Annotated in this window: 55 protein-coding genes (1 of these 55 running past the window's edge); 35 read left to right on the top strand and 20 right to left on the bottom strand. The window is 44.4% G+C overall.

Annotated elements, in window-relative coordinates:
- From BMY75_RS13745 to BMY75_RS13735, 3 genes are all read right to left on the bottom strand, one after another.
- Positions 1-732, bottom strand: partial view of an MATE family efflux transporter gene (locus BMY75_RS13745; RefSeq protein ID WP_081350558.1) — the 5' portion only. 672 nt of this gene lie to the left of the window's left edge; 732 of the gene's 1,404 nt are visible here — the first part of the coding sequence; it begins with the start codon at positions 730-732; its stop codon lies off the left edge, out of view.
- A gap of 89 nt (positions 733-821) precedes the next feature.
- The gene (locus tag BMY75_RS13740) at positions 822-2,192 is read right to left on the bottom strand and encodes a TrpB-like pyridoxal phosphate-dependent enzyme (protein WP_170844307.1); all 1,371 of its coding nucleotides are present in this window, start codon (positions 2,190-2,192) and stop codon (positions 822-824) included.
- Positions 2,193-2,603: 411 nt separating this feature from the next.
- Complete coding sequence (locus tag BMY75_RS13735; protein ID WP_074834789.1) at positions 2,604-6,107, bottom strand: clostripain-related cysteine peptidase; 3,504 nt, start codon at positions 6,105-6,107, stop codon at positions 2,604-2,606.
- 397 nt (positions 6,108-6,504) lie between these two features.
- On the opposite strand from BMY75_RS13735, the gene BMY75_RS13730 reads away from it, so the two are divergent.
- The gene (locus tag BMY75_RS13730) at positions 6,505-7,527 is read left to right on the top strand and encodes a hypothetical protein (protein WP_074834787.1); all 1,023 of its coding nucleotides are present in this window, start codon (positions 6,505-6,507) and stop codon (positions 7,525-7,527) included.
- Positions 7,528-7,550: 23 nt separating this feature from the next.
- Entirely contained in the window at positions 7,551-8,549 is a 999-nt protein-coding gene (locus BMY75_RS13725) for a hypothetical protein (RefSeq protein ID WP_074834785.1), read from the top strand.
- Between the two features lie 37 nt (positions 8,550-8,586).
- Here BMY75_RS13725 and BMY75_RS13720 read toward each other — a convergent pair whose 3' ends face one another.
- Genes BMY75_RS13720 through BMY75_RS13710 form a run of 3 tightly spaced genes read right to left on the bottom strand, consistent with a single transcriptional unit; the run spans position 8,587 to position 9,463 of the window.
- Entirely contained in the window at positions 8,587-8,850 is a 264-nt protein-coding gene (locus BMY75_RS13720; RefSeq protein ID WP_242940243.1) for a hypothetical protein, read from the bottom strand.
- Positions 8,837-9,196: a hypothetical protein gene (locus BMY75_RS13715; RefSeq protein WP_074834783.1), complete on the bottom strand. Its 360-nt coding sequence runs from the start codon at positions 9,194-9,196 to the stop codon at positions 8,837-8,839. The genes BMY75_RS13720 and BMY75_RS13715 overlap by 14 nt, the downstream gene beginning before the upstream one ends.
- Positions 9,197-9,214: 18 nt before the next feature.
- Positions 9,215-9,463 carry a hypothetical protein gene (locus BMY75_RS13710; protein WP_074834781.1) on the bottom strand — a complete coding sequence of 83 codons (249 nt, stop codon included), beginning with the start codon at positions 9,461-9,463 and terminating at the stop codon, positions 9,215-9,217.
- Between the two features lie 110 nt (positions 9,464-9,573).
- Here BMY75_RS13710 and BMY75_RS13705 point away from each other — a divergent pair, with 110 nt between their 5' ends.
- Positions 9,574-10,053 (top strand): metallophosphoesterase family protein, encoded by a 480-nt coding sequence (locus BMY75_RS13705; RefSeq protein WP_074834778.1) that lies wholly within the window; start codon positions 9,574-9,576, stop codon positions 10,051-10,053.
- 189 nt (positions 10,054-10,242) lie between these two features.
- Here BMY75_RS13705 and BMY75_RS13700 read toward each other — a convergent pair whose 3' ends face one another.
- Together BMY75_RS13700 and BMY75_RS13695 are read right to left on the bottom strand one after the other, a co-directional pair.
- Positions 10,243-12,144, bottom strand: coding sequence for a GGDEF domain-containing protein (locus tag BMY75_RS13700; protein WP_074834776.1), 1,902 nt, complete (start codon positions 12,142-12,144; stop codon positions 10,243-10,245).
- A gap of 52 nt (positions 12,145-12,196) precedes the next feature.
- A complete protein-coding gene (locus BMY75_RS13695; RefSeq protein ID WP_074834774.1) occupies positions 12,197-12,739 on the bottom strand; it encodes a DUF5662 family protein in 543 nt (180 codons plus the stop codon).
- An 829-nt stretch (positions 12,740-13,568) separates the two neighbouring features.
- Here BMY75_RS13695 and BMY75_RS13685 point away from each other — a divergent pair.
- The 6 genes from BMY75_RS13685 to BMY75_RS13660 all read left to right on the top strand — a co-directional run bounded on the left by BMY75_RS13685 (position 13,569) and on the right by BMY75_RS13660 (position 20,676).
- Positions 13,569-15,962: a TerD family protein gene (locus BMY75_RS13685; RefSeq protein WP_074834770.1), complete on the top strand. Its 2,394-nt coding sequence runs from the start codon at positions 13,569-13,571 to the stop codon at positions 15,960-15,962.
- Positions 15,963-16,207: 245 nt separating this feature from the next.
- The gene (locus BMY75_RS13680; RefSeq protein WP_074834768.1) at positions 16,208-17,845 is read left to right on the top strand and encodes a hypothetical protein; all 1,638 of its coding nucleotides are present in this window, start codon (positions 16,208-16,210) and stop codon (positions 17,843-17,845) included.
- 181 nt (positions 17,846-18,026) lie between these two features.
- A complete protein-coding gene (locus tag BMY75_RS13675) occupies positions 18,027-18,785 on the top strand; it encodes an SDR family NAD(P)-dependent oxidoreductase (RefSeq protein ID WP_074834766.1) in 759 nt (252 codons plus the stop codon).
- A 210-nt stretch (positions 18,786-18,995) separates the two neighbouring features.
- On the top strand, positions 18,996-19,544 hold the full coding sequence (gene rsmD / locus BMY75_RS13670; protein ID WP_074834764.1) for a 16S rRNA (guanine(966)-N(2))-methyltransferase RsmD: 549 nt from the start codon (positions 18,996-18,998) through the stop codon (positions 19,542-19,544).
- A gap of 2 nt (positions 19,545-19,546) precedes the next feature.
- On the top strand, positions 19,547-20,041 hold the full coding sequence (gene coaD, locus BMY75_RS13665; RefSeq protein WP_074834762.1) for a pantetheine-phosphate adenylyltransferase: 495 nt from the start codon (positions 19,547-19,549) through the stop codon (positions 20,039-20,041).
- 38 nt (positions 20,042-20,079) lie between these two features.
- Positions 20,080-20,676, top strand: a complete 597-nt coding sequence (locus tag BMY75_RS13660) for an ATP synthase subunit B family protein (RefSeq protein ID WP_074834760.1) — start codon at positions 20,080-20,082, stop codon at positions 20,674-20,676.
- A gap of 96 nt (positions 20,677-20,772) precedes the next feature.
- On the opposite strand, the gene BMY75_RS13655 is transcribed toward BMY75_RS13660, so the two are convergent.
- Together BMY75_RS13655 and BMY75_RS18055 are read right to left on the bottom strand one after the other, a co-directional pair.
- The gene (locus BMY75_RS13655; RefSeq protein ID WP_074834757.1) at positions 20,773-22,278 is read right to left on the bottom strand and encodes a L,D-transpeptidase family protein; all 1,506 of its coding nucleotides are present in this window, start codon (positions 22,276-22,278) and stop codon (positions 20,773-20,775) included.
- Between the two features lie 245 nt (positions 22,279-22,523).
- Entirely contained in the window at positions 22,524-22,697 is a 174-nt protein-coding gene (locus BMY75_RS18055) for a hypothetical protein (protein WP_170844306.1), read from the bottom strand.
- A gap of 296 nt (positions 22,698-22,993) precedes the next feature.
- Here BMY75_RS18055 and leuC point away from each other — a divergent pair, with 296 nt between their 5' ends.
- From leuC to leuD, 3 genes are read left to right on the top strand one after another with little or no spacing between them, the layout of a single operon-like run.
- A complete protein-coding gene (leuC, locus tag BMY75_RS13650; RefSeq protein ID WP_074834755.1) occupies positions 22,994-24,256 on the top strand; it encodes a 3-isopropylmalate dehydratase large subunit in 1,263 nt (420 codons plus the stop codon).
- 49 nt (positions 24,257-24,305) lie between these two features.
- Entirely contained in the window at positions 24,306-24,692 is a 387-nt protein-coding gene (locus BMY75_RS13645) for a hypothetical protein (RefSeq protein ID WP_074834753.1), read from the top strand.
- 21 nt (positions 24,693-24,713) lie between these two features.
- Entirely contained in the window at positions 24,714-25,193 is a 480-nt protein-coding gene (gene leuD / locus BMY75_RS13640) for a 3-isopropylmalate dehydratase small subunit (RefSeq protein ID WP_074834751.1), read from the top strand.
- A gap of 115 nt (positions 25,194-25,308) precedes the next feature.
- Here the strand turns inward: leuD and BMY75_RS13635 are convergent, their stop codons facing one another.
- On the bottom strand, positions 25,309-26,217 hold the full coding sequence (locus BMY75_RS13635) for a nucleotidyltransferase family protein (RefSeq protein WP_074834749.1): 909 nt from the start codon (positions 26,215-26,217) through the stop codon (positions 25,309-25,311).
- Positions 26,218-26,440: 223 nt separating this feature from the next.
- On the opposite strand from BMY75_RS13635, the gene BMY75_RS13630 reads away from it, so the two are divergent.
- From BMY75_RS13630 to BMY75_RS13600, 8 genes are all read left to right on the top strand, one after another.
- Positions 26,441-27,163 carry a LytR/AlgR family response regulator transcription factor gene (locus tag BMY75_RS13630; protein WP_242940242.1) on the top strand — a complete coding sequence of 241 codons (723 nt, stop codon included), beginning with the start codon at positions 26,441-26,443 and terminating at the stop codon, positions 27,161-27,163.
- A gap of 149 nt (positions 27,164-27,312) precedes the next feature.
- Positions 27,313-27,675: a response regulator gene (locus BMY75_RS13625; protein ID WP_074834744.1), complete on the top strand. Its 363-nt coding sequence runs from the start codon at positions 27,313-27,315 to the stop codon at positions 27,673-27,675.
- A gap of 19 nt (positions 27,676-27,694) precedes the next feature.
- The gene (locus BMY75_RS13620) at positions 27,695-29,164 is read left to right on the top strand and encodes an HD domain-containing phosphohydrolase (RefSeq protein WP_074834742.1); all 1,470 of its coding nucleotides are present in this window, start codon (positions 27,695-27,697) and stop codon (positions 29,162-29,164) included.
- Between the two features lie 93 nt (positions 29,165-29,257).
- Positions 29,258-29,833 (top strand): NAD(P)H-dependent oxidoreductase, encoded by a 576-nt coding sequence (locus BMY75_RS13615; protein ID WP_074834740.1) that lies wholly within the window; start codon positions 29,258-29,260, stop codon positions 29,831-29,833.
- Positions 29,834-29,907: 74 nt separating this feature from the next.
- Positions 29,908-30,033 carry a hypothetical protein gene (locus tag BMY75_RS18675; RefSeq protein ID WP_278287954.1) on the top strand — a complete coding sequence of 42 codons (126 nt, stop codon included), beginning with the start codon at positions 29,908-29,910 and terminating at the stop codon, positions 30,031-30,033.
- 73 nt (positions 30,034-30,106) lie between these two features.
- Positions 30,107-30,418: a hypothetical protein gene (locus BMY75_RS13610; protein WP_074834738.1), complete on the top strand. Its 312-nt coding sequence runs from the start codon at positions 30,107-30,109 to the stop codon at positions 30,416-30,418.
- 28 nt (positions 30,419-30,446) lie between these two features.
- Positions 30,447-31,247: an alpha/beta fold hydrolase gene (locus BMY75_RS13605; RefSeq protein ID WP_074834736.1), complete on the top strand. Its 801-nt coding sequence runs from the start codon at positions 30,447-30,449 to the stop codon at positions 31,245-31,247.
- A gap of 124 nt (positions 31,248-31,371) precedes the next feature.
- The gene (locus tag BMY75_RS13600; RefSeq protein WP_074834734.1) at positions 31,372-32,163 is read left to right on the top strand and encodes a GTP pyrophosphokinase; all 792 of its coding nucleotides are present in this window, start codon (positions 31,372-31,374) and stop codon (positions 32,161-32,163) included.
- Between the two features lie 35 nt (positions 32,164-32,198).
- Here the strand turns inward: BMY75_RS13600 and BMY75_RS13595 are convergent, their stop codons facing one another.
- From BMY75_RS13595 to BMY75_RS13585, 3 genes are all read right to left on the bottom strand, one after another.
- Entirely contained in the window at positions 32,199-33,209 is a 1,011-nt protein-coding gene (locus tag BMY75_RS13595; protein WP_081350556.1) for a WYL domain-containing protein, read from the bottom strand.
- A complete protein-coding gene (locus tag BMY75_RS13590) occupies positions 33,151-34,395 on the bottom strand; it encodes a WYL domain-containing protein (protein WP_074834733.1) in 1,245 nt (414 codons plus the stop codon). Before BMY75_RS13590 ends, BMY75_RS13595 begins: the two co-directional genes overlap by 59 nt.
- Before the next feature lie 101 nt (positions 34,396-34,496).
- Entirely contained in the window at positions 34,497-36,257 is a 1,761-nt protein-coding gene (locus BMY75_RS13585; protein ID WP_074834731.1) for a leucine-rich repeat domain-containing protein, read from the bottom strand.
- 1,095 nt (positions 36,258-37,352) lie between these two features.
- Here BMY75_RS13585 and BMY75_RS13580 point away from each other — a divergent pair.
- Positions 37,353-37,940, top strand: coding sequence for a cyclase family protein (locus tag BMY75_RS13580; RefSeq protein ID WP_074834729.1), 588 nt, complete (start codon positions 37,353-37,355; stop codon positions 37,938-37,940).
- 374 nt (positions 37,941-38,314) lie between these two features.
- Positions 38,315-38,632 (top strand): dockerin type I repeat-containing protein, encoded by a 318-nt coding sequence (locus tag BMY75_RS13575; RefSeq protein ID WP_074834727.1) that lies wholly within the window; start codon positions 38,315-38,317, stop codon positions 38,630-38,632.
- A 97-nt stretch (positions 38,633-38,729) separates the two neighbouring features.
- Here BMY75_RS13575 and BMY75_RS13570 read toward each other — a convergent pair whose 3' ends face one another.
- From BMY75_RS13570 to BMY75_RS13550, 5 genes are all read right to left on the bottom strand, one after another.
- Positions 38,730-39,338 (bottom strand): hypothetical protein, encoded by a 609-nt coding sequence (locus BMY75_RS13570; protein ID WP_074834725.1) that lies wholly within the window; start codon positions 39,336-39,338, stop codon positions 38,730-38,732.
- Positions 39,339-39,354: 16 nt separating this feature from the next.
- Positions 39,355-40,257 carry a metal ABC transporter permease gene (locus BMY75_RS13565; protein WP_170844304.1) on the bottom strand — a complete coding sequence of 301 codons (903 nt, stop codon included), beginning with the start codon at positions 40,255-40,257 and terminating at the stop codon, positions 39,355-39,357.
- Positions 40,250-40,969 carry a metal ABC transporter ATP-binding protein gene (locus BMY75_RS13560; RefSeq protein ID WP_074834723.1) on the bottom strand — a complete coding sequence of 240 codons (720 nt, stop codon included), beginning with the start codon at positions 40,967-40,969 and terminating at the stop codon, positions 40,250-40,252. The genes BMY75_RS13565 and BMY75_RS13560 overlap by 8 nt, the downstream gene beginning before the upstream one ends.
- A 77-nt stretch (positions 40,970-41,046) precedes the next feature.
- Positions 41,047-42,036 (bottom strand): metal ABC transporter substrate-binding protein, encoded by a 990-nt coding sequence (locus BMY75_RS13555; protein ID WP_074834721.1) that lies wholly within the window; start codon positions 42,034-42,036, stop codon positions 41,047-41,049.
- Between the two features lie 74 nt (positions 42,037-42,110).
- A complete protein-coding gene (locus BMY75_RS13550) occupies positions 42,111-42,521 on the bottom strand; it encodes a Fur family transcriptional regulator (RefSeq protein WP_074834719.1) in 411 nt (136 codons plus the stop codon).
- Positions 42,522-42,804: 283 nt separating this feature from the next.
- On the opposite strand from BMY75_RS13550, the gene BMY75_RS13545 reads away from it, so the two are divergent.
- The 13 genes from BMY75_RS13545 to BMY75_RS13485 all read left to right on the top strand — a co-directional run bounded on the left by BMY75_RS13545 (position 42,805) and on the right by BMY75_RS13485 (position 56,365).
- The gene (locus tag BMY75_RS13545) at positions 42,805-44,217 is read left to right on the top strand and encodes an NAD(P)/FAD-dependent oxidoreductase (protein ID WP_074834718.1); all 1,413 of its coding nucleotides are present in this window, start codon (positions 42,805-42,807) and stop codon (positions 44,215-44,217) included.
- Entirely contained in the window at positions 44,210-45,469 is a 1,260-nt protein-coding gene (locus BMY75_RS13540; RefSeq protein WP_074834716.1) for an NAD(P)/FAD-dependent oxidoreductase, read from the top strand. The genes BMY75_RS13545 and BMY75_RS13540 overlap by 8 nt, the downstream gene beginning before the upstream one ends.
- A 3-nt stretch (positions 45,470-45,472) precedes the next feature.
- Positions 45,473-45,823: a DUF1667 domain-containing protein gene (locus tag BMY75_RS13535; RefSeq protein WP_074834714.1), complete on the top strand. Its 351-nt coding sequence runs from the start codon at positions 45,473-45,475 to the stop codon at positions 45,821-45,823.
- Positions 45,824-46,304: 481 nt separating this feature from the next.
- Positions 46,305-47,498 (top strand): aminotransferase-like domain-containing protein, encoded by a 1,194-nt coding sequence (locus tag BMY75_RS13530; protein WP_074834712.1) that lies wholly within the window; start codon positions 46,305-46,307, stop codon positions 47,496-47,498.
- Positions 47,491-48,141, top strand: coding sequence for a hypothetical protein (locus BMY75_RS13525; RefSeq protein WP_074834709.1), 651 nt, complete (start codon positions 47,491-47,493; stop codon positions 48,139-48,141). Before BMY75_RS13530 ends, BMY75_RS13525 begins: the two co-directional genes overlap by 8 nt.
- The gene (locus tag BMY75_RS13520) at positions 48,119-49,027 is read left to right on the top strand and encodes a hypothetical protein (protein WP_074834707.1); all 909 of its coding nucleotides are present in this window, start codon (positions 48,119-48,121) and stop codon (positions 49,025-49,027) included. Before BMY75_RS13525 ends, BMY75_RS13520 begins: the two co-directional genes overlap by 23 nt.
- Positions 49,028-49,162: 135 nt before the next feature.
- The gene (trpS, locus tag BMY75_RS13515) at positions 49,163-50,176 is read left to right on the top strand and encodes a tryptophan--tRNA ligase (protein WP_074834705.1); all 1,014 of its coding nucleotides are present in this window, start codon (positions 49,163-49,165) and stop codon (positions 50,174-50,176) included.
- A 27-nt stretch (positions 50,177-50,203) separates the two neighbouring features.
- A complete protein-coding gene (locus BMY75_RS13510; RefSeq protein WP_242940241.1) occupies positions 50,204-52,996 on the top strand; it encodes an ABC transporter permease in 2,793 nt (930 codons plus the stop codon).
- Between the two features lie 23 nt (positions 52,997-53,019).
- The gene (locus BMY75_RS13505; protein ID WP_074834703.1) at positions 53,020-53,868 is read left to right on the top strand and encodes a DUF2262 domain-containing protein; all 849 of its coding nucleotides are present in this window, start codon (positions 53,020-53,022) and stop codon (positions 53,866-53,868) included.
- 4 nt (positions 53,869-53,872) lie between these two features.
- On the top strand, positions 53,873-54,166 hold the full coding sequence (locus BMY75_RS13500) for a hypothetical protein (protein WP_074834701.1): 294 nt from the start codon (positions 53,873-53,875) through the stop codon (positions 54,164-54,166).
- 87 nt (positions 54,167-54,253) lie between these two features.
- Positions 54,254-54,532, top strand: a complete 279-nt coding sequence (locus BMY75_RS13495; RefSeq protein WP_074834699.1) for a hypothetical protein — start codon at positions 54,254-54,256, stop codon at positions 54,530-54,532.
- A gap of 29 nt (positions 54,533-54,561) precedes the next feature.
- Positions 54,562-55,656, top strand: a complete 1,095-nt coding sequence (ychF, locus tag BMY75_RS13490; protein ID WP_074834697.1) for a redox-regulated ATPase YchF — start codon at positions 54,562-54,564, stop codon at positions 55,654-55,656.
- Positions 55,657-55,819: 163 nt separating this feature from the next.
- Positions 55,820-56,365: a GNAT family N-acetyltransferase gene (locus BMY75_RS13485; RefSeq protein ID WP_074834695.1), complete on the top strand. Its 546-nt coding sequence runs from the start codon at positions 55,820-55,822 to the stop codon at positions 56,363-56,365.
- Positions 56,366-56,495: 130 nt separating this feature from the next.
- Here BMY75_RS13485 and sleB read toward each other — a convergent pair whose 3' ends face one another.
- Entirely contained in the window at positions 56,496-57,173 is a 678-nt protein-coding gene (sleB, locus tag BMY75_RS13480) for a spore cortex-lytic enzyme (RefSeq protein WP_074834693.1), read from the bottom strand.
- Positions 57,174-57,671: the final 498 nt, after the last annotated feature.

Genomic DNA, 57,671 nt, shown 5'->3' with positions numbered 1-57,671 from the left:
GCTGTCCCAGACGTATTCTTTAAGCTTGAAACGGAAAACAGGATACTTCTTTATCATGTAGATATACGCTGCGATGAATGAACCAGCCTGTGAGATATCGGTGGCTATCGCAGCACCGAAAACTCCCCATTTGAAAACACCCACAAAGAGCAGGTCAAGGGCGATATTCAGCACCGATGATATAAGCAGAAAATAAAGGGTAGCCTTGCTGTCACCCACTGCCCTGAGTATCGATGAAAAGGCATTGTAGCCGAACTGAAAGATAAGTCCCAGGCAGTACCATCGGAAGTATTTCAATGCATAGTCATGGTAGGCAGGCTTAACACCCACAATATGGGTCAGCACAGGTTCGCTGACGGCTATACCGATCATCGTTGAAGCGATACCAAGGGCAAGCAGCAAAATAATGCCTGTTGATGCTGTTCTGCGGACGGCTTTTTCATTTCCTGCACCGTAGTGCTGTGCGATAACAACGCTGTTTCCTGAGGAGAAACCTATGGCTATCGCAAGGAAAAGAAAAGCGAAAGTTCCCGTAGTGCCCACACCCGAAAGTGCGTTCTGTCCTGCATTTCTGCCGACTATTACTGAATCGGCGGTATTGTATAGCTGCTGTAAAAGCGAACCTGCCAGCACAGGCATGGCAAAACTGATTATATGTTTCCACGGAGTACCCTCCGTCATCGTCCTTTTTGACATTATTATCACCGCTCCCGAAAAAATCACAATTACCATTATACTCCTATTTTTTCTGATTTGCAATCGGCTGAATAAACAAAAAGTGCGCCCTGCGGATAACCGCGGACGCACAATTAAATATCAGTTTAGTCTACTTTAGGAAGACCTGCAAATCCCTTAGCCAGATCTTCATCTGTGGGGATATAGTCGCTCATCTCACCATCGTTGAACTTCTGGTATGCTACCATATCGAAGTAGCCTGTACCTGTCAGACCGAAGAGGATGGTCTTTTCTTCGCCTGTTTCCTTGCACTTGAGTGCTTCGTCGATAGCAACGCGGATAGCGTGGCTGGACTCAGGTGCGGGGAGGATACCTTCGATACGTGCGAACTGCTGTGCAGCCTCGAATACCTTGGTCTGCTCAACGGATACAGCTTCCATCAGCTTATCATCATACAGCTGAGAAAGTGTGCTGCTCATGCCGTGGTATCTCAGACCGCCTGCGTGGTTAGCAGAGGGGATGAATCCGCTTCCCAGAGTGTACATCTTTGCCAGGGGGCAAACCATACCTGTATCGCAGTAGTCGTAAGCATACTTGCCGCGTGTAAGGCTGGGGCATGAAGCAGGTTCAACTGCGATGAAGCGGTAATCTGCTTCGCCGCGAAGTTTCTGACCCATGAAAGGCGAGATAAGTCCGCCAAGGTTAGAACCGCCGCCTGCGCAGCCGATGATTATATCAGGCTTTTCGCCCAGTTTTTCAAATGCAGCAAGGCTTTCAAGACCTATTACAGACTGATGCAGCAGTACCTGATTGAGTACTGAGCCCAAAACATAGCGGTAGCCTTCTGAACCTACTGCAACTTCAACTGCTTCGGAAATTGCACAGCCAAGGCTTCCTGTTGTGCCGGGGTGTTCTGCCAGTATCTTTCTGCCCACGTTGGTTGTATCAGAGGGTGAAGGTGTAACAGAAGCGCCGTAAGTACGCATAACCTCGCGGCGGAAAGGCTTCTGCTCGTAGCTTACCTTTACCATGTAGACCTTGCAGTCAAGTCCGAAGTATGCACAAGCCATTGAAAGGGCTGTGCCCCACTGACCTGCGCCTGTTTCGGTGGTAACACCTTTCAGACCCTGTTTTTTAGCATAGTAAGCCTGAGCGATTGCGCTGTTGAGCTTATGGCTGCCCGAGGTGTTGTTGCCCTCGAACTTATAGTATATTTTAGCGGGAGTACCCAGAGCCTTTTCAAGGCAGTAAGCCCTTACTAGCGGAGAGGGTCTGTACATCTTATAGAACTCGCGTATCTCCTCGGGGATATCAATATAAGCATCGGTAGTGTTCAGCTCCTGCTGTACCAGCTCATCGCAGAATACAACGCCCAGCTCTTCGGCTGTCATAGGCTTTAATGTTGCGGGATTGAGCAGGGGAGCGGGCTTATTCTTCATATCAGCCCTGACATTGTACCACTGCTTTGGCATTTCACTTTCTTCAAGATAAGTCTTGTAAGGTATATTTTTGTCCATGATTAATAAAACTCCTTCTCTATATGCTGAAATAATTATCAACTTTTGATATTATAGCACACTAAAGCGATAATGTCAAGGCTTTTTTTCGCAAAAAATGCGTGACTGAAATAGTTACTGTATCTTTATAGAAATAATGCATAATAACATTAATTGGAATTTGTTGGTATAGTCGAAAATTGCTGCTGGCGGTGGTTTGCTGGTTGTCGCCCCTCGTTCCTCGGGCCGAGCTGTCAAATAACAGCGACTGCGTCGGCTGTGGCTTATGCTGTCCGATTTCAGGCGCGGCGATAATTATCCGCACATAGAGAGAGCGTGGGCAAAAGAATTGCTCACGCTCTGAAATTTTGTTAGCGGTGACTGCGTCGACCGCGTGCCGCGCCTATGTCGGAAGTATTTGTAGGTTTGCTTTTATTTAGTCAGCTTGATAACAGAAGAGCCGTCGATACTCGTCAGCTGTGTGCCGTTGGACTTGAAGCAGGTGTTCTTGGGATCAACTGTGATCTTCTTAATCTTATATCCCGAGAATGCACAAGTACGTATTCTTCTTACAGAGGGACCGAATTTCAACTCTGCCAGATCACTTGTGTTCTGCATTAAGGATATACCGAATGCGCCTGCGCCGATGTATTCAAGGCTGTCGGGAAGAACTATCTCTTTAAATCCTGTACAGCCCTCGAATGCGTAGTCGCCGATCTTAACAAGGGTCTTAGGGAATGTTATCTTTTTCAGACCCTTTTCCTCGCCCTCAGTCTTTCCTATGGTAAGACCCTTTTCGTAACTTCCCGTGAAGGCGTAGCGGCCTATCTCGGTAACGCCCTCGGGTACTATGAACTCCTCATGTGCCATGCCTGTAAAAGCGATGAGCTTTTTCTTATCCGCTGTGTAGAGTACATTAGCGTCAGCTGTGTAATTCTTGTTGCCGCTCTCAACGGTTATCTTGTCAAGTGCAGTACAATTGCTGAAAACGCCGTCGCCGATAGAAGTAACGCTCTTGGGTATCTTTATCTCCTTCAGACCTGTACTCTCAAATGCGAATGCACCTATGCTTTCAACAGTAGAAGGTATCTCGATGCTTTCAAGATCTTTATAATAGCTGAACATTGAATCGGGGATAGTTTTCAGCTTCTTGGGAAGAGTGATTTTCTTGGTAGTGGTTGAGCCAGATGAAAGTCTGCCGATGTATTCAACGGAATCAGGGAATACTATCTCTTCGGGGTTAGTTCCTGCGAAAGCGCCTGAACGTACAACAGTTACCTTTTTGCCGTCTACCTTATCGGGTACAGTCAGCTTCTTGGTCTCCTCCTTGCCTTTTTTCTCAAACTTAACAAGCTCGGCATGGTCATCGAGTATAGCGAATTTTAGTACGCCCTTATCAACCTTTTGCTCTTTGAGTTTTTCGGTATTGCCGTCCTTTATTGTCCAGCAGCCGATATTGCTGCAATACTCCTTGCCGTCGATGGTGAATACGCTCATCTGTACTGCATATTCGCCCGCTATCTCCGAGGGCTTGCAGGCTTTAACATCAAAGTTATCGCCCAGCAGGCTGAATTCGCCGCCCATGAGACCCTCTTTGCCCTCGCTGTAATGCTTGCGTGGCTCCTTTTCATCTGGAATATAGCTTACTATCGGTGATTCAAATGCCAGCCACTCACTGAGGTCGATATCGTCCTTTGAAGTTATAGGCATTCCGCTTGAAGATGACAGGTTAGCAGTGATACCGGTGATAGCAGCATTGCCCTTTTTATCAACGTTAGATGTTATATTAACGTAAAGATACTCGTCCGAAAGATCGCGGGTAGAGCTTAAAGAACCTGACGAGCGGTAACTGCCGTTGCCCAGGAACTTTGTCGGGCAGAGATTTGGCTCTGCTTCCTTATCGGTAACAACACCGATAAGTGTCGGGTCGAGATCCATCTTGGCGATGCCCTTATCATCGACTTCGGCAGGAATGTAGATCACATATGGAGCCCAGTTTTTGTCGCCGTCGCTGATAGCTACATTTTTTAGTACAGTGTAGTAAACACCACGGATATTCTTAATTTCTTCTTTAGGCAGCTGAGAATAGGCATATCCGTCGTCCTTGTAATCCTTATTGGAGGACTTAGCGCCTTTTTCAACTACTTCAAGGTCAAGCTTTGCAAGGCTTGAATTTGAGTTTGCAGTTCCTGTGCTGCTATCTGGCTTTGATGAACTGTCATCTTTCTTGGAAGAGCTTGACTCAGCCTTTGATGAGCTGCTTTCTTCTTTTTTGGAAGAACTGCTCTCTTCTTTTTTAGAGGAGCTTGATTCAGTCTTGGAAGAGCTGTTGCTTTCTTTCTTGGAAGAGCTGTTATCTGGCTTGGAAGTTGAAGAAGATGTGCCTCCCGAAGTTTCGCTCAGCAGAGTGTTCATCAGTGCCTTGTATTCAGCGTTGATGGGGGTATTCTGGATATAATCGCTGCCGCCCAGATAATTCAGGATAACAAGGCTTGTATCGAGGTCGGCTGTGCTGTTTGAAAGCGGGAAGTATAACGACATACCGCAGGTATTTGCGATAGTGGTAGTGCCGTCTATCAGCATATCATTCATGGCGGATTTCAGCTTCTTTGTCTCATCGGTATATGTGCTCGAAAGAGAAGTCACCATAGTGCCCAGATCGGCAAGGTCGAAGCTTGCATAGCTGTGTACACCATTGAGAAATTTGTCGTATGATCTTGTATCGCCGGTTTGCAGATCATCGTTCATTGCTTTGCATACGCCGCCAACAGCGTCCTTTACCTTGTCGGTCTTTGAAAGATCGAATGCGGCGAGAGTAGCATCGGAGATATAGCAGTGTGAGCTTACCTCTGAAAGATAATCAAAGTAGGTCTTGATGATGTTCTTGCAGATCTTTGGGGTATCGGTGGTGCCCTTTACGTCTTTGAGGAACTCATAGTTCCAGCCGCAGCCGGGTTCCGAATCAGCGGAAGCTACCAGATATTCAGCGTAGTTTTGCCAGAGATCTGCTATCTCTATCGAGGACATTACGCAAGCGTCAAAGCCCACGAATTTCAGCTTGTTTTTCTTGAAGTCAGATTTTTCGAGGGCAGTCTTCATCTCAGCGAGAGTAAGGCTGTCTCCAAGCTTAGTCTTGCTGTCCACATTCAGCTCGTCTGAACCGTATCCAAGAACAGGTCCGCCGCCGTGATCCCAGCAGATCAGCGCATATTCGTCAGCAGGATACTTTGAAGGCGCATCTTTCAGGAACTCGCTGAAAGTCTCGGATTTTCCCATGTTTTTCTTATCAGTCTCGTATATGGTTATGCCTGCGCCGTTATCGCCTTGTATATCAGCATCCTTGGACTTATACTCGATATAAGCGTTCTTGCCGGAGGGATATCCGGGGATCCACCATGTTTGAGCGCCGCCGCAGTATACCACAAGGTTTACATCTTTGTCGTCGAGACCGCTGTATATCATTTCTCCGATATCAACAGTGGCGGCTTTCGATGCCTGTTTGCTTTCCAGGTCAGAGCCTACCATATATACCATTATGGTCAGCTTTTTCTTATCTTCTTTCTTTTTGTCGGACCATTTTCTGGCTTTGCCCGAAGTGCTTACATTCGCCCTTGTGTTGGAAGTCGTTCTGAGTGAGCCTCTTTCTACGGACGAAAGAGAAGTCATTCTCATATTGTCGGCTATTGTATCGCCGTTTGAAAGATCAACGACTTTCATGCCGTTTTCATCTTCGGTGGTCTCTGCGTCTGTTGTATCTTCCTCAGCTGTAGTTTCTTCCGGGGTAGTTTCTTTTTCCGCAGCTGTTGTAGTGGCAGCAGCTGAAGAATTATCAGCAGCCGAAGAATTTTCATCTGCCGGTTTGTCGCTGCATCCTGCCATAAGAGATGCTGTCAGCATCAGTGCGGTTACCGCACTGATAATTTTTTTGTTTTTCATCGGATCCCTCCTGTTGTATTTTGATCGGACGCTTTTTGTTATTCAGTGTCAAATATCAGTAAATATATTAAAAAATCACCAACTGATATTTTAACACAATAAAGACATTTTGTAAAGATAGATCACATAATTTTCAACTATATAGCGGTATGTTGTCACATACAGGAAGAATTTTTGTAAAAACTGCAAAGTTAAAAATTTTTATCAGTTATTTTAGTGGAAGATTGAATTTGCTTTACAACTGTGAGATCCTTTTATTTCCAGTATTTCGCTGCATTACTGCACGAAGACTCATCTATCCCTAAATGTAAAAATATGTACAGTAGTGTCTTTACATTTGCAGGGAAATGTGATATACTAATTAATGATATATCTTTAATGAAAGGGGGCTAGCTCTGTGAGGATAAAAGCTGCGTCGGTATTGCTTACGGCGTTGATGCTTTGCGGGTGTACTGTCACTCCGCAGGCTGAAAAAAATAACAGTAACAAACCAGTGGCAAGAGATTACGAAGAGGATATAAATGATTCTCCGGAGATCCAGACAGCCCATATCGAGCCGGATGATAAAGACTACGAATATGGCGGAATGCTGGTGTACAGCGATTTCTCGGTTGGCGATGATTTTAATTTTCTCGATTCATGTGTGAATGAGCGTCAGGATGTCTGGACATACAACTACTGGGGCGCTTATGACGAGAATGACGAAAAGTACCGCGATCTGCATTTTTTTCAGCGTACACCTAATGAATGTACGCCCTATGATATCGAAGAATACTATGGCGGCAAGTCAAAGTCCGTATCAGAAGATGATGATAAGATCTGGCAGCTTGCAAAGCTTGTAGATAATACTCCTTTTCTTATAAACATAGCTCATGCGGAGCATTATTTCGATTATAAGTATCCTTTCCCTAAGGGCTCCGGCAGATTGGGGCAGTATGCGGGTCTGCGTTTCTATTTTGATGGCAAGGGACAGATGGTACTGGCGGTGATGTATCTTAATGATGATCTTATGCCCCTTTGTCAGGTGGACAGAGATGATTATACCTTTAGAGAAACGTTTGAAAAGTATTCACCCGATGGCTGCACTCTTGTACCTAAAGTAATGCTTAAAGGCATGGAGAGCTGGCAGCAGCTTCCTGCTGATGAGGGCTTTCCTGTGCTGACATTCAAGGACGGCAAAGTAAAAGTTGAATGTAAACAGACCAACGGATCTAGTGTCGATGGTACAGGCGCACTCAAAACAGGTGCAGAGATGGGGTATACCGAAACAGATGATTCAGTTGAATTTGACCTGCCTGCAGGCAGCGACAGCATGACGACTTATCTTTCCTACAACCGTTATCTTGATGCTTACGAACTCCATGATCCTTACTGGCGTGATAAATACGGCTGTACTCTGCTTATGTGCAAATCGAAATAAGTAATGAAAGCGGATAATATTCTATGAAGAATAATGAGATAAAAAAAATAATGAATGATAACCGCAACGATATCGCTAAAGCCTCAAGGCTGATGGTCGGTATTGTATTGGGTGCGGTCATTATAATAGGTGTTGTATTTTATGGTATAGCTCCGAAGACAAAAAAGTCGGATAAAAGCGATAAAAATTCTTCGGCGGTTGAGGCCAGTGCTGAAAAGTCGGCAGTTGTAATGGACGATGAGGATTCCGAGTGGGAGGATACACGCGAAAGACCTATTGGTCATCTTTATCGCGTTGCCGCTGATACTACCGTCACTGATAAGAGCGGAGAATATATCGGTGCAGCAGGAGAGGGCGAGCTGTTTTCTTCCTACGATGAACTTGAAATATCAAAGTTCGGAACAGGTCAGCAGATAGAAGTGGAGTATCTGTCCCAGAGAGGATATCTCCTGGCTGATGACCTTGAGGAAGTTGGAGCGGCAACGGTTCTTCCCACAGCAGGCAACAGCATTAAGACAGACTCAAATAACTCGACTTTCCCAAGTGATACCGAAGACAGCGGATTCATAGCGGCTGCTGCACTGGTAAATTGCCAGAAGCTTTATAAATGGGATAAGTATGAGCTGAAAGATGCGGCAGGCACTCTTGGCACAGGAGAAGACTATGTCAAACTGATAGAAGAATATTCGGGCGGCGACCTTATAGCTGAGAAAAAAACTCCCATCAGCGCCGAAAACTTGGTGTCGTATATCAAGGAAGGCAGGCGGATACTTCTGCCGGTTCGTTACTACGATGGTATCGCGGATTTTGATTACAGTGAATATTATGGTATCAGTTCTGGTACACAGTATGTAGTTGTATGCGGATATGAAACCGAAGAAGATGGCGGTATCCTTTTCTACTGCTGTGACCCGTTCTACGGCACTGGTGGCAGGAGCCTGGTTTCTGTCAGTGCGGATACTCTTGTTGCTTCGGCGGAACTTGTAGACGACGCACGAAAAGGCATGATAGTTCTGAGATAATATTAAAAGCTGTCCGTTCATGTTGAACGGGCAGCTTTTATAATAACAGATATGCAAGCCCCATCAGCAGCTTAATGTCGGCGCCCTGCTTGTAAAGAATGAATATCAGCAAAGCGATGAGCGCCTTTTCTTCGTCTATCTTTATACCCCCGAGCAATTCTGAGACATTCGCCCGGACGTTTGAATCCTCACATTTCTCCTCGTGATGTGTCACAGCATCACGGGAGCGCTGCTGCATCTCCAGCACGCGGCGCATAGCGTCCTCTTGCATTTTGCTGAAATTGCTGTCATATGATGCCAAGAAGCCCGCCTCCTCCGAGACCGCTTTCTTTCAGTGCAGGATAAATATTCATCAGACGGTATATCTTTATCACTCTGTCCAGCTTTGCCCGCGTTTCTTCTTTCAGCAGAGGTCTGAGGGCCGTCATAAGGCGGATATGGTCGTCATCCTTTGAAGCGGTCTGCAATATCTTTCCCAGCTGCATCAGCTTAACCGTGTCTATGCTATTCGCATCGGATTGTACCGCAGTCGTAGCGGGCGTGACATCGGGCTTATCACTGCTCAGCATACCGGCGAGTTCACGCAGCTGCTTCATGCTTTCTTCGTCGCTCAGTACGTCCTGTATCCTGCTCATCATATCCTCCATATTATCCTCCTTTTTACGCTATTTACCCGAAATCTTCCGCATAAGAGCTTGTGCCTGGGGGCTTTCCATCAGCTTCTGACAAGCATTTTTATCTGCAAGAGTTTTTGTGAACTTCTCCTGCTGAGAGGCGGGAAGTTTTTTCAGCACATTGCCTAAGTCCCCACTGCTTATCTGTCCTGCAAGAGTTTCTGGCGCAATGCCGAGCTTTTTTGCAGCTTCCTCAAGCAAGGGTCTCATGTTCTCTGAAGTTTGTCTGTTATCAGTCATATCATGACCTCCTTAAAAATTTGTAAATATTCACATACTTGCACTAATTCTCTTGATTTTTATTTTTAAATGTGATATACTATACACAGTTTGGGAGGGGGGAGCAGTCCATGAGGATCATTGTATTTTCGGATACACACGGTAATTTTGCCGCTATGCAAAAGATAATCAAGCGCAACGGTGACGCTGATCTGTTTATCTTTCTGGGTGACGGTCTTTCGGAGTTCCGAAAGCTGAAAACTCATTATCTTGATAATAATATGATATGCGTCAAGGGAAATTGCGATTTCGATAAGGAGCTCCCCGAAAGCATGGTCTATGTTCTGCCCGATGGCAAGCGTATGTTCCTTGCACATGGTGATAAATGGGGTGTAAATTTCTCTGTTGAGAACATTTATGAGAAAGCCAAAGAGGAAGAATGTCAGTTTGCTCTTTTTGGACACACCCATAAGCGCTATTATGAACAGCGCGGTACTATGCTGATACTTAATCCGGGCAGTGCCGGTCAGCCACGTGACGACAAACCGCCGTGTTATGCATGGCTTGATATCACTCCTACCGGGGTGATCCATAATTTCGTTAATCTTTGATGCGAGCGCACCTGTGGGTGCGTTCTTTTTTATTATATGCTAAAAAAATATCTTTTGAACCAATCTTTTCCGACATATAACGACAAAAGCGTCCGCACATTACTGTGCGGACGTGATATTTTTATGAAGTTATGGTCAATGAAGGGGATAATGTGCTTGAAAGTGTACTGAATTTTGTACATTCGGCTTTTATTTCATATATTTGCTGCTTGCGTGATGACGACGTTTGCACTCATACATTTTTTCGTCTGCCGCTTTCATTGCCAAATCAATGTTTTCTTTGTCTGTGACTTTAAGGCAGGCATCGCCTATGCTCAAAGAAAGCCTGAAAGGCTCTTTGTCGGTTGCGTTGAATTTTTCGGTCTCTTCTTCAATGCTTTTGAAATATTTCTTGGCAGGGCAGATGCCGTCAATGACCGGTATCACCACGATGAACTCATCTCCGCCGAACCTTGCACACACCGCACTGTTTCCGGCCATGCTGCTGATTATCTTTGAAGCGGCGATTATAGCTTTGTCGCCTGCATAATGTCCGAAATTGTCGTTTATGTATTTGAGTTTGTCAAGGTCTATGGAGAACAGCGCAAAGTTCATGATGCCGCTTTCGGTGAGTTCAGCCATTCGCATATAGAATCCCCTGCGGTTGTAAATACCTGTCATGGGGTCGCGCATATGCATATCCGCCACCTTGGCGTAGGCTTTCTGCAGACGTATCTTGGTTTTCAGTGTTTCGAATATCTCGTTGGTGTTGCTGACTAATCTCTGGGTGAACAGGAAGTCGAAACCCTTGCTGTCCATTGCGGCGACAAGATGTCCCATACTGTTGCCCTGGTAACTCAGCGGAGTTATCAGCAGTGCCGAATGTTTTTCAAGCACATTTTCAAGGTTCGGAAGTATCTCTTTGCGGCTAAATGGGATATCAAAAGTATATGTCTCGGGAGAAGCAGTTCCACCGCAGTTTTCACATTGTACGAACAATACCATATCATCTGTGGAAAATAATTCTTCAGTGTTATCGCTCTGTTCATCTCTGAGCAGCCGCGGGTCGATACAGCACCATACGGGGCATTCACAATATTCGGGTATCATTCTTGCGAACTGTTCGTAACTGTTCAGTTCTCTTATATGAGAGCTGTACTCAAACATCTTGCGCTCGTGTCGTTCTCCGTCTTTTATTAAAAGAAACAGCTCTATAAGCTTGCTGTTCTTATCCGCTTCGGCGTGAGGTACACAGCCGCAGGACTGCGATACTCTCAGTTTATAAGGAATGACCGTCATTCTTTCTTTTGGAGTACTGCCTGCCATCATTTCGTCAAGCATATCAAAAGAAGTCCTGCTCAACTGATCTGGTTCGCAGGCGGCGGTAGTAAGGCGGGGCAGCATATATTTTTCTTCTTCGATACCATCAAATCCGCTTAACAGAACGTCTTTGGGAACGTCTATGCCCCTGCTCCTGAGAAAATTTATGCAGGTCATGGCTTCCGAGTCGTTGACACAGATTATAGCATCGGGTGGCTCGGTCTCACCGTTGTAGAATCTCTCCAGAACTTCAAGGGTAGGACCTTCCCAGAACTGTCCGTATCCGAAGCGTTCTGGCTCGAATTTACGACCGTTTTCAGCAAGCACCTTTTTGAAAACGTTCAGTCTTTCTTCCGAAAAACTGTTGTTTTCCATACCGCCTATAAAATTCAGCCGCTTTGGCTTGTGAACTTCCACCATATGTCTTACGACCTGTTCAAAGGAACTTCCATAGCTGAAAGTTACGCAGAAGCAGTCGGGAACATCTCTGTCAACGCACACAAAGGGCTTGCCTAAAGCTTTTGCATGTGAAAGAACTTTCTGCCAGAGTTGTTCGCTCTTTATGCTTTCGGGCATGAGTATAAGACCATCGAATACAGGTGAATCCATCAGCCTGAAGATCTCGGTCTCGGCATGGGTGTAATCGATTCCATAATATGTAAAATTGCTTATGACGATGGTTTTATATCTGCGCTTTTCGGCTTCATGTATCAGAGACATCACAGTGTTCTGTGTGCCCGAATCATGTATACCTGCGCAGACTATACCAATGATCTTCTGATGGTTGCTCATGGCTTTCATCCCTTTGTGTTATATGTCGTATGTCATACAAAACTGTCTGATATCAGTAATCCCTGAGTTTTCTGATATATGCGAAAGTACGGCGTTCTCCTTTGTTTTTCAGCATCACCAGAAGTCTTTCAAGCAGTGCCGAAGTTTCCGGGTGAATCATACGGCTCTTTTTGCCTTTCATGAAATAAGCCAGCGCAGAACTGTCGTTGTATTTTTCTTTCATATATATCTTGCTTGCCGCAACTCTGTCGCAGAACATCTCTTTGACGTACTTGATCGGCACTTTCACGGGACTCATCACCCTTGTCACAGGGTCGTAGTCAGTCCAGTACTCAAAATGATGTTTGTTACGTCCCTTGTGATGCATCCACGCATATGAGAATCCGTATTCGTCTCTTTCGCCCTCATGAGGGGAGCGGTTGCCCTGAAAATATTTTACTCCGTAAGAGAATTCCTCTATTGAAAATTTTGAGAGATCGTGGGTAAGCCCCTGTAGGGGTATACCTGCACGGAAACAGTTCTTCATCACCTCATGGCGGTGACGTGCAACTGTCCTGAAATGTTTCAGTGCTTTTTCATTGATAACACTGTCCATAGCAGTACACTTCCTTAATTTTCGTGATGATTTTCGTGATTTCGCACCCTGAAGGCGCTTTTCTCCATCTATTATACCAAATCTGTGCCGATTTGTAAAGAGAATTTTATGCTTTTTTTCTTTGGACTGTCTGTGCTATTTTCGCTTATATTTTTTTAAGTTTTCACATAACTATCAAATATTCAGAGTATGATATAAACAAGATAAAGAGAGTGATAAAGAACATTTGATAATAACTTTTTTTCATATATTTTTTTCTCCAATTTCTCCACCTCTTCTTTCGTCTCGACCATGGTCAAAATCTATGGCGGGACGAGGGAATGAAGGCAGGAAAGCAACTTAAGCGCATCCTCATATTTTTTCTTCATATATACTTCTATACTTCGCAGAAAACCTCGACACAAGTCGGGGTTTTTTGTTGCCCTCTGGCGGACGGCGCGATCCGTTCGTATATGGTGGGAGATGTTGGTATGCACTTGGTATCAGTTGGTAGATTTGGTATACAAAATCTTCCTGAGTGTACGACTTGGTTTGTTACGTACACGGTGGAATGAGTTGGTAAACATTTGGTATAGTTTATAAAAATTGTATATAAATTATTTCTTGGTGTACGACTTGGCTTTTTTACGTATATTGCGGAATGAATTGGTATATTTTGGTAAAGCTTAGCATGGCTCATATAAAATATAGTCAAGGGGAAAATTCAATATTTTTTTCACAGTATCTTTACTTTTGTTGTTGATTATGATATAATACAAGTAATAAGCTCTTTGTCGAAATTGAATGGGCAAAGAGGAAAGTTTCTCGCAGAATGAGGAGGATAACGACAATGGAAAACACAAATCTGATGGGAACACAGTGCAAACTTGTGACATATAAGATAAATGATGACGTACTCGCGGAAGTGCTTGCGAATAACGGCATAACAGGTATGGATTTTGACAACGCATCGGGCGTGAGGGTAGTCCGTGACGAGGACGGTCTGATATTCGCGAAGGAGGGCGGCGATATTGATCTTCCTCAGATTCTTTTCATGGCGTGGTCGGGCAGTGATCCCGCATCACTGAATGACGATGATAAAAAGCTTTTCGATGAAATGAAGTGTACACTTTGTGTACATGGCAGGGCTGATTGTCTTACTTACAAGATGGTATCTGCGGTGGACGATACTGCTGAAAGCAAGCTGAAAGCTGTAGCCGATCTTTTTGCGCATACTGACATCGCGGATAAGCTTGATATCACAGTTACCCGCAGTTCTTATTCGGATGGCGAACAGACTTCGGGTTCTTTCGGTTTTGAGAGACGAGGTTTCAAAAACGGCAGCCAGGTCTTTTGGCAGCTGAATTTTGCAGGGGACAGCTATTCCGAGGAAAGCGCTGCACTTCTGTTCAAGGACGGCAGACTTTCCATAACTGACAGAAACGGTGTTGAATGGGAAAAAGACCTGGCTGAAAAGTTCATGATATCCCTGAATGATGCATTGGCGCTTGGCGGTGTGACAGTGCTTGAAAAACTCAGCTGTAAAAATATTGAAAAGCTGACACTTCTGCCTGTTTTTCTGGAAATAAGCGATGGTGCGCTTACGGAGTGTCCTGCTCTCAGAGAAGTTGATATCCTTAAAAAGAACATAGTCATTGGCAGGGGCTTTGCAAGGAAGGACGTTGTTATAGGCGGCTGCAAGGGCAGTACAGCTGAACACTATGCCAAGACTGAGGGCGCGGAGTTCATTTTTCTTGAAGAACCCGAGCGCAAGCCTATGGAGTTGGAGATAGCTGATGAAGTATGCATAACTGCCGATGATTACTCGGTTCTCAGGGGCGAGGATAAGAACAGACTTACGTTGAACGATGTAGGATTCACCCCATATGAAGGCTGTTCTGATGATTTCGACTGCGAGATAATAACAATGACCTCGTCTGAGGCTGCAGAATCGGGACTTACTGCTCAGCTTTGCGGTTTCGGTGATATGATAGATACCGAGACTGTCCGCAACGACAGAAACGGCTACATCAAGGCGACGATGATGAAGAGTTCGGCGCAGCAGGATATTTTCAGCTGTGTGCTGGAGATAGACCATGCAGGCAATATTATATGTATCCATGCCGAGAAACAGTTCACAGCCGAGGATATCGAAAAAGGTGCAGAAAAAGCTATGTTCACTCGCATGAAACAGCTTGGCGAGAGCGTTCGTTTCGGCAGCTTAGCAGAATCCGTTACAGCGGCAGTTCCGCAGGCTGTTGTCGCAAAGGCGGAGACTGTTACTAATGAGATCTCAGCTGTTGAGGCCGAAATTGCAGCGGAAGAGACTGTAATAGAAGAGATATCCGCCGTTGAATCTGAACCAGAGTTCGTGGCAGATGAGCCTGCGGCTGAGGAAATATCCGTTATTGAACCGGAGCCTGAAATAGCAGAAGAACTGCCCACCGAGGAAATAAGCACACCTGAGATCGAGGCTGAACCTGTAGCGGAAGAACCCGAAGTTGAGGAAGTTCCCGCTATCGATCCCGAGACTGCGATCGTTACAGAAGAGCCGATGATCGAGGAAAGCACCTCTATCGAGTCCGAAATCATCTCAGCGGAAACGGATGCTGAGAATATCCCCGAAGCAAATGCCGAGGTAGTCGGAGAGCAGAATAACACTGCCGATGATGAGATCATCGATGTTGCGCCCGAGGATATCACAGATGCAGAGGAAAACGGCGCTGTCAAGCTTGTCAGCGGCGGAAGGTTCGACCTTAACGAATATGCTTCTCAGATGCTTGTGATAGATATGGATTATCAGGCTGAAGAGGGTCTTGATATTGACGGTTATATATTCCTGCTGAATGACAGCGGAAAAGTAAGGAGCGATGCCGATCTTGTTTTCTTTGGACAGAAAGCATCTGTTGATAAAGCGGTGAACAATCATCCGCAGCATACAAGAATGTTCACGGTTGAGCTTTCAAAGCTTGATGCTGAAATAACCAAGCTGGCAGTGGCTTTTGCCATCTACGGCGACAAGGAAGGTCAGGAATTCAGCCGCGTAAGCAAGCCTACCGTCCGTATAAGCTGTGGCGGAAAAGAGCTTTGCAGCTATGAGATACCGGGTCTTGATGATGAGCGTTCAGTAGTTGCAATGGAGATCTACAATAAGAATGGCTGGAAAGCAAAAACAATCGGTCTCGGTTTCAAACTTGCACTGAAAACTCTGTGCGGAAGCTACGGCGTTGACGTCAAGCAGTGACTGTCACACAATTGTCACCCTGTTATCATTTTGATGTCGCCATGTTGTCGTAAATGCCCGAAATTGCCCTAATCCAAGTTACTAATGTGAGATAATTTGTAATATATTCACTATTGACAGTAATTTAAAAATGTGTTATATTTAAGTTGCAGAAAGACGCAGACTCCGATTTGTGAGAACTGGTGTCTGCTGTCGTAGGCAAGAAAGAGAGAATAACACAGACAAAACTTTCAGGAGGTAGCATTATGGTAAAGAAGAATGTACTTACACCCGTATTGGCAGGTGTACTCGGTGTCGCAGTTGTCGGCTCCGGTGTTGGTTATTTCGTATTAAACAAAAACGCAGATAAGGATAACGAGAAGACAAAGAGCCAGAGCTCTATTGTTGTTTCTCCTAAGCTGAGTGTTATGGCTGATAACATCAGCAACACTATTGGCAGAGCAGCTGATATCGCTAAGGGCGATGTTGACTATGCGTATGAGGGCACTTTTAATGTAAGCTTCGGTCCTGCCCTGACCAAAGAGATGGGCACAGAAATGAAGGATATCGGTATGTCTGTTTCCAGTAAGCAGAAAAACGGAAACGAAGAAGGCGATATCGTTCTGACATACGGCGGCGAGAAGCTGGTTACTGTTAATCAGGTATACAGCAGAGACAACAGCGAGGAAATGTATGTAAAAGTTCCTGAGCTGAATGAAGCATATATCAAGGTAAACAAGGCAGAAGCTGAGGATTATCTGAAAGATTCAGTTGGTTTTGACTTTGACCAGTATGCTAAGGCTGCTGAGAATATCGACTTCGATGCCGAGGCATTTGAGGCTGATCTCAAGGAGTACGAGAAGGTATTTAAGGATAACTTCCCCGAGGCTAAGGAGGAAGGCAAGAAGGCCGGCGATATCGATGGTATTTCTTATGAGTATACTTCCAAGTCCTATGATTTGACAGCAGAAGACGGTCAGAAAGTAGCTACCGCGATCCTTGAAAAGGCTAAGGGCGATGAGAATTTCAAGAAGCTGTACGAGCAGGGTATGGAAGCTGCTAATCAGCAGACCGCTAAGTACGGTGATGACTCTATCGAAACACCCAGCTACGAAGAGACCATCGACAAGATGCTCGAAGAAGTAAAGGGCGAGATCAACGGTGAAGGTGCTGTTGTACTCGAGACATATGAGAACGGTGACGGTGAGTTCACAGGTTTTTACCTCAAGCCCGCTGATGAAGATGGCGAGTTCAAGGTTGTTACTGTAAGCAACGATAATGCTGAAGGTCTGGATATGGCATTCGATTCCGGTGATGGAAGCAAGATGACAGCTTACGGCGCACTGAAGAGCGAGAATGATACTGTTAACGGTACTTACACAATCTCCGCTTCTGAAAATGATAAGGAGACCATGAAGGTTGTTTACACTATATCCGATATGAAGAATGTAGGCGAGAATTTCGCTGGTACGATCAGGATCGATATTAGTGAGAGCGAGGAAAGCAGTGCTAATTCAGGCTGGCTGGAGATCAAGTCCACTTCTACAGCTGACGATGTAAATATCTCCTTTGATTTCGGTTTCGGTGGCGAGAATGCATTTACAATGACTATGACCAGCAAGAAGACCGAGGCTTCTGACGTTACAGTGCCTGGCAGTGATGCTAAGATCTACAACGCTCTTGATGAGGAGCAGATGAATGAGTATCTGACTTCCTGCGATACCGAAGGCTTCATGAACAAGCTCAAGGAAACTCTGGGCGACGAGATGTACAATTCTCTGTTCGGCGGTTCCACTTCTTCCTACAGCGGTAGCAGTCAGTATGATTATGACGATGACGATTTTGACTGGGAAGCTTTTGAGAGTGAGAATGCAACCGAAAGCACTTCTAATCAGCCTGCATAAAAGCTGATTTTGATCAGACTGAATAATTGAATCGACGACACTCCTGCTTATATGCAGGGGTGTCTTTTTGTATTTGGTGTTAATATTCTGTAAGGTTATTTATTTGAATAACGGTAACTGTTGACAATCGGTAGTTTCGGCTGTATAATATAGTTATATTATTATTGAAAGGACTGATAGTATGGCAAGGACGGCTTTAGTCACAGGTGCCAGCTCGGGTATTGGCAGAGAGATCGCAAGAGAACTTGATATCCGCGGCTTCAGGGTGATACTGACAGCCCGCCGTGAAGACAGACTTCTTGAGCTTGCAGCTGAACTACACGACAGCAGAGTGATAGTCTGCGACCTTTCATGCAAGGACGAATGTATGCGTCTGCATGAAGAGGTCAGCGGAGAAAGAGTTACTGTACTGGTAAACAATGCAGGTTTCGGAAAGCTAGGCGATTTCGATAAGATCCCCCTTGAGGACGAGCTTCGCATGATTGATACAAATGTCACAGCTGTGCATATCCTTACAAAGCTGTTTTTGCAGGACTTCAAGGCAGAGGACAGGGGATATATCCTCAACGTTGCATCATCTGCGGGACTTATGCCGGGCGGCCCCCTCATGGCTACTTATTACGCAACAAAAGCCTATGTGACCAGCCTTACTGGAGCTATATATGAGGAACTTAAAATGGCAGGCAGCCGTGTAAAGATATCAGCCCTTTGCCCCGGCCCTGTTGATACCGAGTTTAATTCCGTGGCTAATGCTCAGTTCGGAGTGAAATCTATTTCAGCTGAATATTGTGCGAAACGTGCCGTTGAGGGTATGTTTGCAGGAAAAATGATAATCGTTCCCGAGAAAACTCTTGCAGTAGCCACAAAAGCAGCCCAGCTTTCTCCCCGCCGCCTGATACTTGCTGCTACGGGACAGCTTCAGTCGGGCAAGAAAGTTTGATGTATTTTTGTTTGTTCTCGTTATTATTATAATTATTGCGGCACTTCCGAACTTTGGAAGTGCTTTTTTGTGAGATATATGGTTTGAGAACCGCATTGTTGAAGAAATATAGGGGAAAGTTTGTGAAAATTATAAAAAAAGTGAAAAATATACTGGACAAAAGCCGAGAAATAATGTATAATAGAAATATCAGAGTCTAGGAGAGTTTTTATGAGAGTTATAACAGGTTCAAGAAGAGGCAAAAAGCTGAAAACGCTGGAGAACCTCGATACAAGACCGACCACTGATATGGTCAAGGAAGCAGTCTTTTCTGCGATACAGTTTGATGTGCCCGGCGCACAGGTACTTGACCTTTTTGCGGGCAGCGGTCAGATGGGTATTGAAGCCCTCAGCCGTGATGCAAAACACTGCGTTTTTGTTGACAATAATGCTGCGGCAGTTGCGGTCATTAAGGAGAATATCAATGACTGCAAACTCACTGCTGAATCCCGTGTGCTGAATATGGACAGCCTTGATTACCTTAAAGTGGCAAAGGGTCAGTTCGATATCGTTCTGCTCGACCCGCCTTACAATAAGGGTATAATTGAAAAAGTACTGGATAATATAGATGCTCATCTCAGCGACAGGGCGATAGTTGTCTGCGAACATGAAAAAGAGCTTGAACTTGCTGAAGAGTACGGCAGGCTGAAAAAACATAAGCGTTATAAGTACGGCAAGATTGCTGTTACAATTTTTAAAATACCGACAGAGGAAGAGTAAATATGAGGATCGCTGTATGCCCGGGTAGCTTTGACCCCGTTACGCTGGGACATCTGGATATAATCGAACGCGCTTCAAAGCTTTTTGACAGAGTCATAGTATTGGTCAGCTTTAACAGAAGCAAAAATAAGGCGATATTCTCCACCAAAGAGAGAATAGAGATGATAATCGCCGTGACCAAGGGACTTGATAATGTGGTTGTGGACTGCTACGACGGTCTGCTGGCTGATTATCTTAAAATGACAGGTGCTGAAGTCATCGTTAAGGGTCTGCGTGCGGTATCAGATTTTGAATATGAATTTCAGATGGCGCTTGCCAACAAGAAGCTATACAATGATGCCGAAACAGTATTCCTTACCACTGCAGGGGAGAATATGTTTCTTTCATCCAGTGTCGTAAAGGAGATAGCTAGCTTCGGCGGTGATATTTCGGGCTTTGTTTCACCCGAGGTTCTTGAAATGATAAAAAACAGGCTTTATAAGCCTGAGGATAAATAACCCCGAGAAGTACGGGGCAAATGAAAGGAAGTATTACTATGAGTGAAAACATCGATTATACCCCCATGAATGATTTGCTGGAAAGAATAGACGAAACTATCGACAACGGCGCTACTGTACCTTTTTCAAATAAAAAAATGGTAGACGGCGATCACCTGCATGAATTGGTAGATGAAGTCAGAATGAGTATCCCTCCCGAGATAAAGAGAGCTCAGGAACTGGAAGTTCAGAGAAAGGCTATCCTCGAGAACGCTAAGCAGGAAGCAGATGCCATCAGAAATTCTGCTACAAGCGAAAAGGAAAGCGTGATGAAGGAAGCCAGAGCAGAGGCTGACAAGCTTGTTTCTCAGGAGGCTATAATCGCAAGAGCTGAGCAGTATGTCAAGGAGCAGGTAGACAGAGCAAATCAGGATGCTGAGGATATAATCAACCGTGCAAGAGCAGAGGCTGAAAATATAATCGCAGATGCTAACAATAAAAGGCAGAGCATCCTTGACGCTATGATCGCAAACATAAATGCTACTCTGGGTGAAGCTTCCGAGACTCTGCAGTCTGATGTTAACAGACTGTCCAAGAGCCTTGATGATGTTAACCGTATGAGAGATGCTATCATTAAGCTGAGCGAACAGGTATAAATATCAGTCGGGGACAACTTCCCCGACTTTTTATTTGCTATGATAATGGATGCAAAAAACGGACAGTTTTGAAACTGTCCGTTATATTTTTAACTATTAATCGTAGAACATTACTACAGGTGTGCCGAGGGGTACATTCTCGTAGATGTACTCAGCTCCCTCGTAAGGCATATTAATACAGCCATGAGAACCGTTCCACTGGTAGATAGTGCCGCCGAAAGCGCCGCCTCTCCATGTGGAGTCATGCAGACCAATACCACAGAGTGAAACATTGTTCCAGTAGTTGCAGGTGGTATCCCACTCTTCGCCGTCGGCGTTTCTGTCCTTCATACGCTTGTTGGTCTCTTTCGACCACAGCTTATATACGCCTTCAAGAGTAGTTCGTGCAGCAGAAGTTGTCTGACCTGAAACGATATCACAGGTATATTTCTTCTTGCCATTCTTGTAATACCACAGCTGCTGATTTGTAAGGTCGATCTCTATATAGGTTTTGCCGATATCGTCCTTTTCGGTTCTTGCAGACTCAACACCTGTGTACTCGAATGAACCGTCGCTGTAATAGATCGGGTCGATGGATTCAACGCTCTTGCCCTCTTCGATGAGGTTTTCAAGCTGTTCAACGGTAGCATCCTGCCAGAGCCACCAGCCGTAACGGCCGTCATCACTGGGCTCTACCTTGACTTTGCCCTGGAGCGTAGATTTGAAGGTCCTTGTCTTATTCAAAGTATCGTACTTATCTGCCAGACCCTCGACATACTTTTCCACTGCTTTTCTGTCAACGACGTAGTTGCCCATATCGTCCATCTCGATAAGAGAAAGCAAAGTTTTGCCTGTGATAGTTTCGGTGGTATAGTCAAAGTCGTAGGTTATGGAAATATTGAACACCTTGTTCAGTGCTTCACACTGATCTTTGAAAGTGTCAGATGTAACCTGGGGGATATCATAACAGCCTGTACCGCTGTCAAGCTTGACCTCGAACTCGCCTTTGCCCAGCGCGTCGATAACGGCTTCCTCCAGTTTTTCCATATTTGTGACCTTATTGCCCTGAACTTCCTCATTGATTACATAACCCTTGTCGGTCAGTTCCAGCGCAGCGTCCTGAGTTTCAACATCGCCCCAGTCCTGTTCAATCAGCAGTTCTTTCAGCTTTTCGCTGTCATATGTTGATTCATCGGTGTAATTGTAGTCGGTCCTACCTGCATATCCCGAGAACCATGCGCCATGATTTACCTTGTCATAAAGCTTTTTTACTTCGTTTTTGGCGTTACGGGTGTAACCGAAATCGGCAGGCGAAATAACAACGTCCTTACCATCGATCGTGGTGACTTTAAGCTCCTTGGGGATGGTGTCAGCTTTAAGTTCTTTGACAGCCTGTTCGTAGGTCTTTCCGCTTACATCTACATCATTGATGAATGTATCAGCAAGAAATTTATTCCTGTAATAAGCTCTGCCAACGCCGTATGAAATTCCTACAGCGGCCAGCAGTGCAACTACAGCCGTACCGCATATAAGAACGGTCTGGTTCTTAACTTTTTTTCTGCCCCGTTTCCTGCTCCCGGCAGATGAGAGCTTTTTGCCGTATCCTGCAGCATCTGCGCCCATTAGTATTTTCCTTCCTTACATAAACACAAAACGACATTTTTCTTTAATTTATATAGTTTATTATACCACAAACATGGTGGATTTGTCTAGTGGCGCACTTGGTTTTTAAGAAAAAATCTTTAACAAATTTTGAGCTGTAATAAGGTCTTTATATGTATATTTTTTGTGACGATTCTTTTATGTGACCGATAAAGTGTACAGTAAACAGACTGTCGGGCGTAAATGCGCCGACAGTCTGAGATAAGCTATCTTATCATATCCGAGAGTTCGTCCATGAAGCTACTCATGTTTTTCAGAGTCTTGCCTGCACGAGCTTTCAGGTTTCTTTTACCTCGCTGAGTTTTGCGTGCAATACTGTAAGCAATAGTTCCGACAGTAACTCCTGCATATATGCCTGTCATTAGCGATCTTCCCATCATATTTTCCTCTCCTTTCCGGATAGTAATACCAATTTTTGTGAACTGCAAAGATGTCCTGTTAATATTATGGTCAGCTTTGTGAAAACAATACTCGGAAATTTTAACTTGTTAAATATTTATATATTGCATGAACGTCACAGATAACATATGGTTAATAGCTCTGATTTTGATATTTCTTACAAAAACTCCCGGAAATTTTATTTAAATTTTCTCTGTTAATCACTTTACATTTCAGCAAAAATAAGTTATAATAAAATAGTATAAGAATATTGTTTTATAAGGAGTAGATCACTATCATGGCTATGACAATGACACAGAAGATACTCGCTGCCCATGCAGGGCTTGACGAGGTCAAGGCAGGACAGCTCATTATGGCTGACCTCGACCTTGTTCTTGGCAACGATGTTACAACGCCCGTTGCTATCAATGAGTTCAACAAGGCAGGATTCAGCGGTATCTTCAATAAGGATAAGATCACTATGGTGATGGATCACTTCACGCCGAACAAGGACATCAAGGCTGCACAACAGTGCAAGCAGTGCCGTGAGTTCGCGTCGAAGTACGATATCACTCACTATTACGATGTTGGCGATGTGGGCATCGAGCACGCACTGCTTCCAGAAAAAGGACTTGTAGTTCCCGGTGATGCAGTTATCGGTGCAGATTCACATACCTGTACATACGGTGCTCTGGGCGCTTTCTCTACAGGCGTAGGCTCTACTGATATGTGCGCTGGCATGGCTGCAGGCAAGACCTGGTTCAAGGTGCCATCTGCCATCAAGTTCAATATCGTAGGCAAGCTGCCCAAGTACAGCTCAGCTAAGGACGTTATCCTGCATATAATCGGTAAGATCGGCGTTGACGGCGCTCTGTATCGCTCAATGGAATTTATGGGCGAGGGCCTGAAAAACCTGACTATGGAAGACAGACTCTGCATGGCTAACATGGCTATCGAAGCAGGTGCAAAGAACGGTATCTTCGCTGTTGATGAGGTAACTAAGGAGTACCTCAAGGGCAGAACTGACAGAGAGTATAAAGTATATGAGGCTGATGCAGATGCCGAGTATGATGAGGAGTACACCATCGACCTCAGCACCATCAAGCCCACAGTAGCATTCCCCCATCTTCCCGAAAATGCAAGAACCTTCGATGATATCCCCGAGATCAAGATCGATCAGGTAGTTATCGGTTCATGTACAAACGGCAGGATCGAGGATCTGAGAGCAGCCGCAGAGATACTCAAGGGCAAGCGCGTAGCAAGTCATGTAAGATGTATCGTTATCCCTGCAACACAGAACATCTATCTCACGGCAATGAAGGAAGGTCTGCTGGAGATATTCATAGAATCAGGCTGTGCTGTTTCCGCACCGACCTGCGGTCCATGTCTTGGAGGACACATGGGCATTCTCGCAGCGGGTGAAAAGGCAGTAGCTACAACTAACAGAAACTTCGTAGGAAGAATGGGTCATCCTGAGTCTGAGGTTTACCTTGCTTCACCTTATGTAGCAGCTGCTTCGGCAGTGGCAGGACGTATAGCTCAGCCTGCGGACGTTATGTAATACAGCCCATACTTCGGGTAATTTGAATCAAACAGATAGGAGGCGGGTTATGACTAACTATTTGGTAGATATTTTCTACGATACCGTGTCAGGTATCATTACGCAAAAATACGGCTCAGCTTTTACTGATTCACAGCGCAGAGATAAAATTCTCGCTTTTATCGACGAGCTCAGAGTTGGAAATGTTTTCACCATCGAACAAACACAAGCTATCATCGACAAAAAAGGTTTCAACAATTTCTATACCGATTCTGTTAACGGCGTATCCTGCTTCCGTCTTGTTAAAGAGGGATTTTTCGGAAAGGCAAAGGTCTGCTATTTTATAACACGCACCAAGGATAAGATGGATTCAAACTATCTTGAACAGGTGTATGAAGAACTGCGCAAGCAGGCAGCGGGCGAGAATGTCTTTAATTCCGACAGATATATTGAGTAAGTTGAAAGGAGTTTTCATAGAATGAAGGCTTGCGGAAAAGTACATAAATATGGGGATAACGTTGATACAGACGTTATTATCCCTGCAAGATACCTCAACAGTTCCAATATGGAAGAGCTGGCTCAGCACTGCATGGAGGATATCGACATAGATTTTGCAAAGAACGTCAAGAAAGGCGATATAATGGTAGCTAAAGCCAATTTCGGCTGCGGTTCTTCCAGAGAGCACGCTCCTGCTTCTATCAAGGCAACCGGTATCTCCTGCGTTATCGCTAAGAGCTTTGCAAGAATATTTTACAGAAATGCCATCAATATCGGTCTGCCGATAATCGAGTGCGAAGAGGCTTCCGAGAAGATCGAGGCAGGCGACGAAGTTGAGATCGATTTCGATTCAGGTATTATCACCAACAAGACCAAGGGTGAGACCTATCAGGGTCAGTCTTTCCCTGAGTTCCTTATCAAGATAATCAACTCGAATGGTCTGCTGAATTCTCTGAAATAAGAATATTAATGCGGGTGCTACATCGTCAGCACCCGCTTTTTTGTTGTAATAGTCCAAAAATATGTGCAATAAAAAATGCGCCCGATCATATAGTCGAGCGCAATTTTTGTTTAGATTATTTCCAGAGCTTTTCCGGATAAGCACCGTCAGCTATCAGTTGAGAAATAGCAGCCTTGACTGATGGTTTGTCCTCAGCGTAGGTAACGCCGAACCATTTGTCGCGGCTTTCCAATAGCTTGCAGTCTGCTTCGCCGTGCTTTATCATGTAGTCGATACCCTCGGGAAGAAGAAATTCCGAGGTAAGGCTTGTGCCGTTCTTTTCAAGGAATTCCTCAAAACGTCTGTTCAGCCTGTCTATGAATCCCGCAGGGCAGCCCCACATATTCATGGAAACATAGCTGTCCTCGCTGAGCTCTTTTGTTTCTTCCTTGCCTGAAAGAACTCTGCCGTCTGCTTCACGGCGGATATTATAAGTTTCTTCAACATCTACCAGCATATTGTTGTCATCCACCTTGCAGACACCCCTGTTTACAGCGCCGTTGTCGCTGAGGGTGTTTTTTAGCACGAAGCCTGCCATGGACATTTTCAGCTTGTCGCCTGTCTGTTCCTCGGAAAGATAGTCATGCAGTATTTTGAAAGCCTCTTTGCCGTAGAAGTCGTCTGCATTGATAACTGCAAAAGGCTCGTTTACGATGCCCTTGCAGCAGCATACAGCGTGTCCGTGACCCCAGGGCTTAACTCTGCCCTCGGGAACGGTGTAGCCTGTCGGCAGGCAGTCCAGCTCCTGATACACGTAGTCAACCTTTACCTGCGCACCTATTCGGTTGCCTATCATCTCGTCGAAAGCCTCTCGGATATCTCGCCTGATGATAAATACTACCTTGTCAAAGCCTGCGCGTACCGCATCGAATATTGAATAATCCATTATTATTTCGCCGTTGGGGCCAAAAGGTTCCAGCTGCTTTATACCGCCCTTGAACCTTGAACCAAGTCCGGCTGCCATTATTACCAGAGTTGCACTCATTATAATTTATCTCCTTGATTAAATTTTTTTGTACTATAAAAATATTCTTTTAAGATATTATGGCATATTTTAGAATGTTTGTCAATAGCGGTTATGTTAAAAAACTCACCAAAAATTGCGGAATATTATCATTCGTGAGGGATTTTTGAAAATTATTCCACAACTATTGAAACCTTTGACAGCTTATGGTATAATATTATCAAGGATGATTCAAATACACGATATGAACAGGCAGGTGTTGAAAATGCGCATAGCTGTGTGCGATGATGAACAGCGTTTTATCTGCGATCTGAAAAAGAATCTTGACGAGCTTTACAGCAGTCTTGATATGATAACCGATGGATATAACAGCGGTGAAGAACTTCTTAAAGGCTTCAGGCGCAAGGCGTATGATGTCGTATTTCTCGATATTGAAATGCCGGAGATTGACGGTATCACCCTTGCCAGAAAAATACGGGAACTAAGTTCCGATGTGTGCATAGTTTTTCTCACAGCACATATTGAATATGCTATAAAAGGTTATGAAGTAAATGCACTGAGATACCTCACAAAGCCCGCGGATAAACAGAAGATAAAGGAAGTTATCGATCATGTGCTTGACAAGCTGGAAAGCAGCAAAATGCTGTGGGTAAAGACTGCTGACGGCGAACAGCGCATATCCTTGTCGGATATACTTTTTATTGAAGCACATAATCAGAACGTTATCATAAGCACCGCCGAGGAAAGTTTTTCCGTACGTGGGAATATAAGCGATTACGAGGAGGATCTTTCACAGTACGGCTTTTTCAGGATACACAGGGGATATTTGATTTCTTTGCCTAAAGTGCTAAGGGTAGGTGGTAAAAGAGTCGTAATGGAGGATAACACCACTCTCCCTGTTAGCAGGACCAAGGAGAGCAAGCTCCGTGATATGCTTTTCTCATACGTCAGCAAGGAAGCATTCTGAACCTCTATGCAAGATAATTCTTAAATCCAAAAAATTTAACCATAAAATAATTCATTAATAACTGCTTGATTATTTTTATTCAATGTGATATAATTATAATGCCTAAATGATTGTTTTATATTGAAACTGACCGTTTCGGGGGTATAAGAATGTCAAGGATACTTATAGTTGATGATGACAGCATGGCTGTCAGAATGATAGGATTTATATTGAAAAAAACAGGTCATGATTTTTTTAGTGCATCAAGCGGAGCACAGGGCGTGGCGCTTCTCAAAAGCGAAAAAACCGATCTTATGCTTCTTGATGTTGAGATGCCGGGTGAAAACGGCCTTGATGTGCTTGAAAAAATCCGCGGTGACAGCGGGATAAGTGATACAAATGTCTGCCTGATGTCTGGCACTATCACCGATGATCTCCGTGAAAGAGCTGAAAAGCTTGGTGCAGTAGGATTCATAGGCAAGCCTGTTTCCGCACCTGAACTTATGGATGTTCTAAGCAGAACAGAGATATGATATAAAGGAGTGTGGGTATATGGAGCAATACAGAGTAGCTGTTATTGATGATGACAGAGGAAACCTTAAAATCGCAGATCGTATACTCAGTCTTTATGGGTATACTGTTGATTGCCTTGATTCCGGTGAGGCTTTGCTTGAATATGTAAAGGAAAACAAGCCCGATCTAATTTTACTTGATTTACATCTGACGGGCATGAACGGTTTTGATACATTGCAGAAACTTAAATCAAACCACGAACTTAGGGATATCCCTGTTATAATACTTACGGCGGATACAGATTCCGATACCGAGACAAAAGCACTTACGGCGGGTGCGTCTGATTTTGTTGTGAAGCCTTTTGTGGCTTCGGTGCTTCTTCTGCGTGTAAAGAATACCATCGAGCTCAACAAGCTTCAGCGCGATCTTAAAAGCGAAGCTAAAAAACTCAGCTCAAGCATTATAGAGGAACATCGTCGGAACGAAAGATTATCCATGCAGGTGGTTCAGACCCTTGCGGGGGCAGTAGACGCAAAGGATAAGTACACTAACGGTCATTCCACCCGCGTTGCTGAATATTCAAGAGAGATAGCAAGGAGCGCAGGTCTTTCAGAAAAAGAGCAGGAAAAGATCTATATGATGGGTCTTCTGCACGATATTGGCAAGATCGGCGTGCCCGATTATGTTATAAACAAGCCTACAAAGCTCACTCCCGAAGAATTTGACATAATAAAAACTCACCCCGGGGTCGGATATGATATCCTGAAAAATATCAGCGAGATGCCACAGCTTGCGGTCGCCGCCAGATGGCATCACGAGAGGTACGACGGCACAGGATATCCCGATGGTCTCAAAGGCGAGGATATACCCATGGAAGTTCGCATAATAACCGTGGCTGATGCTTATGATGCAATGAGTTCGAGAAGAAGCTATCATGATGTTTATGCACAGGAGTATATCAGGAGCGAGTTCAGAAACAACATGGGCACGCAGTTTGATCCCAAATTCGCCCAGATAATGCTTGATATGATCGACGAGGACACTGAGTACAGCATGAGAGAGGATCCCGATTCTTATCGTGTAGGTGATAACGGCGTAACTGTTGAGCAAAATATCAATTCAGATAAAGACTTAGTTTTCGGTTTTTTGTCCATGCTTGAAGCTGGCGGACTCGATACCGCCATTGGCATGAAGTACTGCATGAACGACACCGAGTTCTATGCCGAGATGCTGACTGAGTACACAGGAAGTTCAGATGACAGGATAAGGCATCTTGAAGAATGTTTAGCCTGCGGAAACGCTGATCAGTACAGGGTATATGTTCATTCGCTGAAAAGTGCTTCCAAGACTATCGGCGCAATCTCAATAAGTGAAAGTGCCGCAAAGCTGGAAGCAGCAGCCGTAAGCGGCGACTGGAAGCTGATAGTCGATACTACGCCAGATGTTATAGCAGAACTTCGCGGAATAGTCGGCAGTATACTCATGGCAATGTCGATATACGGGCTGTGATGACAGGATATTTAGTGTGCGGAAGTGCGGTGCATTTCCGCTCATCTTTGTACCAAGGCACATAAATGATCTGAAACATAAAGGGGCTGGAACATGAAAGTGCTTTATATTGATGCGACAGTAAGAGAGAATTCAAGGACAGCTGTACTGGGCGAACTGGTGCTTGAAAAGCTTGGCGGTAATGTCACACGCGTGAAGCTTTGCGAGTACGATTTTCCTCGGACGAATGCGGCTTATCTTGCCAAAAGGGACAAAGCCTGTGCCGCCGGAGATTTTTCAGATAAGATGTTTCTTCACGCTAGGCTTTTTGCCGAAGCCGATGTGATAGTTGTTGCCGCGCCTTTCTGGGATATGTCATTTCCTGCGGCGCTTAAACAGTTCTTTGAAGAGATTACCGTTGCTGGGCTGACTTTTGAATGCCGACCGGACGGCAGTTTCGGTGGACTATGCAAGGCTTGCAAACTCTACTATGTCACCACAGCGGGAGGAACTGTTTTCTCGGAAGAATACGGCTTCGGGTACGTTAAAGCTCTTGCTCGGGATTTTTACGGGATAGGGGAGTGCGTATTATTCAAGGCTGAGGGTCTTGATATATGGGGTGCAGATGTTGAAAGCATAATGTCGGCAGCCAAAGCCGAAATCAGTAATTATTTGTGCAAAGGTACTTGAAATTCTATGAAAAATAGTGTATAATATATGTGAGAAAATTGTTACCCAGACTAAAGAAAGGAAGGCGGAACATTATGAGCAAGGGTCTGAAAGTATTTATTATCGTTTTCGTGTCGGTCGTTGCAGCGATAGTGACTGCTGATATAGTAACGGAGATATTCAAAACAAAGCTGAACAAGTATTACTCCGTAGAACGGTAAATTTTCGGCTGCCATTTTTAGGCAGCCGTTTTTTATTAACTATTTCAGCACAAGTTTTATAGGTGAGATAATTTTGGAAGAGCAGAATGCTAAATCGTCATGGAAAGGCTGTATCATATTCGGGATAATAAATATCCTGCTTGTGTTTTTATGCACTAAGCTGAATATCATGCTTGTCAGCACTGCCATGATGCTGTTGATCATTGTGGGCGTAGCGGTCTCGGCGAAGTCGGTGAAGGAAGATTTCAATGCAGGATACAAGCTTTCGGCAATTGGCTGTGCCATAGGTGTATTGCTGAACTGTGGTGCAGGTGTGCTGTATGTGGTGAATATCCTGATGGGTCTGGTGTCTATGATAATGAAGTTCATAACAACTGTTTTTTAGAAAGAGATAAAAGTTAAAGGAGACAACAATGTTATACAATGTAAAGGAAGACACTTTAGAGATCAATGGAATGAGTATTGACTACGCAGTTTTCGGCAGCGGGGAAGAGGTCATGGTCATCATACCCGGGCTTTCTCTGAAACGTGTTAAGGGTACGGGATTTACACTGGCGGTGATGTACAGGCAGTTCACGAAAAAGTTCCGTGTGTATATATTTGATCGCAGAAAGGTTATCCCGGAGAACTACACTGCCGAGGATATAGGTGATGAAGTAGCTGCTGCTATGAAAGCCCTCGGACTTGAAAATGCCTGCGTTATGGGCGTATCTCAGGGTGGTATGGCTGCTCAGTATCTTGCTATAAAGCACCCTGAACTTGTGAAAAAGCTGGTACTGGGAGTCACGCTTTCCCGAAATAACGATGTTGTTCGCGGTGCAGTGGATGAATGGGTCAGCCTGGCAGAAAAAGGCGATATCGACGGACTTGTAATCAGCACGATGAAGTATAATTATCCGCCTGAAAGACTTGAAAAATTCAAGCTGATAATGCCTGCGCTGGTCAAGGCAGGACGTCCCAAAGATTCCCAGACCTTTGTGCGCATGACAAAAGCCTGTCTCACCTGCGATACTTATGACAGGCTTGAAGAGATAAAATGTCCTGTTCTGGTCATCGGTGACAAGCAGGACAGGATTGTTTCGCCTGAAGCTTCAAAGGAGATAGCAGAAAAGCTGGGCTGTGGGCTTTACATGACAGAAGCCTATGGTCACGGCGCATATGAGCAGCCTGAATTCAATGATAAGGTCGCTGAGTTCTTCGGTGTGGAAAAATAAGGAAAGTTTTCACAGATAATTCAGATAAATAACGCTTTTTTCACCCACAGGCGTGGTATTATGATAAAATAACAAAAGCTGCGCGAAAGTATAATGCTTTTACGCTGAGAACAGGAGGTATGTAATGAGCCGCGAGCAAAAATTCGATGAGCTGTTCACCGAGGTGATAAATTCACCCGAACTTGAACTGCCTGCACTCAGTTCCGATGAAGTTGAGATGGTATACAGTCATACGAAGCAGCTGATAGGCACAATGGTGGAGTACAAGGAGCTTATGATGATGTACACCTGTGCCATCAAAGAGGTCAAGACAAAGTTCGACGTGCTGAACACCGAGTTCAATGTGCGTTATCGCCGCAACCCCATCGAGTTTATCAGCACACGTCTGAAAAGGACTTCGAGCATCGCTGAAAAGCTACAGCGCAAAGGTGTTGCTATGACACCCGATAATATAGAGCATAATCTCAGCGACGTTGCAGGCGTCAGGGTAATTTGTGCCTACATAGACGATATTTATTCCATCGCTGATGCACTTATCCAACAGGACGACATCACACTTATCGCTCGAAAGGATTATATAGCGACTCCGAAGCCCAACGGTTACCGCAGTCTTCACCTGATAGTAAGTGTGCCTGTGTTTTTTGCAGAAGAGAAACGTGATATGCGTGTTGAAGTACAGATACGCACCATAGCCATGGATTTCTGGGCAAGCCTTGAACATCAGCTGAAATACAAGCAGGCGGTTGAAAACGAGCAGGAGATAGTTGACAGGCTTCGCGACTGTGCCGAGGTCATAGCAAGCACCGACCACGAGATGCTGAGTATCCGAAGTGAGATAGAAATGGCGGCGGATATTCCGTCTGAGGATGATATTCTGTTTGAGAAAATCAAGAATTTCGATGTTCCGATATACTGATTTAAAAAGTGCGTTCGCTATATGGTGAACGCACTTTATTTTCTATCCGAATGAAGAATCTTCCACTGTTTCCTGACCCTTTCCGCAGCTTTTTGGCGTATCTCTTGAGGACCCTTGATCTCCAGAACAGGACCGAAGCCAAGCAGACGCACCAGCAGGTCGGTCTCGTCGCTTTTGTCGTACCAAAGTTTCACGCTGACCTTATCCGAACCCTCTATGCGCTCGGTGCGCTTTTCGTATGGCGCAAACTCCATCAGAAAACGCTCATCAGCGCGACGTTCCTTGCTGACTGTTAACTCAATTGGTTCATCACAGCGCAGAGAGTTTTCATCAGGCGGTGGTATCACACCCGAACTTTTTGCAGGAGATACGGTCTCTATCCTTGCCAGATTTATTACCACAGAACCTTTCAGTGCTGATGTGCAGAAAACACGGAACTTATCGTCACGGTGGGAGTACTCCAGTTTGTATGGTAAAAATTTACCTACAATTGATTTGCCTGTCCTGCTGACATAGCTTATCTCAATCAGCTGTTTCTGTTTGAGAGCAGATAGTACAGCTCTAAAATTTTTACGGTAATCGGTCTTGGTGAATGGGTCTCCGTCGCTGTATTTATCTACATATCGGAATACATCATGGGGATATAATGGCGGTACATCAGCCACTTTTTCGCAGAGACTTTTGAGCTCACGGTCATCAAGAAACAGACACAGCCGCGGGTCGTCAAGCTTTGAGCGAAGCCAGCGTTTTTGGAGCGTTGTCAGGATATGTGGCGGTTCACTGACAGTTACAGGGTGGAGAACTCCCACCTTGTCACGCTTGAAAAGACCCCAATCAGAACCGTCATTCTGCGGCATAAGCTTTTTCGTAAGGAACAGCCCTGTGTCCCGAAAGCCATCCTCGGCGATGATTGAATATACCTCACTGTCGGTGATGGCGTGCTCGCTCAGTAATTTGGAAACTATGCGGAAATACGCGCCATAAAGCTCACTGAAGATCTTGATCGTCCTCACCTCCGTAAATGGCATACATTCGGTCGATATCATCAGCGAAACGTTTGCGCAGAAATTCCGTACCGCCCTCGATTTTGATTATCCGACCGATAAAAGTTTTTACCCATTTCATAGCTTCGTTTGGGTCGCACAAGTTCAGCGTCAGTGTGAATTCGCCGTCGCCCGTTTTTTTTAGTACTCCACAGCGCTTTTCACGTTCAAGACGGTCAATAATGAAGTACTCGGTGCTTTCGTCGACAGCAAATGTTATCCTCAGGGGCTCAGCGGCTTTTGCGTTATCCATTGAAACACCAAAACAGCGCGTTACCAGCTTTTCATAACGCGCTCTGATATCATCATATTTATCAAATCTGCCCGCTGTTTTGGGCATCGGCATTAGGTCCAGTCTGAATGATGTGAACCTGTCTTCTGACGGTATGTATACCGCAAGAAAGCGCCTGCCCGTTTGCAGAGAGGATAGTATCTGCATTGGGAGAACTGTCTTAACTCCGCCGTTTCCGTTTCGTGAAAAAATTTCGATCTCCAGCAGCTGATGATTATCCATCGCCTCAACTATGGAAAGAATGACTTCGTCTTCAAGTGTGTGAACGATGTAGTAATGCTTCATGTAGAAAAGTTCATTTTTCAGCTCGGCGGATTTCAGGATAGTGTTGCCTATAAGTCCGAATTCCTGAGTTTGTGAGAAAAATCTCACTGCGTCACGAATGCCATCGCTGTCCAGCCAATCTGCGGCAGTATCACTGCACAGCCTATAATAGAGCTTCTTTCCATGTTTTTCGGATATCACGATACCCTCTTCGGTGTATTCTTTTAGTTTCAGTCTGAGGGTCTGTTCTTCGGGTAAATACCCTGACATTTCCTCTATCATCGTGCACAGCTCATTTATGGTGTACGATTCTCCGTCGATAAGTATATCAAGCAGAAGAAAGTGCAATCTTATATCATTATCCGTGAAGCTTCGGGTGTAAAACGCTTGATATAGAGGGTTCTCCGATATACGCGATGAATCCAGCGAAATTGACACCTGTCGTCCTCTCGACAGATCATCATACCTCAGATACTCACCCAGCCAGCTTTCCGCACGTCGTTTTTCGTCGTCGTAGGTACGGCTGCTTTTTTTGTTGAAATCGCCACGCACTTTGTAACCGCAGATGTAGAAATCCCTGAGATAATCACGGGCTTTCTCGAAATTTTTGATAAGCTCCGAAAATCCTGCCATGACACTCACCCTCTTTTAGTAAAATAAAACGGTCATTCCGGCGTTAGCAGCCTGGTGTTTCAACTCTTAACAAATCTACACTACTCATAAAAGTCGGTATATCATTTACTACCGTTGCCTTCAAGAAATTCGTAACGGTAACGCATAAGCTCCATTTGCTGCATTGTGAGTTTGTGCTCGATCGCATAGTTTATGCAGTCCTGAAGCTGAAGATTATCCAGCAGCCCAAAAGAAAGAACACGTTCAAGCAAGGAGTCATCATAATATGAAGCAGCGAAGCAAACAGCTTCAACGATGTTTCTCTTGACATAGTCACAGCAGTAGTCTGCCGTATCATAGAAGCAGATCGCACAAGGGATCTTATACTCACGCTTATCAAGCATAGCAAAGGTCGTTGACGACTTGCCGCAGACGAAATTCCAAAGCCGTCTTTCCGGGCAATCGCCGGCTTTAACAGCCCAGGTAAGCTTTACGTTGAGCACTCGGCTTCCATCTACGATCTTGAGTCTTGCACCGTCGGGGAAAGCATTTTCGCCCAGATGACCATTCGGGCTTATAATGCTTATCTCGGGTTCATGACAGCTTACGAAGGCGTTTTCGCCGATGTAGTTTACTGTGGAAGGTATGCTTATCTTTTTAAGTTCGCTTCTCCAGTGAAAAGCACCGTCACCTATTGTTTTAAGTCCGTACGGCAGTGTTACAGAGTTTACTCCGCCGCATTCAACAAAAGCTTCGTCAGCAATGACTTTGACACCTGCGGGTACAGAAAGCTCATCAGCCGAACCGCTGAAGCTTATCAGATACTTGCCTGAAAGGATGTTCATTTCCTTGTCGTTATGCTTTTCAAAGCCTGTGCCGGAAAATACCTTTTTGCCGATACGCTCAATGTTAGGAGGAAATTCAATGTGGATAAGAGAAGGGCATTCCGAGAATACGTTGTCGCCTATCGTTTTCAGACTATAAGGCAGAGTAACGCTCTTCAGCAAAGGACAGCTTTCAAAAGCGTTATCGCGAATCTCTGTAACAGTTTCGGGAAGAGTTATGTTCTTTAATTCTTCATTATTTGCAAAAGCATGGTCACTTATACAGCGAACACCATTTGGAACGGCAGTTGTTTCATCCTTGCCCATGTAGCGCACAAGGATATGTCCCATAATAAGGTAGTCAGAAAAACAGTAGGTCATAAGTCCGCTTTTGTTGAAAGCGTTTGCGCCGATCTCTTCCACAGTATCGGGAACTTTCAGCTTCATAAGTTTACGGCAGTCCTCAAAACACTGTTTTTCAATAACTTTCAGTCCCGATGGGAGCTTTACATCTGCCAGGGATACACATCCGGAAAATGCACTCTTTCCAAGGATCTTAACACTTTCGGGTATAGTGATGGATTTCAGGCACGCGCAACCCTCAAAACAGCTCACGCTGATCCTTTCAAGGGTCTCGGGAAGACGAACATCGCTCAGAAGAAAGCAATCCGAGAAAGTGCATGTCCTGATCTCAGGTAGAGAATCAGGCAGATAGACCTTTGCGAGAGAATCACAGCTTCGGAACACTGAATCACCCATCACAGTTACGCCGTCCGGAATAACGATCTCACCGAGAGATTCGCATTCTCTGAAAGCACCGAATTCAATGGTGCGGAGCGTGTTCGGAAGTTTGATCCTTTTAAGGCGTGCACAACCCCAGAATGCTTTATGCTTAATTATAGTCAGACCTTCGGGAAGTTTAACTTCCTCTATATGAACGCATCCAAGGAAAGCTCCTTCCTTAATGCTTTTCACTCCGTCAGGAACAGTAACGATCTTATCGTTACCGCTGTAAGAGATTAGTTCATCGTCAAGTATTGTAAAATTTTCATTAGCCATCAAGCGCATCTCCTTCCTCAAGCCTCCGTACAGCCGCTGAAACTGTTATATTCGGATGCTTGTCAAGCATATGGTAAAATTTTTAGTAAAAAAATAAATAATCGTGACCGGGTTATCCTTCAATAACATCCCGATCCGGAAAAAAAGTATTTTAAGATACTGAAAGACATTCATAGTAACTTTTCAGTAAACGTATTCGAACATAGTGGGAAATCCTGATGTGTCCTGAAAATGTACTCCGATCTCGTCAATTTAATGTCCAAATTCATATGGACAAAATATAACTGCGATGTTTAGTGTGATAGCTTAACATATCGCAATATGAATAAAATTTGTACGGAGCGGATAGTCGTGATTTCCCTCAGGACAATCTCAGATTTTATAAGATAACTCTACTTATAAATTATAGCAGTTAATACCCGACTCGTCAAGATTTTTTTTTGAACTTTGCGATATTATTTGGTAAAACTTTGTACTTGACATTTAATAGTTAATCGTTTATAATTACCATAACCTCATGACAAAAGTGATCTGAAGTTGTCTGCAAAATATGAACTTTTTATTTTGACCAGTTTAAAAATAATTTTTATATAATATCAGAATATATTAAACATATACATTTTGCACAAATCTGACTTTTGATTTCTTTTACTTTAACCTTTTCGCTTAAAAAGTTATGGATATAAATGGAAATTTAGTGTTGCGAATTGTCACATATCACATTTATTAACAAGATATTTCTACAATTCAGACAATATTTTACTCTTTTTGCAGTTTGATTTTAAGGTATGTGAGTTTTGCACAAGCATATTTATATAAATGCCTGATTTTAACCGATTACTGTAAAATTAGATGGAAAATACTGGAATTGGTGTTTGCTTACATATTATGATTCCAAAATATGAACATACTATTTCATCTGTATAAAAACGTATCATAACTTGACGCAGAAATAATTATACTTATATCATTTGCATAAAGCAGTTTTATGCGAAAACGATATTTTGCTTTCGTTTGTAAAAAGTTATGTCTCGATCTGGAAAAAATCCAAATTCGGTTGAATTTTGTTCATAACTTATCAATAGGAGGTCGCATATGGAAAAAAGAATTATCGACATCTCGCAGGAGCTTTTCAGCTGTTCTGTTTTCCCGGGAGATCAGCCACCTGTCAGAAAGACTGCAATGAGTATAAAAAGCGGTGATGTCTGCAACCTGACTGAGCTTTCGCTGTGTGCTCATAATGGCACGCACGTTGACGCGCCTTATCATTTTCTTGATGACGGTAACACTATAGACAGAATCCCTTTGGATAGATTTGTCGGAAAATGTTATGTCTTCCGTCATGATGGCTATGTCACCGCCAACGATGCAAAAGTGATGTTGGATAAATGCTCTGATACCTGTGAAAGATTGTTGATAGGCGGAAAGTGCACCGTCACAGCCGAAGCTGCAAAGGTATTCGCTGATGCAGGTCTTAAACTTATCGGGAACGAAAGCCAGACCGTTGGACCGGAGGATGCACCGAAGGAAGTTCATCTCATTCTTTTGGGGGCAGGCGTTGTTCTGCTTGAAGGTATCCGCCTTGATGGAATTGCTGAGGGCGCATATTTCCTTAGTGCCGCACCTTTAAACCTTGGAGAAAGTGACGGAGCACCTTGCAGGGCATATCTTATTGAAATATAGTACTTTAGTATGAATAAACAGACTTTAGTTATGGCTTTTTTTGGAATGCCTCTGTATATTCATTTTACACTGTTCACTATGTTTTTAAACGTGGTTAGTTTGAGAAGAATGAACAAATATATAAATTTATAATACTAATTTATGGATGATCGGTTTTTGCGAAATGGACAATATCAATTGGTTAATTATTGCATATTTATGTTAATTGATACAAAGAATGAACAATGCTGTTGACTTTTGGTCTAAGTTATGTTATCATGGCATTAGTAAGGAAGGTCAGCGTATCGCGGAAAGATCGCGGTGCGGTTTTTTATAAGCTTTCTTTTGTTAAATGAATTAATGACATGAATGTCTGATGAATGGAGGTATGCAGTATGAATAAGGTGATTGTGAAGAAGTTTACAGCCTTTACAGCAGCGATTATGTGTATGAGTATGGCGGTCGTATCTGCATACGCTTCTCCCGTACTCGTTGAAGAGACTGAGCGATATGTTCGCGATGTGGTTGAATTCCTGCCCGGAGATGTGAACGGTGACGGTAAGGTCAATGTTACTGATATTACTCTTGCAGTTGCTCACTTTAAAGGCGTCAGGAAACTTAACAATATTTCGGCTGCTGACTTCGACGGTGACGGTTTCATTACATTATCCGATATTAATATACTTGCGGCGAAGGTCAAGGGGAAAGGTTAAATTTGTTTAATTAGTCCCCGGAATACTGGGGGCTTTTTTATGCCCAAAAAAGAACAGCAAACAGAAAAGTCAGTTGACGTATCTGTTTGCTGTTTTTTTATTCGTTAGTATCCTGTATCTCAACAACCGCGTCTATAAGTTCGCAGTAGGTAAAAACGCCTTCTTTGTAAGAGTTGAAAGTACCTGTGACTACGATTGGAGTTCCTATTTCCGGATAATCGTCAGGGTAGGTAAGATCAGCTGCTGTGCGGAATTCAAGCCCCTGCTGACAGCAGGCAGCTGCATCGGCGATGAATACTGCAAAATACTCGGTCCCATCGTCCATCATATAGGCAAAAGTTCCGTTTGCACGTATCTTTTTTCCTTGATATTTCTCGGGATCACCTGTTATCTGAAATACCTCCGCATAAATCATATTTGCGTTCAGCCCAGTAAGGTCGATGTCGATATCGCCGTTTTTCAGTTCGCTTTCATCAGGCGTTTCTATCATAAGCGGCTGAGTTGTTGTTACTGTTTCAGTGAGTTTATCCTGCTCTGCGTTTACAGCCTTTTCAGCTTCGGCTACAACAGCTTCATCAGCAGGGGATAGGGTCACTTCACCGCTGCCTGTTGTTTCTTGTTCTTCTATTAATTTATCTACTTTTGAAGTATCTCCGCAGCTTGCCAGCATCAGCGCCGCGAGTATCAGTACAGCTATTCTTTTCATTGTCATTTCTCCGTTATCAATTTCTCTTTGTAACAGCGGCTATAATGCTGAATATCAGGAATACTGCGATGTCAGCGGTTACTATAGTCGAACCCACAGGTGTAGAGTACAGTATCGAAGCTATCATGCCTATGCCGGCACATAACACCGATATCACAGCTGAGCATATTACCACGCTCTTGAAGCTTTTGAAAAGTCTCATTGCCGAAAGTGCGGGGAATATTATCAGTGCGGATATCAGCAGCGAGCCAACCAGGTTCATGGCAAGCACGATTATCATTGCGGTTATCACAGCGATAAGCAGATTATATCCATCGGATTTTACACCGCTTGCCTTGGCGAAATTTTCATCAAAAGTTACCGAGAATATGCGGTTGTAGAATATTATGAATACCGTTATCACCACAGCTGCCAGCACAGCGCACAGCTTGACTTCACCATCTTTAAGGGTTAGTATCGAAGTTGAGCCAAACAGGGTCGAGCATACGTCTCCCGAAACGTTAGCTGAAGCCGAGTACATATTTACAAGCATGTATCCCAGTGCCAGCGAACCCACAGATATCATGGCTATGGCAGCATCGCCTTTTATCTTGGTATTCTGACCTGTTCTTAGCAGCAGGATCGCTGCCAGAAGCGTAACAGGGAGTATTATCACCATGCCGTTTGTGTCTTCAAGGAATTTGGCAAAAGCACTCTCTCCGCGTGATGCCTGCTTTAGTACTACAGATATCACCGTTGAAACGGACATTGCACCGAAAGCCACATGAGAAAGACCATCACCGATGAACGAGAATCTTTTCAGCACCAGCGTTACTCCAAGCAGTGATGAACACAGTGCGATAAGCAGTCCGACTATAATGGCGTTCCTTACGAACGGGAATCCCATATAATATTGCAGAGTTTGGATAATTTCATTCATCGTGCTCTGCCTCCTCCGAATTGATAAAGCTCTGTCCGAGCTTGCTGTTTACATAATCTTCCTTAGTTCCGAAAAACAGCTGTCTTTTACTGCTGATATGCAGAACATGGCTTGCATACTTCACTGCAGCATGGATATCGTGAGATACCATTATTATTGTCATACCATCAGCGTTGAGCTTTGCTATCATTTCGTACAGATCGTTCTGCGCCTTAGGGTCAAGACCGGTGACTGGTTCATCGAGAAGAAGTATCTTTCCCGCTGCACACAGTGCTCTTGCCAGCAGTACTCTCTGCTGCTGACCGCCTGAAAGATCGCGGTAGCAATGTTTTTCAAGATCTGTGATGCCCATCTGTTCCATGGCTTTCGCGGCTCTATCCTTGTCATTCTTGTTTACAAATGGGTGGAATTTACCCTTAGCCATGCACCCTGATATAACGATCTCTCTTACCGAAGCAGGGAAGTCCCTTTGAACCAGCGTTTGCTGAGGAAGATAGCCTATCTCTCCGTGCGTTGCTTCGCACCAGTCAATAGTGCCTTTCATGACAGGTCTCAGACCAAGCAGCGACTTTATCAGCGTACTTTTGCCCGAGCCGTTTTCGCCAAGTATACAAAGGTAATCACCGCTGTTAACGGTGAAATTAATGTCCTCCGTTACGGGTATGCCCTCATAACCCAGTGTGCAGTTTTTACATTCTATCTGCTTTCCCATTTTACCTCTCCATCATCATACTACCCTTGCCCGCATAACGGACAAGGGTGTTATCTTTACTATTATAATATTGTATGTCAGTCGATCGCGGTTTTCAGCGTCTCGACATTCTGTTCCATCAGTGAGATATATGTTGTGCTGTTTTCGATCTTTTCCTTGCTTACCGACTGTATCGAATCAAGAACGGCAGTCTTCTGATCTTTACCCTTGGTACTGTTGATTATAGCCTGTGCTATCCTGCCGTCTGAATTTTCTATGGTAAAAATGGTGTTGACACCAAGTTCATCAGTCTTCTTTGCGAGGAAAGCCACTGTTTCAAAGGAAGCTTCGGTTTCAGCCGAACAGCCTACAAAAGCTGCATAGTAGTCCAGACCGTAGTCGTCACAGAGATATCTGAAAGGGAACCTGTCGCCGAATACAAGGGTCTTGACCTTAGCGTTTGCAACGACGTCCTCGAACTTGCTGTCAAGATCACTAAGCTTTTCTTCGTAGCCGTTGAGATTAGCTTTGTAATCCTCTGCGTTATCAGGGTCAGCCTCACTGAGTGCATTTGCAATGTTTTCACAAAGCACTTTTGCATTTTTAGGTGAAAGCCAGATATGCTCATCAAATTCTGGCGCTTCGGAGTGTTCTTCTTCCTCTTCTTCTTCGCCCTGCATACCTTCTTTTATCTCTTCTTCCTTAGTGTTAATGCCTTCAACGTCCATCAGTTTGATGACTTTCATATCCTTGTTGGTGGCATTATTGAGCGCATCCTCAGCCCATTCTTCTGATTCACCGCCCACATATATGAAAACATCACAGCCTGATATCTCAGCTATATCAGCTGCAGATGGCTGAAAGCTGTGCAGATCAGTGCCGTTCTCCAGAAGATAGATGAGATCCGCATCATTGGCATGATTGCCCATTATCTCTTTTGTCCAGTCATAGCATGAAAAAGTTGTGCATACAACGCTTAATTTATCGCCTTTGGCTGATCTTCCAACCTGTGCGGAAGCCAGACCACCACAGGCTGTAAGCCCGAGCGTTGAAGCACATACCAGAACATTCATTATCTTTTTTATCATATTATATCCTCCATCTGATATTATACTGTCCGTAATAATGTACAGCATAACATCGATACCAAAGAGTTGAATTTTTACTTGCTGCCTCTGCACCCGCCGCATTTACCGGGGATAACCGCACTGCTGTCAATCTCGAAGCTGTCCTCCTGTAATATCCTCTCAACAAGGGCACGGCTTGCTTCATCGTCCATATGGTAAAGCTTTCCGCAGGAGATACATTTCATATGCAGATGATGGTGACAGTTCTCGCCGTCGGTCAGCTGATAAACAAAAGTCCTGCTGTTGCCGCGGACTGTACGCTTGACCTCGCCGCTATCTACAAGTTCCTTGATAAGGCGGTACACCGTGCTTTCCCCGGGGGGCTTGGGAATTTCACTGTCAGTCTTCATCATGTCAGCTATCTCTTTCACAGTGAAAGCGGATGATTTGTGCCTGCCCATAAATTCAAGCAGTTCGCCACGCTGGACGGTATTGTACTTTGCCACGGTGATACCTCCTTTTCAAAATCGAGAGTAAATTTCAATTTTGTATTATACCATATTAAAAGGTCGCTGTCAACGGCATTTCAGCGCACTTAACATAAATTTTACATTTGAGAACTACTCTCAAATTATTTGAATGAATGTGCATATATAAATGTATGTGCATTCACATGGATTTACTTGTTAATAAAACTTGACATAATCATGCAGATATGCTACAATTTATATGAAGACTAAATGATAAATTGTCTATTATTTAACAAAATTATATAAAGCAGGTGATATGATGTATGATGTTATCATCATCGGCGGCGGCGTTACGGGTTGCGCTACTGCTGCTGAACTGGCTAAGTACGAACTAGGGATATGCGTTATTGAAAAAGAGAGCGATGTCTGCGAGGGCACCAGCAAGGCGAACAGCGCTATAGTTCACGCAGGTTTTGACGCTGAACCCGGAACGCTGAAAGCTAAGCTGAACGTTCGTGGAAACGCTATGATCCGTGAACTTTACAAAAAACTGGATTTTGCTTTTAAGCAGAATGGCGCGATGGTGCTTTGTTTCGATGAAATGCAGCTTCCCGACCTTGAAAAGCTTCTTGAAAAAGGAAAGAAAAACGGTGTTGAGGGTTTGGAAATCATCACTGTCGAAGAATCTCGCAAGCGTGAACCTAAACTTTCGGGTGAAGTAAAATATGCTCTGTTCGCTCCGACTTCGGGCATTGTCTGTCCTTTTGAGATGACATTGGCATTTGCTGAAAATGCTCTTGAAAACGGTGCTGAATTCAAGCTTTCTACCAAGGTCACAGAAATCAATAAGTCCTCGGATGGCTATAAGGTAATTACCGATAAAGGTGAGTTTGAGGCCCGTGCAGTAATCAACTGTGCAGGTGTATATGCTGATGAGATCAGCGAAATGGTAGCCGAAAAACGATTCACAATAACACCAAGAAAAGGCGAATATATGCTGATGGACAAGGATGCAGGCGGTATTGTCAGCCATACTATCTTCCAGCTGCCCACAAAAATGGGTAAGGGTATACTTGTAACGCCGACTGTTCACGGCAATCTGCTTGTGGGACCTACGGCTGAAAATATCGATGATAAAGAGAACACATCTACTACAGCATCGGGTATTGCCGAGGTCAGAGCAAAGGGCGCGCTGTCGGTTGAGGGACTTCCTTTCAATAAAGTTATAACAAGTTTCACGGGACTTCGTGCGGTGGGCAATAAACACGATTTTATCATTGAAGAAGCAGCACCTAATTTCTTTAATGCGGCTGGGATCGAATCACCGGGTCTGACCTCTGCACCTGCTATAGCTGAAATGCTGAGAGAATTACTGTCCAATAATATAGACCTTAAACTCAAAGATAATTACAAAGACACACGTGATGGTTTGGTTCATTTTGCCGAACTAAGCAGAGATGAACAGAATGCACTTATCAAGGAGAATCCTGCATACGGCAATATTGTCTGCCGCTGCGAGACTATCACAGAAGGCGAGATACTTGATGCGATAAACAGACCTCTCGGGGCAACAACACTCGATGGTGTAAAACGCCGTACAAGGGCAGGAATGGGTCGCTGCCAGGCTGGTTTCTGTTCTCCTAAGACTATTCTGCTGCTGTCCGAAAAACTGGGCTGCGGTATCGGAGATATAAAAAAGAACGGCAGGCAGGAGGTGAGCGAAGATGCGTGAGTTCGATATCGTAATAGTCGGCGGCGGTCCTGCGGGAATGGCAGCGGCTGTGTCGGCAAGAGAACATGGAATAGAGAATATCGTTATATTCGAGCGTGACTGCGAACTAGGCGGTATCCTCAACCAGTGCATACATAACGGATTCGGTTTGCACACTTTTAAGGAAGAACTCACTGGTCCGGAATATGCCGATAGATACGCTGAGAAAGTACGGAATATGAATATTCCGTACGAGACTGAGACTATGGTTCTCGATATCTCAAAGGACAGAGTCGTGACTATCCTCAGCCGAAATCGCGGTGTCGAGGAAATACGTGCTAAAGCGGTCATTCTGGCTATGGGTTGCCGCGAAAGACCACGCGGCGCACTGAATATTCCCGGATACAGACCACAGGGCGTGTATACCGCAGGTACAGCGCAAAAACTGGTCAACTGTGAGGGCTATGTTCCGGGAAAGGAAGTAGTTATCCTCGGTTCGGGTGATATCGGTCTTATCATGGCGAGAAGAATGACTCTAGAGGGAGCACATGTTGCAGCTGTTGCAGAGCTTATGCCATATTCTAGCGGTCTTAAACGAAATATTGTACAGTGCCTTGATGACTTCGGCATACCGCTTCTTCTCAGTCATACCGTTGTTGATATCAAGGGCAAGGAAAAGCTTGAAGGTGTTGTCATAGCCGAGGTTGATAGCACAAACACGCCTATTGCAGGCACAGAGCAGTTCTATCCCTGTGATACCCTGCTTCTCAGCTGTGGACTAATCCCGGAAAATGAGCTTTCAAAAAATTGCGGAGTAGCTATCGACCCGCGAACCAACGGGCCTATCGTTGATGAGGGTCTTGAAACAGATATCGATGGTGTTTTCGCCTGCGGAAATGTTCTTCATGTACACGACCTCGTGGATTTTGTGTCCGAAGAAGCCGCAAGGGCGGGTGAAAGTGCTGCTTCTTTCGTGAAGCGCGGCTGTACCCCCGACAGCACCGCTGCGATAAAAGTCGTGCCCAAAAACGGCGTGAGGTATACGGTGCCTGCCGAGATACATACTTCTGATCTTCTTGGTGATGTTCACATCAGGTTCAGGGTCACGGGTGTTTTCAAGGATTGCTCGATCCTTATTAAAGCGGGCGATGAAGAGCTTTTACGACGTAAAAGTCGTATCCTGGTTCCAAGTGAGATGTTGGATATCATCATAAAAAATGAAAAGCTTGACGGTGTGACCTGCGATCTTACAGCTGAAATTGAGGAGGTGTGAGCCATGACAAGAAATCTTATATGTATCAACTGCCCTATGGGCTGTGAACTGACAGTTGAGGTCGAGGACAGAAAGGTTATCTCGGTGAGTGGCAACACCTGCAAGCGCGGTGAGATCTACGCCGAAAGTGAGATCTCAAACCCAACCCGAACAATAACCACTACCGTAATTTCAGCTGAGGGCAGACCTGTTCCCGTTAAGACTGCTCAGCCTGTTCCAAAGGACATGATCGCGGAATGTACAGCTGCTATCAAGGCTGCCGAAGTTCATCTGCCTGTAAAAGTTGGTCAGGCCGTTATCGATGATCTGCTTGGAACTGGTTCACAGGTAACTGTAACAAAAACTGTACAGTAATATCAAGCCGTCCTCTGTGCTGTGAGGACGGCTTTTATGCTTATGACTCTTGATATGTTTAACCTAACGCACAAAACAACGGCGCTGTCAAGATAAACTCAACCGCGCCGAAGTTTCGTGGTAATTTGAATGAATCAGGTAGTTTAACTATCAGCCGCAAGGAGGAAACGGCAGCCCCAATTTGTTAGAACATCTATAAATTAAATTAATTTATAGGATTCTTTACCAACTCTTTTACTATAAATTATTATAGCACAACATATTAATAAATGCAATAGGCATTGGGTATTGTTTATTGAATATTTTTGTGTTTTATTTATAAACTTTGTTTAATTGTTATAAACTTATAATCAAACAAGACTATATATACTATATTTAATTAAAAACTTGTATATTTTGGTCCTGCAAAGCTTGAAAGTATCGGAGAAGTGTGCTATAATATACTAGTATAATTATTTTTTTACGAAAGAGGTTTACTATCATGGATTACAGATTTTCAGAAAAAGTATCACACATCAAGGCTTCCGCTATAAGAGAGATTTTGAAGTTCACTTCCGAACCCGGCGTTATCTCTCTTGCAGCAGGCAACCCTGCTCCAGAAGCTTTTCCTGTAGATGAGATTACGCGCATCTCCAAAGAGATATTTGAAGAAGACCCCATACTTGCACTGCAGTACAGCATTTCCGAGGGCTATACACCTCTGCGTGACCTGCTGAAGAAGGAACTGGAGAAAAAGGGCGAGTTTGTTCCCGATAGAGATGAACTGATTATCGTCAGCGGTGCACAGCAGGCTAATGCTATGATGGCTAAGGTACTCTGCGACCCGGGCGATATCCTTTGCTGTGAAGCTCCAAGCTTCATCGGTTCTCTGAATGCTTTCAAGTCCTATAACGTTGACCTCAGAGGTATCACACTGAAAGAGGATGGCATTGATCTTGATGAGCTTGAAGAAGTTCTCAAGACCGGCAAGGTAAAGCTGATATACCTGATATGCAATTTCCAGAACCCCACAGGTCTTACAACTTCTCTCGAAAAGAGAAAGGGCGCTTACGAGTTGGCTAAGAAGTACGGCGCTATCATATTGGAGGACAACCCCTACGGTGACCTGAGATTCACAGGTGAGAACGTTCCTTCCATCAAGAGCATGGACAAGGACGGAATCGTAGCTTACTCCAGAACATTCTCTAAGGTGCTTGCACCCGGAATCAGAGTCGGCTATATCAGCGCACCCAAGGAGATCGTGAACAAGATGGTCATCTGCAAGCAGGTTGACGACGTTCACACCAATATCTGGGCGCAGGTACTTGCATATAAGTTCATGACACAGTGCGATATGAACACGCATCTTGAAAAGCTGAGAGCTATCTACCGCCACAAGTGCCAGCTGATGATCGAGCAGATCGAGAAGAATTTCTCTTCCAAGATCAGCTTCACCAGACCCGAGGGCGGACTTTTCGTATGGTGCACACTGCCCGATGACTGCGATATGACAGCTTTCTGCACAAGAGCGGTCAAGGAGTTCAAGGTAGCCGTTGTTCCCGGTAATGCTTTCATGATCTCCGAGAGTGACCATACTACTTCATTCAGACTTAATTTCTCGACACCTACCGATGAACAGCTTGTGGCAGGCTGCGAGATGCTTGGCAAGCTTTCAAAGGAAATGTTCGGTGAATGATCCTAAGCTATCGCTGACCCCTGTTCAGCTGGGTCTTACTTTGCTGAACAGTGCGGGGCTGATATTCTGCGCAGGCGGAGATGTTTTTCTGCTGATGTTCGACCGTGGTACCGTTAGGCACAGCGCCGTTATTGCTAATCTGGCGCTGGCGATCATCACAGGTTTGATGTGCGGCGTGCTGATGATAAAAGCCGCTGATATCGACCTATTTGACAAAGGCGAACTTCGTGACAAACAACCTGCTGTAAGCGCACTCAGAACTTTTTTCTGCATTGTAACGCTGGATATCACCATAGTGCTGATAATGATGCTTGCAGGGACGCTGTTCTGGCGCGGTGCGGGCAGGTCCATAAGCTTTACTGCTCCGCTTGTTTTTCTTCTGGCAGGCATTGTGTATTATTTTCAGACAAAGGACATGGGTGATACTGACGTTGCCGAAGAGGATGAAGCCGCCCCTGAAGCTGAAAAGAAGGCAGCTTTGATGAAAGCGGCAGATGATATCATCGCCGAAGAACATCACTCGCGGACGGCGGAGGATATCCTTGCACAGGTCAAGGCTGATATCAGTCTTGATGATGAGGATATACCGAAAGATGCAGAATTTGATAGGGAGAATGAAAATGAATATATTCAGGATGATTAAATGCGGTATGTTGGTCTCTGCGGCTGCTGTGACAGTGGCTGTATGCTGTTCCTGCGGGAGCAAGAATAATTACAACAGCAAGGTTCATATCAATGAAGCTATCAGACACATGAATAATAAATACGGCGTTCAGTTCACTTATGACAGTGACAATACCAAGGAGGGTTCATCCGGTATTTTCGGCAAGACTGACAGCTATGTGAATATCATCGTCACCTGCAAAGAGCTTCCGGGTGTTCCTATAATTGTGTACAGCAGTGACGGTTCGGAATATCTTGATGACTTTGTTCCGAAAAAGTTTGAGTTGCAGGCTCAGTGGGATCTGAACGCTTTGGCGAAGAAAGTCTTTGACGGTGATAAGCCGACGGTAAGGTTAAGTTTGAATTCAGAATACGAGATGAACGAAAGGACTCTTCCCGCCGATACGACTTATGAGCAGTTCAAGTTGTCGGGTGCCCTTGGCTGGGTGGATATCTATACCGACGACAGTGACGCACCTCTCGATGACTACAGGATGCTGGCAGATGCGCTGGCTTATAGTGAATTCAACTGCGAGCCCAGTGTATGGTATTTCACCGATGACAGTTATACAAGGATAGATGAAAACAACACAGCTCTCGGTTTCGATGAACCCGAGAAAAAACTGGGTGAGATAAGGGTGGCAAATGACAATTGTCTGCTTGATGAAGATTTTGACGGTGAGATCATGATCTACCGTGATGATCGTGATCCTGTATATCTCACTCTCATACCGGCTGATGACGAGGATCTGGAGTACTATAACTCGCTGTTCCTGCCAGGAGAATCGGAAGACGCTGTGACCACATCGGATAATTCCGATGGAAAGGACGAAAAATCGGAAAAGAATTGGTTCTCTGCAAAGTGATATCAGCAGTGATCTATGAGTGGTAAATATCTTCTGCTGTAGCCATGACAGATTTTCGAGGATATAGACCCTATTCAAATGACTATTGACCCAGAGCTTTGCGGCTTCGAGGTTTGATATAAGGAGTAAAAAATTATGAGTGAACTTAATTTTTCAAAGGACAAAAAACTGATACTGAGCATGATACAGCCTACAGGTACGTTTACACTGGGCAACTATCTTGGCGCAGTTAAAAACTGGGGACCTCTCCAGGAGGAGTTCAACTGTATCTACGCAGTAGCTGATCTCCATTCTATAACAGTAACGCAGGAGCCTTCTGCGCTGAGAAAGAATTCTCTGCAGGCTTATGCATTGCTTATCGCTTGCGGTATGGATCCCGAAAAGAGCGTTCTTTTCTTCCAGAGCCATAACTGCAATCATCCCGAACTCAGCTGGGTGCTGGGCTGTTCCACACAGTTCGGCGAGCTTTCCAGAATGACACAGTTCAAGGATAAATCTGCAAAGCATGCTGATAACATCAACGCAGGTCTGTTCACCTATCCTGTGCTGATGGCTGCTGATATCCTTGCTTATAATGCGGATCTCGTGCCCATTGGCGCTGACCAGAAACAGCACCTTGAGCTGGCAAGAAATATCGCCCAGAGATTCAATCAGCGATACGGCGAATTCTTCAACCTGCCCGAGCCCTTTATCCCCAAGATGGGCGCAAAGGTAATGAGCCTGCAGGATCCTACCAAGAAGATGTCAAAATCCGACGAGAATCCCAATGCCTGCATCTTCATTCTTGATGATAAGGACACCATCATCAGAAAGTTCAAGAGAGCCGTTACCGATTCCGATACCGAGGTTAGATTCGCCGAGGGCAAGGACGGTATCAACAACCTCATGACTATCTACAGCGTAGTTACAGGCAAGACTCTGGAAGAAGTTGAGAAGGAATTCGCAGGCAAGGGCTACGGCGATTTCAAACTTGCAGTAGGTGAAGCTGTTGCAGATCATCTGGCACCTGTACGCAATAAGTTCAACGACCTTATGAATGATAAGGCATATCTAAAAGAGTGCTACACCGACGGCGCACAGAAAGCTCAGCTGATATCTAGAAGAGTAGTTTCAAAGGTTTACCGCAAGGTCGGCTTTGTTGACCGCTGATAATTCATCTGAAAGGTAAGACCGATCATGATGACGGCACTTTTTAAAGATACTATTCGTGAGATTCTGCGCTCAAAAGGGCGGTTTCTGTCAGTTTTGCTGATAGCCGCCCTTGGGTGCGGGTTTTTCTCCGGGGTAAAGGCGACCATGCCCGATATGGTGGATTCTGCATCGGCATATTTTGATGAGTATCGCCTTATGGATATGAAATTCGTATCCACCATAGGTGTCAGATCTTCCGATGTTGAAGCTGTCAAGATGGCTGACAATGTCCGCGGGGCGCACGCCGCTTATTCCAAGGACGTTTTCTATCTGCACGATAACAAGAATATCGTTTTGAAGTGTATATCATTCAACAGCAGTCTTGACGATTCAAGTCCCAATCTTATGAACAAGCTTCATGTCCTCGAAGGCAGACTGCCCGATAAGGACGGCGAGTGTGCTGTGGAAGTTAAGATATCCTCACCTGATACTTTCAAAATAGGGGAGAAGCTGACTTTTACCGATCCAGATGACACCAAAAAGCTTACAGATACTCTTCAAAGCGACACCTTTGAGATAGTGGGCATTGTGACATCACCATCATATATAGGCTACGAGCGCGACCGTACCACAGAGGGAGACGGAACTATCGTCAGCAATGTGTTTCTCCGCGAAGAGGAATTTTATACCAATTATTATACCGAAATGTTCGTTGACCTCGAAGGTCTTGACGAGACTGACCCTTTCTCAGAGGAATACCGCGAGAGTGTTAAGGAAAAAGGTGCGGCGGCAAGGGCGGCTTTTGAGAAGAGCGTTAACGAGAGGTTCAATGACCTTTATACACAGGCTCAGGACAGGATAGCCTCTGCCACAAACACCGCTGATACACTTAACGGTGTTCTTGATATGGACATAGACGAGCTTCAGGTGCATATGCCCGAATGGGAGGAAAAGGCTAAAGAGGCGAGGTATATTTATGAGCGCGAGGTCGAAAACGGCAAACGCGCATATCTTGAAAAATCTGCGATGCTACAGGCTGAAAAAGCCCTAGGCATAGCTAAAGAGCTGGCATATGACGAAGACGGTTCAGCTCATGCCAAGTATCAGGCACAGCTTGATGATGCCCGCAGTGAGATAGAGGCGGCGCAGAAAGAGCTTGATGATACTCCCGAACCAACGGTGTACAGCTACGATAGATTTGAAGCCAGCACGGACTATTCCTCCTTTGAAGGCGACAGCAAGAAAGTCGATTCCATAGCTAAGGTCTTTCCGGTGTTTTTCATGCTGGTGGCTGGTCTGGTATGTCTTGCCACAATGTCAAGGCTCACCGAGGAACAGCGCGGTCTTATAGGCGTATACAAAGCGCTGGGATATTCACGGTGGAGAATTCTTTCCAAATATCTTATATATTCGGGAGCCGCGGCTATACTGGGTGGAACATTGGGTTCTGCGGTGGGGTTGAAAATATTTCCGCGAATGATATACCACGGGTATAAATTGTTGTACAATATTCCCGATATATCCACACCCCTGAGATGGGGCTATTTAGTCGGTTGTACTGTTGTTTCCGTGATTTGTATATGCGGTGTAACAGTCTACACCTGCATGAGGGATCTTAAAGATGTTCCCGGAAGTCTTATGCGTCCAAAGCCCCCTAAAGCAGGCAAAAGAGTATTGCTTGAAAACTGTCCCGCTTTGTGGGATAAACTCAGTTTCATGGGTAAAGTCACCACAAGAAATATGCTTCGCTCAAAGCGCCGTTTCTTCATGACCCTTGCGGGTGTAACAGGCTGTACAGCCCTTATAATCACTGGTTTCGGACTTAAAAATTCCATAAGTTCCGTAGTTGACCGACAGTTCGGTGAGGTCTTTGTATACGATGGCATAGCCGTTCTTAATAACAGATTCAGCTATGATGAACTTGAGCAGGAGATTAATTCGGCCGAGGGTCTTGCGGATCATATGCAGGCGCTGATCAATGAGGTCGATCTTTCGGTTGACGGCCAGAAGTGCATGGTGAATATCTGTGTCCCCAGTGAAACTGACAGGCTTGAAGAATTCGTTCTTCTGAGAAACACTGATAGCGGAGAAAAGCTTGTTCCGCAGGACGGCAGTGTTATTATCACGCAAAAGCTTGCCGATAATCTGCACCTTAGAAAGGGAAGTGTGCTCACCATCACCGAGACTGACGGTCAGAAAGCCGAGTTTACGGTAGCAGATATCTGCAAAAACTACGCTTTTCACTATGTTTTTGTAACTCCTCATGACTACGAAAAAAGTTTCGGTAGAGCGCCTGTTTACAATATCAGCTTTATTGAACTTGCAAAAGGTGCTGACACCGATGCATTCAGAGATCAGTTTCTGAAAAGCAGCAGCTTCTATGGTCTGACTTATAAGGACGATCAGTCCAGAGGTTTTCTAAATTCCATGGACAGCCTGAATACTGTTGTGGCAGTGTTGATATTCAGCGCAGGACTTCTGGCGGCTGTGGTACTTTACGACCTTGCAAGCATAAATATAACCGAGCGGAATCGTGAGATAGCCACAGTAAAAGTGCTGGGATTTTTCGACCGCGAGACAGATGATTATATCCTCCGCGAGAACCTTATATCATCAGCGGTTGGTATACTTGCAGGACTTCCTGTCGGGCGTATACTTCACTATTTCGTCACCGTCACAGCAGAGGTCGATATACTGATGTTCGACCACAGACTTTCGGTTTCTGCCATGCTGTACGGCGCACTTATCACTGCGGGATTCACTCTTGCTGTGAATGCGGTACTGCATTTTACACTTCTGAAAGTTGATATGATAGGTTCTCTTAAATCGGTAGAATAACAGACCATAAAAGGAGATACATCATGACATACCCCATTAAAATCGGCATACAGGAAAAACTTGCTAATTTAGCAGACAGAGAGATGCATGAATTTCTCGTTGCTATCGGTGATGGTCATTCATCGGCGCTTCATGTAGGCGGTGCTGAGACGTGGGATGCTAGTTCACCTATTCTTGGTTATATAGATATGGACACAGGAAGAAAAAGCAGTATAGCATCTTCTATCAGGTGGACAGAAACCAATGAAAATGTAAAGTCAAGTGCTTATACAAAATTTTTTGAGCCGCGGACTGTTTACCGCGTTAAGGGATATGCCTATGAGCTCAAAGAGGGTGAAAGCTACAATAAATGGAATTCAGGGATAACCGTTTCCGAAATCCTCATGAAAGGCGAGTTCAGTCCTTTCCTTGCAGAGGTCTATGCAGAATGGGATCGTGCTGTTGTGATGGATTCCGAGTTTTTTGGACAGCTTGTATATGAAAAGAAGTACGATTACTATGAGGGCAGTTTCAACTGGCTTGGCACTCAGGTCAAAATAAAAATCGATAATGAAGAGGATAATGCAGCGAGTTCGCTGAAATGTGCCGAAGATCTTTGCAGAAACTGCGTAGAGTGGGACATAAAATTCAAAGAAAGCATAGTTGATGAACTGACTTATCTGGCAAATGACTGGCTGAGAGATGCGGACGAACCAGAGATAACCGAGGAAGAATTCCTGTCCCGCATAACAATGGAACTAATTGACATTAGTGATTACAATGGTGGCACATTCTACGTCTGGTATGACGACGGCGGAGTGTTCGCAGGACACAGCGTGACCGTATACGGCACTCTGGAAAAGGGTGTGTCATCTGTAAGAATGGAGGGCTGATATTATGGGTCTGATCGTTTATTTTATTATTCTTTTGTTGATGGCTGCAGGTATACCGACAGCCGCGGTGTGTAAAGGAGAGAAGATCGCTCATTTAAACAACGTAGAAAATCTGATCCTGCTTGTAGCCGTACTTCTCATTTCGATCATTCCACTGGCACTGTATTTTAATCACGGTAAGAAAAAGTTTGGTGAAAAGCACAGACATATCATAATTTCTTCGGCAGCGACGGTTATGGTTGTCTACGTAAGCTTCTATATGTTTATCTGGAATGGACTTACACCGCTTGCACCATAAGCATAATTAATCAGAACAAACCCAAATTTGTAAACAGCGGGATATATTACCCGTTCTATAAATTTATTTAACAGGAGGTACAAAAAAATGAAAGAGAAGATCACAGAGACAGTAAGAGAGATCATCGATAACGAGGTTAAGACCCCTTCGGTGGGTTATTTCTGGAAAGGTCTGGCACTTTTCCTGTTCGGTGTAATTATCGGATTCACCTTTGCACCTATAAAAAAGGGCATCAAGATAGGCTGTAATAACGGCAACAACTGCAAAGACAGCGGCAAGTTTCTTGACGGAAGCAAGCTGTTCACCAAAAAAGACGACGCGGAAGACGAAGAAGATACAAACTGCGGAAACTTCTGCGCTGACTGATAAATCATTAAAGGGAGAGTAAATCAAATATGAAGTTAGGTATGGTCGGATTGCCGAATGTCGGTAAATCAACACTTTTTAACGCACTTACAAACGCAGGAGCAGAATCTGCGAACTATCCGTTCTGCACCATCGAACCCAATGTGGGTATAGTATCCGTGCCCGATAAGCGCCTTGATGCGCTGGCAGAGATGTACCACCCCGAGAAGTTCACACCTGCAACACTGGAATTCGTTGATATCGCAGGTCTGGTAAAGGGTGCATCAAAGGGCGAAGGTCTTGGCAACAAGTTCCTTGCAAATATCCGTGAGGTCGATGCGATAGTTCACGTTGTAAGGTGCTTTGAGGACGATAATATAATCCACGTTGACGGTTCTATCGACCCCGCAAGGGATATCGAGACCATCGACCTTGAACTGATATTCTCGGATATCGAGCTTATCGACAGACGTATCGACCGCACCAAGAAAGCTATGAAGGGCGATAAGAGTCTGGGTGCTGTGGTGGATTTCCTTGAAAGGCTGAAAGCTCATCTTGAAGAGGGACATTCTGCAAGAAGCTTTGATATGACCGAGGACGAGCTGGAACTGCTGAAAGAAACACCTCTGCTTTCGCTGAAACCTGTTATCTATGCGGCAAACCTCAGCGAGGACGATTTCCGCAACAACATAGAAACAAACGTAAACTATAAGAAAGTTTGCGAGATAGCCGCAGCTGAAAAGGCTGCCGTGCTGCCCATATGCGCACAGATCGAGGCTGAGATATCCGATATGGACGCAGAGGACAAGGCTATGTTCCTATCCGATCTTGGACTGGAAACTTCGGGTCTTGACCGTATCATAAAGGAAGGTTATGCACTTCTGGGTCTTATCTCCTACCTTACAGCAGGCGAGCCCGAGGTTAGAGCTTGGACTATCACCAAGGGTACAAAAGCACCTCAGGCAGCCGGAAAGATACACTCCGACTTCGAGCGCGGCTTTATACGTGCCGAGGTTGTAAGCTTCAACGATCTTATGCAGTATGGCTCAATGTCAGCGGTTCGCGAGAAAGGACTTGCAAGACAGGAGGGCAAGGAGTACGTGATGCAGGACGGCGATATCGTTCTATTCAAGTTCAACGTATAATAACAAACTGCGTATTTTAAGAACAGTTTTATGCCATAGTATTTCTGATGTACAGTCAGCTATACTATGGCTTTTTTATTGACATTTCAGCAATATCCGTGATATAATTGTTACAATCAAAAATCGAAAAAAAATAGTAAGTGGTACAAGGAGATAATCGATCATGGATGAAATCGTACTTGTTGAACCATGTCTGGAATACGCAGAGGATCTATGGACATTCAGGCAAGAAATAATAGATAATGATGCTGATAATGAGGATAAGTTTGCCGGGTGTATGTCACTGGATTCCAGTGATTCTGCTGATGAGTGGATAAGGATATGTTCTTTGAGAAAGGACGAAAACCACTGCAAAGAAGAAGGCGCAACAGTACCTTCACATACGTATTTGGCAATAAGAAAAAGTGATAACAGAATTGTTGGTGTAATAGATCTACGTCACCATATCGATCATCCTGTTCTTGGAACCTGGGGCGGTCATTGCGGATATTCGGTTCGTCCTTCAGAACGAAGAAAAGGCTATGCTACGGAAATGTTACGGCTAAATATAGTAAAGGCGAAAGAGCTTGGGATAGAAAAGATGTTAGTGACCTGCGCCGAAGAAAATGCTGCCAGCGAAAAAACTATTCTTGCAAATGGTGGAATATATGAGAATACCATTGACGTTGATGGTTATAAAATAAAAAGGTTCTGGATAAGTATAGAGTGAAAAATCCTGATTTATCTATATATGAAAATTAAATGCCCCAAAGTACTTTTGGTAGCTTCGGGGCGAAACTTATATTTGAGATTATGCAAAAATTGCATCGCTGGTTTTATACATAGGGTGAATAATGTGGTCATATACAAAACCTGTGGGCACCAATAACCGTGACAACCTGCCTAGACCATATAAACTTGTTAGAAGTCTTATTTGGGTTGTAGTAGTATATGCATCCGCCTGTAGGATCCCAGCCGTTCAGGGCATCTCGTGCAGCGTTGTAGGCTGAAGCTGAAACAGGCTGGTTGAACTGACCATCAACTATGGCAGTAAAAGCACCGTCCTGATATATTACACCAGAAAGAGTATCGGGAAAAGATGGGTGTTCGATACGATTTAGTATAACTGCACCGACTGCGACCTGTCCTGCATAAGGTTCGCCGCGTGCTTCAGCAGAGATTATTCTAGCCAGTAAATTGATATTAGCCTCGGTAGCAGCTGGTACAGCACCTATGGATATCCCTAGTGCTCTAAGAGTAATGGGTCCCGCTGTTCCTGTCTGAGATATGCCCTGCTGTTTTTGAAATGCAAGAACGGCGTTTCTGGTTATCTCGCCATAATAGCCTGTGACATTAGAGTTAAACAATCCGCGTTCCTTTAGTTTTTCCTGAATAGCACGAACTTCATTACCGTATGAGCCAATGGAAGAAACAGTTTCCTGTTTACGAGGAACTAGTTTTCCAAGAAGTGCAGAAAGTAACAGTAAAGAAAGAATAATGGCTAACGATCTCCAAATATATTTTGAATCAGACTTCATAATGAACCTCCGATAGATAAATTATAAGCTTAGTATTAACTTAATCATTAGATTTATGCATATGGTAATTTTGCATACAATTATAAGGATAATGCTGGTTTACTTTTACTTGACAAACGCGAAAAATGGTGCTATAATAATTAAGCTGTCAACGAGAGAGCTTAAGAGAAGCGAAAGAGCGCAGGAAACTTAGGGATAAGAGAACGAGCGCGGGAGTAGTTCAGAAGAGCGAAACTCAAAAAAACAGCAAAAATTTATCACGAAAACCTCTTGACAAAAAAGAGAAAAAGTGATATAATAAAAAGTACCGCACAAGAGAGAAGTTCAGAAACGAACGAAACTCGGGAAAAGAAACTTCGAAAAAAGTTCTGAAAAAGGCTTGACAAATGAAGGAAAATGTGGTATAATAAAAAAGCTTATAACGCACTAAAGACTCTGAAAAGAGTTCAAAAAAATCTTCAAAAAACTTCTGAAAAGGGGTTGACAAATGAAGAAAAG

Source organism: Hominimerdicola alba (assembly GCF_900109655.1).
In the GTDB taxonomy this organism is placed as follows: domain Bacteria; phylum Bacillota; class Clostridia; order Oscillospirales; family Ruminococcaceae; genus Hominimerdicola; species Hominimerdicola alba_B.
Note: the sequence above shows the minus strand (reverse complement) of the source record. Positions and strands in the feature narration are given on the sequence as shown.

Bases quoted from the DNA above. Each gene is read 5' to 3' on its own strand.
- BMY75_RS13545 (WP_074834718.1), top strand. From the start codon at position 42,805: ATGTATGATGTTATCATCATCGGCGGCGGCGTTACGGGTTGCGCTACT.
- BMY75_RS13710 (WP_074834781.1), bottom strand. From the start codon at position 9,463: ATGACTGATAACAGACAAACTTCAGAGAACATGAGACCCTTGCTTGAG.
- BMY75_RS13595 (WP_081350556.1), bottom strand. From the start codon at position 33,209: ATGATATCGACCGAATGTATGCCATTTACGGAGGTGAGGACGATCAAG.
- BMY75_RS13590 (WP_074834733.1), bottom strand. From the start codon at position 34,395: ATGGCAGGATTTTCGGAGCTTATCAAAAATTTCGAGAAAGCCCGTGAT.
- BMY75_RS13735 (WP_074834789.1), bottom strand. From the start codon at position 6,107: ATGAAAAACAAAAAAATTATCAGTGCGGTAACCGCACTGATGCTGACA.
- BMY75_RS13495 (WP_074834699.1), top strand. From the start codon at position 54,254: ATGAAAGAGAAGATCACAGAGACAGTAAGAGAGATCATCGATAACGAG.
- BMY75_RS13620 (WP_074834742.1), top strand. From the start codon at position 27,695: ATGGAGCAATACAGAGTAGCTGTTATTGATGATGACAGAGGAAACCTT.
- BMY75_RS13635 (WP_074834749.1), bottom strand. From the start codon at position 26,217: ATGAGTGCAACTCTGGTAATAATGGCAGCCGGACTTGGTTCAAGGTTC.
- BMY75_RS13740 (WP_170844307.1), bottom strand. From the start codon at position 2,192: ATGGACAAAAATATACCTTACAAGACTTATCTTGAAGAAAGTGAAATG.
- BMY75_RS13510 (WP_242940241.1), top strand. From the start codon at position 50,204: ATGATGACGGCACTTTTTAAAGATACTATTCGTGAGATTCTGCGCTCA.
- BMY75_RS13685 (WP_074834770.1), top strand. From the start codon at position 13,569: ATGGAAAACACAAATCTGATGGGAACACAGTGCAAACTTGTGACATAT.
- BMY75_RS13705 (WP_074834778.1), top strand. From the start codon at position 9,574: ATGAGGATCATTGTATTTTCGGATACACACGGTAATTTTGCCGCTATG.
- trpS (WP_074834705.1), top strand. From the start codon at position 49,163: ATGAGTGAACTTAATTTTTCAAAGGACAAAAAACTGATACTGAGCATG.
- BMY75_RS13485 (WP_074834695.1), top strand. From the start codon at position 55,820: ATGGATGAAATCGTACTTGTTGAACCATGTCTGGAATACGCAGAGGAT.
- BMY75_RS13530 (WP_074834712.1), top strand. From the start codon at position 46,305: ATGGATTACAGATTTTCAGAAAAAGTATCACACATCAAGGCTTCCGCT.
- BMY75_RS13560 (WP_074834723.1), bottom strand. From the start codon at position 40,969: ATGGGAAAGCAGATAGAATGTAAAAACTGCACACTGGGTTATGAGGGC.
- BMY75_RS13570 (WP_074834725.1), bottom strand. From the start codon at position 39,338: ATGAAAAGAATAGCTGTACTGATACTCGCGGCGCTGATGCTGGCAAGC.
- BMY75_RS13645 (WP_074834753.1), top strand. From the start codon at position 24,306: ATGACTAACTATTTGGTAGATATTTTCTACGATACCGTGTCAGGTATC.
- BMY75_RS13520 (WP_074834707.1), top strand. From the start codon at position 48,119: ATGAATATATTCAGGATGATTAAATGCGGTATGTTGGTCTCTGCGGCT.
- BMY75_RS13580 (WP_074834729.1), top strand. From the start codon at position 37,353: ATGGAAAAAAGAATTATCGACATCTCGCAGGAGCTTTTCAGCTGTTCT.
- BMY75_RS18675 (WP_278287954.1), top strand. From the start codon at position 29,908: ATGAGCAAGGGTCTGAAAGTATTTATTATCGTTTTCGTGTCGGTCGTT.
- BMY75_RS18055 (WP_170844306.1), bottom strand. From the start codon at position 22,697: ATGATGGGAAGATCGCTAATGACAGGCATATATGCAGGAGTTACTGTC.
- BMY75_RS13535 (WP_074834714.1), top strand. From the start codon at position 45,473: ATGACAAGAAATCTTATATGTATCAACTGCCCTATGGGCTGTGAACTG.
- BMY75_RS13565 (WP_170844304.1), bottom strand. From the start codon at position 40,257: ATGAATGAAATTATCCAAACTCTGCAATATTATATGGGATTCCCGTTC.
- sleB (WP_074834693.1), bottom strand. From the start codon at position 57,173: ATGAAGTCTGATTCAAAATATATTTGGAGATCGTTAGCCATTATTCTT.
- BMY75_RS13660 (WP_074834760.1), top strand. From the start codon at position 20,080: ATGAGTGAAAACATCGATTATACCCCCATGAATGATTTGCTGGAAAGA.
- BMY75_RS13680 (WP_074834768.1), top strand. From the start codon at position 16,208: ATGGTAAAGAAGAATGTACTTACACCCGTATTGGCAGGTGTACTCGGT.
- BMY75_RS13625 (WP_074834744.1), top strand. From the start codon at position 27,313: ATGTCAAGGATACTTATAGTTGATGATGACAGCATGGCTGTCAGAATG.
- BMY75_RS13605 (WP_074834736.1), top strand. From the start codon at position 30,447: ATGTTATACAATGTAAAGGAAGACACTTTAGAGATCAATGGAATGAGT.
- coaD (WP_074834762.1), top strand. From the start codon at position 19,547: ATGAGGATCGCTGTATGCCCGGGTAGCTTTGACCCCGTTACGCTGGGA.
- BMY75_RS13585 (WP_074834731.1), bottom strand. From the start codon at position 36,257: ATGGCTAATGAAAATTTTACAATACTTGACGATGAACTAATCTCTTAC.
- BMY75_RS13615 (WP_074834740.1), top strand. From the start codon at position 29,258: ATGAAAGTGCTTTATATTGATGCGACAGTAAGAGAGAATTCAAGGACA.
- BMY75_RS13505 (WP_074834703.1), top strand. From the start codon at position 53,020: ATGACATACCCCATTAAAATCGGCATACAGGAAAAACTTGCTAATTTA.
- BMY75_RS13700 (WP_074834776.1), bottom strand. From the start codon at position 12,144: ATGAGCAACCATCAGAAGATCATTGGTATAGTCTGCGCAGGTATACAT.
- BMY75_RS13630 (WP_242940242.1), top strand. From the start codon at position 26,441: ATGAACAGGCAGGTGTTGAAAATGCGCATAGCTGTGTGCGATGATGAA.
- BMY75_RS13695 (WP_074834774.1), bottom strand. From the start codon at position 12,739: ATGGACAGTGTTATCAATGAAAAAGCACTGAAACATTTCAGGACAGTT.
- rsmD (WP_074834764.1), top strand. From the start codon at position 18,996: ATGAGAGTTATAACAGGTTCAAGAAGAGGCAAAAAGCTGAAAACGCTG.
- ychF (WP_074834697.1), top strand. From the start codon at position 54,562: ATGAAGTTAGGTATGGTCGGATTGCCGAATGTCGGTAAATCAACACTT.
- BMY75_RS13500 (WP_074834701.1), top strand. From the start codon at position 53,873: ATGGGTCTGATCGTTTATTTTATTATTCTTTTGTTGATGGCTGCAGGT.
- leuC (WP_074834755.1), top strand. From the start codon at position 22,994: ATGGCTATGACAATGACACAGAAGATACTCGCTGCCCATGCAGGGCTT.
- BMY75_RS13655 (WP_074834757.1), bottom strand. From the start codon at position 22,278: ATGGGCGCAGATGCTGCAGGATACGGCAAAAAGCTCTCATCTGCCGGG.
- BMY75_RS13540 (WP_074834716.1), top strand. From the start codon at position 44,210: ATGCGTGAGTTCGATATCGTAATAGTCGGCGGCGGTCCTGCGGGAATG.
- BMY75_RS13715 (WP_074834783.1), bottom strand. From the start codon at position 9,196: ATGGAGGATATGATGAGCAGGATACAGGACGTACTGAGCGACGAAGAA.
- BMY75_RS13555 (WP_074834721.1), bottom strand. From the start codon at position 42,036: ATGATAAAAAAGATAATGAATGTTCTGGTATGTGCTTCAACGCTCGGG.
- BMY75_RS13600 (WP_074834734.1), top strand. From the start codon at position 31,372: ATGAGCCGCGAGCAAAAATTCGATGAGCTGTTCACCGAGGTGATAAAT.
- BMY75_RS13725 (WP_074834785.1), top strand. From the start codon at position 7,551: ATGAAGAATAATGAGATAAAAAAAATAATGAATGATAACCGCAACGAT.
- leuD (WP_074834751.1), top strand. From the start codon at position 24,714: ATGAAGGCTTGCGGAAAAGTACATAAATATGGGGATAACGTTGATACA.
- BMY75_RS13675 (WP_074834766.1), top strand. From the start codon at position 18,027: ATGGCAAGGACGGCTTTAGTCACAGGTGCCAGCTCGGGTATTGGCAGA.
- BMY75_RS13575 (WP_074834727.1), top strand. From the start codon at position 38,315: ATGAATAAGGTGATTGTGAAGAAGTTTACAGCCTTTACAGCAGCGATT.